The organism is Planktothrix sp. PLAVEN19ND (assembly GCF_057220675.1).
The window spans coordinates 5,326,421-5,383,291 of sequence record NZ_CM170132.1 but is presented as its reverse complement, the minus strand read 5'-3'; the positions used below and the strand labels follow the sequence as shown (position 1 = coordinate 5,383,291).

The following is a 56,871-nucleotide window of genomic DNA, read 5'->3' as shown; positions in this document are numbered from 1 at the left end:
ACCCTTGATGAATGGTTAGTAAGAGTTGAGCAAAATTATCAGGAAGATGAAACCAACTATCTCCTATTCCATACAAAATTCCTGTTGATGCACTTAAAAACAAAGGTAAGAACAAAATGGGTGCTAATATTTGATGCACTTTTTTAGCATTTAACGGAGAATCTTTAGTGGGATTTTTACGTTTTTTTTGCGTTAACCGAACCATTGTTAATCCCGTGACAAGCATGGCAATTAACCCTAAACCTACCAATAATACATAAATAGGAACTAGGGGCTCTCCTAAAAATTCTCCTTGATGAATCATCAGCAAAATATCTGCTTTTTCTTCTGATAATCTCATCCAACTCCTTCCCAGGCGATAAGCCATTCCTGTGAAAGCAGTTAAAAATAAAGGAATAAATATAATCGGTGCAATTTTACGATGCAGTTTCCAAAGCTGGTGAGATTTAAAAAACTGTAGATTTGCCATTATTATTAGCCTCAATAATTATAAGTTTGTAGAAATGTAAATTTTTTACGTCTCTACAGTTAGGGACAGGAGCAAGGGAATGCCTCTTAATATAACTCCAGAAAGACAATTATCCTAACCCTGAATTCAAGAATAAACCTAAAAAGTGACAAACTGGTGACAAATCCAGATATAGCAAGTCTAAATGAATTGTACAAAATAATGATCAAAATTATTAACCCTAAAAAATGGACATAAATTCGGTGTAGGGGCGAGGCGCGCCTCGCCCCTACGATTATTTGGATTTCCAGCTATTTGTACAACTGATTTAGGATTGCTATACTACCCATTAAATTGTATGATTTTAATTTGGTATTAGGTGTTAGCCAGGGTGGGAAAACGCACAGAAAAACAGCTACCCTTTCCCAACTGACTGGTAACCATGATTTCTCCTTGATGATTTTGGGCTAAAGTTTGAGCGATCGCTAACCCTAACCCCGAGCCTCCTTTTCTGCAATTTCGAGCTTGATCAGCACGCCACAACCGATCAAAAATCAGGGGTAATTGTTCAGGAGAAATCCCTATTCCAGTGTCTTCTATGCGCACCCAAACCCATTTTTCTTGCTGCTCTAAACAGACCGTTACTTTCCCCCCAGTATCAGTATAATAAATCGCATTTTCTATTAAGTTTAAAAATAATCGCCAAAGTTGATTTCCTACCCCTTTTATTTTAATTTCAGTTTTCATATCTAAGATTAATTCCACTCCCTTTTTTTCAGCTTGATAAAAGAGAAATTCTACCAAATCTTCTAATAGTTCATTCAGGGGAATAATTACCCAATCTGTGGCTAGGGGAATAGAATCTTGATCCGTGCGAGCCAAAAGTAATAAATCTTCCACTAAGCTGGTCATTTGATTTACGCCACTCGCGATCGCTTTTAATTTATCAATATCGGCAGGATGAATTCTTTCTGGATGACTTTGCATAACTTCCACACAAGTTCTAATTCCAGCTAAAGGATTTCTCAATTCATGAGAAGCATCGGCGGTAAATTGTTTGAGTTTTTCAAAACTTTGTTCAATAGGTTTTAGAGATTGTTTTGTTAACCACATACCTCCAAAAGCCGTTAATCCTGATACTAATATTCCCCCTAACATCATTACTAATCTTAATTTTATTAACACCCTTTCCACGGGTTTTGTAGACTCACTGATCCGGACATAACCGATCATCTGTTTTTGCGATTCTGTTTCTCTATTAACCTGTAAAGTTAGGGTACGAATTTTTTGGTTATTGACGGTATAAGTCCAATGATAATGGGATAAATCAAGGGGTGGAAAAACTTTTCCAACTTTAGTAATTAGTTGGCGGTTATGATCAAACCATTCAATTCCTTGACTGGGTTGGTGCATATTTTGCCAAGGAATATCCAGATCATTATCATCATCTAAGTTTAGAGAATCAGGAACTTCAAAAGATTCTTTTTTTTCTTTAATTTCTTCAAAACTATGAGCAGCAGCATCTGCTAATATTAGCAGTTGACGATCTAATTGTTGATATAAACTAAACCTAAAAAATTCATAAACGGCAATCATTGATATTCCTGAAATTGCCATCATCACCCCTAGATAAGACAGCAATAACCGCCAACTTAAAGCTCGAAATTGGGGATTAATTACGTTGCGTGTTGAGCCGATATCCCAAGCCATAAACTGTTTCAATTAATGTAGAGGGTACGCCGACTGTTTTGAGTTTTTGCCTTAATCTTTTGATATGGGTTTTCACCGTATCTTCACCCGGAATATCTTCAAAACACCAGAGGTTATCTAAAATTATTTCCCGCGAAAGCAATCGTCCCGGGCTGCGTAAGAATAACTCTAATAAACCATATTCTTTAGGAGTTAAAGATAGAAATTTTCCTTCATACGTCACCTCACAACTATTTGGATCTAGGCGAAGACTTCCCCATTCTAACACCGGAGGTAAGGCGGAATTTCCTCGTCTTAACAAAGCGCGAATTCTTGCTAATAACTCCTGTAAATCAAAGGGTTTAATCACATAATCATCCGCCCCTACATCCAATCCTAAAACTTTATCTGCACTGGTATCTTTTGCCGTTAACATCAATACAGGTGTGGTTTTTCCCTGTTGTCTTAATCGTTGACAAAACTCAATCCCAGTCAGTCGAGGTAACATCACATCCAATATAATCAGATCATAGGCAGCCGATTCTGCAAACTCCCACCCCATCTGACCATCATGAACGACATCCACCACATAATGATGATCCATTAAGGCTTCTGCTAAGGCTTTTGTAATTCTTTCCTCATCTTCAACTAATAAAATTCTCATTTTCCCCTATTTTAATTTTAGATAAAATTAAGCCAAGCTAGAGATCAAGATTTACAGCTATTATCAGTTAATTAAAGTCAACACCTTTTTAAATTCACAACTGAACCAATTACAGCGATCGCCGGAGCTTCAAAACCAGTTTCTGCTACTTTTTGAACAATGGTTTCTAAGGTGGCAATTAACTCCTCCTGCTCCGGTCGAGTTCCCCAACGAATTAAGGCGATCGGAGTATCTCGGGATTTTCCAGCTTGGGTTAACTGTTGAATAATATAGGGTAAATTATGAACCCCCATATAGATGACAATGGTTTCTGAACCAAGCGCGATCGCTTCCCAATTCACTTGTGGGCGATATTTTCCGGCGGTTTCATGACCCGTTACAAAGGTAACCGATGAACTATGATCTCGATGGGTTAACGGAATTCCCGCATAAGCAGGCGCCGCAATTCCCGAAGTAATTCCGGGGACAACTTCCACAGAAATTCCAGCTTGAATTAAGTCTTGCATTTCCTCCCCACCGCGACCAAAAATAAACGGATCTCCTCCTTTCAAGCGCACAACAACTGCATGAATTTGAGCTTTTTCAATTAATATTTGAGTTGTTTCTTCTTGTAATAATGAATGTTTACCTCGCCGTTTTCCGGCATTAATTTTTTCGGCTTCAGGATTAATTAAATCCAATATTTGATCACTAACCAAGGCATCATAAATTACTACATCTGCCAATTCTAATAAGGTTTTTCCTTTAACAGTTAACAGACCTGGATCTCCTGGCCCTGCACCAACTAAATATACTTTACCTAAACTTTTTTTAGATTGATTCATCATCACTGTACTCAAATTCTAGTTAGTCAGAAAACCCCTAGGGTTTATTATTTCCTTATTGTTGAGACTTTACTTAGAAAACTTCATGGATTCTACCAGTTCAGCATCAAGAGGACAACGGACTTGATGAAAGTTGGGAAAAGGGGGTTGAATTGGAATTGGAGCGGTCATTGAGGAGCTAGGACTTTTACAAATTCCTCCCACCAGCACAATAGAGTTATCTGTTTTAATCTTAAATAAAGCTCCAGAGTAACTAACCCGACGCCAAATAATCGGAATGGCTTCAAAGAATACCTGATCCGATTCTACCGTCATTTTAAATTTATAAGTTCCGATTCCTTTTGAAGTCCCCCGATATAAGTTTTCTAGGTTAGGTGTAAATTTACCATAGGTTTTAAATTGTTGATCTTGATTTTTAATTAAAGTTTTTAAAATTGACCTCCCTTGCGCTTGCTGACCTCTACGGATTTTATTATCAAAATGAAATAAACCTAATGTAAATAGAATTAAAAATATACCAAAATAAGATAAATATATCCATTTTTGGGGGGAACTTAAGAAATTAAATTTAGACATATTTTTAATTGTTAACTTAATATAAACAGATGGTAAATCTCAGTCAACGATCCGAAGTTTACTCTGGGGATTTTGAGTAAAAAAATTACTAACATTTACTATAATATAATTTATAGCAACTCAAGTTAAAATTTTCTCGGTGAGTATAGAAGCTCATAGCGAGTCGCTGACAGTTAAAAGCAAGATGAATATTGATCAACTTGAAATTTTACTAGCGGTAGCAGAACAAGGAAGCTTTTCAGAAGCAGCATTGAGTTTAAGTATCTCTCAATCTGCCGTCAGTCGGGCGATCGCCGCTTTAGAAGATGAACTGGGTATTCCCTTACTGCTGCGAGGACGATTTGGCGCCCGTCCCACCTTGATTGGAGAACGGGTGATGCTACACGCGAGTAAAATCCTAGAACTGCGCGAAAAAATCGATCATGAAGTCAATTTAGAAAAAGGTTTACATCGGGGAAAAATTCGGGTTGCCTCCTTTCGTAGTGCAGCAACCCATATCCTCCCCTCAAAAGTTGCCCAGTTTCGCAGTCGTTTTCCTAACATAGAAATCACCATTACCGAAACCGATCCCCTAGGAATCGAACAGAGTTTACGCACAGGCCAAGTGGATATTGGGTTACTTCCCTTACCCCGTGCGGAAGAATTTGAAACTTGGGAAATTACCAGAGATGAATATGTCGTTTTACTTCCCACTTCGGCGGGTCAAATTCCCGAAATTCTAAGCTGGGAACAACTCTCGACCTACTCTTTTATTTTATTCAATTATGCCGAATGTACTTCTGCGGTGCGGGAACATTGGTCAAAATGGGGACAATCGTTAAAAGTCGCCTATCAAATTAAAGAAGACTCAACCATTGTCAGTATGGTAGCTCAGGGATTAGGGGCTGCCATTTTACCCCGTCTAGCTGCTTTACCCATTCCTCCCCAAGTCCAAGTCAGAGCCTTACCTGTTCCCCTAGAACGAGTCATTGGTGCCGCCCTCTGGTCAAATAGCCTCCATGTCCCGGCGGTTTTTGCTTTCCTGGACGTCCTCAGAGGAACCGGGGTATTTTCTAAGTAGAGAAGCCACCGAGTCACCGAGTCAGCAGAGGCATGAGAAAAGATTGCGGAGTGCAAAGTTCGGAGTGCGAAGTGGCGGGTATAGAATGTCAATTATTTTTCCTGCTCCCCCTGCCCCCCCTGCTCCCCCTGCTCCCCCTGCTCCCCCTGCTCCCCCTGCTCCCCCTGCTCCCCCTGCTCCCCCTGCCCCCCCTGCTCCCCCTGCTCCCCCTGCTCCCCCTGCTCCCCCTGCTCCCCCTGCTCCCCCTGCTCCCCCTGCTCCCCCTGCTCCCCCTGCCCCCCCTGCTCCCCCTGCCCCCCCTGCTCCCCCTGCCCCCCCTGCCCCCCCTGCTCCCCCTGCCCCCCTGCTCCCCCTGCTCCCCCTGCTCCCCCTGCTCCCCCTGCCCCCCTGCTCCCCCTACTCCCCCTGCTCCCCCTGCTCCCCCTGCTCCAGACCTTAGCTAGTCTTGCGTTTTGAGCCAATCATTCGTTCAAAACTCATCGTCCCCACACCCAAAATCACTAACGCCATCCCATAGATTTGTTGTTGCTTAATCGCCTCACCAATAATCCAGAAGGCAAACAACGCGGTTAATGCCGGCCCGGTTGTCCCAATAATGGAGGCTAAGGCAGCTCCCGCCGAGCGAATGGCGAAATTATTTAATAAATAACTCGATAGAGTGAGAACACCTAAAACAACACCTCCAATCATTAGTCCGTTCCAAACTCCCGGTTCAATATTAATCCCCAAACTATCGGGTAGCAACATTAAACTCAGAGAAGAAAAGACAAAAATAGACGCAAAGTTCACCAAACTAAACGGGATAGGATGGAGTTTTCCCGCCGCCACCTGAGTCAGTAACACATACCCGGCAAAGGCTACACCTGCACAGATCGCAGCAATCACCCCCACCTGTACATTTCCCATAGCGATATTAGGATTTCGAGCAGGTAAACAGAGAATCCCTCCAGCCAGAATAATAATCATGGCAATCACCCGAATTAGGGTCGGTCGATCTCCAAATAGGCCCCAAGAGGCAATTACCGTTACAATCGGATAGATAAAGAAAATCGTGATCGCAATTCCGGTCGGAATCTCACCAATAGCCACATAGATAGCGACTTGGGATAAAAACAAGAAAAATCCACTGCCAATCACCGTCAGCATTAAGCGACGATCACCGGACTGAAGAAAACGTCGCAGATCACCCCATACCGGAGGATAAAGGAACGTTGCCACAATCGGCATCAGTCCCATGACCACAATCATGCGGAGTAACAAGATTAATAAAGAGTTTCCGATCCCCGGACTAATAATTCCTTCTAGGGAAAATAAACCCAAGATTTCTCGGGGTTGTGGCCCTTTGAGAATAATCTTTAAACAAACGTTAAACAACGATAGAGATACCGCCGAAAGTAACGCCAAAAATAGACCCAACTGCACCGGAGAAGACGACTTGGGCTGGGAACTCCCAAGGGGTTCCGGGCGATTTGTCGGGGCCGTATTAGTTGGAGGCAGGGAGTCAGAACGTCCACTCGGTAGTCCTGGACGGGAACTCTCCCCCCAGAGAGTTGGTGTTTCCACCTGTTCTTGCAAACGATTAACAATGGTTTCTAGCAAGGCTTCAACCTGCTGTTCCAAGGTTTGCATATGGTTTAACCGTCGAGATAGGTTACTTTGATAGTTACCTAACTCCTGCTGTAAGCTTTGAAAGGTTTGGTTCAGACTGGTTTCCAAAACCGCTTCCAACTCTCGATTATTGAAGTTTTCTGCACCGATATCCTCACTCGGAAGCAGTCCACTCGCATCAGCCGCTAATAAAGGCGGATCGCTGGCTGCTTTAATTTGATTAATGCGTGCGATCAAAGATTGTTCCACATCACGCGCCACAATTTGAGTCAGTTGTTTGAGCCAAGCTCGATTGGGAGGAACGCGATCAGACAATATTTGTAACTGCACAGATTGCAGTCGCTGATATTCCGTTTGCAGATTTTCAATATCCCCAATTAAGCGAACTTTATCCGTTTCGAGTCGTTGGATATCCGACAGATATCTTTCCTTAATCTGGTGATGGAAGGTTTCTAATTCCTGTATCACCGAACTTAGGATGATTTCTGCGGATGTGGTTTCTCCCGATCCTAAAGGTGGCGGTTGATTGTCCTGTGTCCCCATTCGTGATTAACCTCTTATTGATCTGCTGATTCAGCTATGACGCCACTCACACCAACGCTGCATATCGGGTTTCACAATTTACAGACTAGAAATCCTAGTCTCTACCGATAAAGGCACAACGGGAAAAATGGCAAAGCCTCCGGAAGAATTATCCCCAAAAACCTAAACTAAACAATAGCTCACTCAGCGTGTAAAGACACGCTCGTTTCCAATCTGCCATATTTTATCGAGAATTTGGGTCTAAAACCCCGTGCTTCTAGCACGGCTTTGGATTAAGATAGAGATGGTTGAAATCCCCAAGGTGGGCGGTTGTGAAGCGGCTTTTAGTCGGCACCCTCGAACCTGAAAACTCCTTGAGAGTAACAAGAAGGGTAGCGAAAACCTTGTAAAACAGAGCTAGAGAATCAACCCATTCTCATTACCAGAAAACATATAATTTGGTTTGATCAATTAAGGTAGGGCGGGGCACGCCCGAACTCTAGGTCGTATCCTAGTACGATGAGCGGAGATAGACCCTCTGGGGTTGCCGTAAGTCAGGCTCGTCAATTGGTGACTTTTCACGATTGAAAGGTTTGAGTATTGCTCGAAAGGGATACGGTGCTTAAAGGTCAGTCACTGAATTAAGAATCTCTAGCGTTTATGCTAGAGAGTGTCAAAATCCATTGAATATTTTAAATAGAATCCCACTGATTATAGCCGCACTGGGAACAGTAATCACCCAGGCTAAGGCAATGGAACGGACGGTATCCAAGCGTACCTCTTTTCCCCCCTGCACCAGTCCAATTCCCACCACACCCCCTACCAACGCATGGGAGGTGGAAACGGGTAATCCTAAACGGGATGCCAATAATACGGTGGTAGCCGTGGCTAATTCTGCACAAAATCCCTGACTCGGAAGCAGGGAAATAATATTTTCCCCCACGGTTTTAATCACATTTTCACCCCAGATGGCCAGTCCGGTGACAATTCCACTCCCCCCTAATAGTAAAATCCAAATCGGGATTTCAATATCATCTAGGGGAACTGAACCCGTTTTAATTACCGCTAAAATTGCGGCTAGGGGGGCGATGGTATTGCCCACATCATTTGACCCGTGGGCAAAAGCTACAAAACAGGCACTAATCACCTGAAATCCTGCCAGTTGTTTTTCGATCCCAGGAAATTTTTCCGGTAGGGGATTAGAACTAAAATCCTGCTGCTGTTGATCCAATTGTCGCCAACTGAATCCGGTTAAACCGACCGCAGCGATCGCCCCAATCCCTAAAGGAATATCATGGACGGGTAACGTCCACCCCCATTGGGTTAGGATCTTTTGCAAGGGTAAACTCAAAATCGGGAAAACAATCACCCCAAAAATTCCAATTAAAATACTACTTAACCAGGGAATCCATTCTTGGATTTGGCGATGGGGATCGGGTTGGTCTAAAATCCAATATTTGATCAGCTTGTAGAATAATCCTGAAATTAAACCACTGATCACCGGGGTGATTAACCAAGTCAGGGAAATTAAACCAATCGTCTGCCAGTTGACCGCCTTGACCCCGGCGGCAATACAACTAAATCCAGCGATCGCTCCCACCACCGCATGGGACGAAGATACGGGTAATCCCTGACGAGTAGCAATTTGTAACCAGACTCCGGCGGAAAGCAATACCGATACCATCCCGATCACAAAAACTTGAGGCGTGGAGCTAAAAACTTCCGGATTAACAACCTCCGTGGCTAGGGTTTTAGAGACTCGCTCTCCAAAAAATACTGCCCCGGTAAATTCTAAAATTCCGGCGGCGATAATCGCTTGTTTCAGGGTCAATGCCTTGGAACCCACCGACGTCCCCATCGAGTTGGCTACATCATTAGCCCCTAGATTACAGGCAACATAGAAGGCTAAACCGCACAGCAACACAATTTCAACGATGACGGTCATGGATTGGTCTAACATCTTTGTGAATCCAGGTGAATGCTATGGATTTTACAGTCCTTTTCGATCTATAATCGGATCTTGTGAGTTTTGGAAAATTATCATGAAAGCGGGAGAAATTATCCGTTCTATTGAAACGGCAGAAATTGAAAGCCTCCGACAGCAACTCAATAAACCCGATCTTCCCGAGATTTATGTCGGTGATACGATCAAGGTTGCGGTGAAAATTCAAGAGGGTGGCAAAGAACGGATTCAGCCCTATGAAGGAGTGGTGATTGCTAAACGCCATGGCGGGATTAACGCCACGATCACCGTGCGGAAGATTTTTCAAGGAGTGGGGGTGGAGAGAGTTTTCCTAATCCATTCTCCGAGAATTGCGAATATTAAAGTCATCCGTCGGGGTAAAGTCCGCCGGGCTAAACTGTTCTATCTCCGCGATCGGATTGGTAAAGCCACTCGCGTTAAACAACGGTTTGACCGGAGTCTGTAATTTGGGCAGCACCAGAGATTCCATGATTCCCCTAGTGGTGGTCGGAAAAAAAGTTTAACCAAACTCTGTAAGTTGTGTTAAGCTAAATAAGGTAGAAGATCAGCCACTCCGCTATGCGCTCTTAGTTCAGTTGGTAGAACGCAGGTCTCCAAAACCTGATGTCGGGGGTTCAAGTCCTCCAGGGCGCGCTGGATACCTCTAATGCCCAGACGCAAGATTACTTTCGTCTGGGCATTGTTCCGAAAAGCAACAGATCGGAACATTGTTTGGAGGCGTTCAGTATGATAGTTTTAAAAGTTTGGGCGGCTGTGTGACCCTCTTTCAGCTAAGATCAGGATCAGATACCGTAAGATCGCAAGGGGAGTTCATGGTGGTCAACAAGAAAGAAGAAGTTGCAATTGAAGGAACGACTTCTGGCTTTAACGCTTCTACGTTCCTCAAAGAAACGAAAGAGGAATTGGACAAAGTGGTCTGGCCTGGCCGACAGCAACTACTGAGTGAGTCGGCAGGGGTATTGTTGATGGTCACTCTTTCGGCCAGCTTGATCTATTTAGCAGACAACTTCCTTCGTTGGGCGTCGGGGCAAATCTTCGGATGACTTTTACATCGGACGAATCACAACATTCAGACCAAATGGCAGATACGGACGAACGTTCCCAGGAGTTTTCACCCGGAGAGCGCCGTTGGTATGCTGTTCAGGTGGCTTCTGGCTGTGAAAAGCGAGTCAAGGCGAACCTGGAACAACGGGTGCAAACCCTAGATGTTGCGGAACGAATTTTGAAGGTGGAAATCCCCCACACCCCAATGATTAAACTGCGCAAAGATGGCAGTCGTCAACATGGTGAGGAGAAAGTGTTTCCAGGTTATGTTCTCATCCAGATGAGACTGAAATGGAATAACGAACTCAATCGCTGGGAAATTGACGATGAAGCTTGGCAGGTGGTCAAGAACACGCCACACGTAATTAATTTCGTTGGGGCAGAACAAAAACGGCATTCCGGTCGGGGTCGAGGTCACGTTAAACCTTTGCCTTTAAGTAATGCTGAAGTGGAACGGATTTTCAGACAAGCGCAACAACAGGAACCGATTGTCAAGGCAGCAATGGCGATTGGGGATCATATCATTGTGCTTTCCGGGCCATTTAAAGACTTTGAAGGGGGTGTGATTGAAGTCAGTCCAGAACGGAGTAAGCTTAAGGCTCTACTTTCGATTTTTGGGCGGGATACCCCGGTAGAATTAGAGTTTAATCAGGTAGAAAAACAAGGCTAAGGAATGGCAAAGAAAGTTGTAGCAGTTATTAAGTTGGCAATTACTGCGGGCAAAGCCAACCCTGCACCCCCAATCGGCCCAGCCCTGGGTCAACATGGGGTGAATATTATGGCGTTTTGCAAAGAGTATAACGCCAGAACCGCAGATAAAGCAGGTCTTGTGGTGCCGGTGGAAATTTCGGTTTTTGAAGACCGCAGTTTTACCTTTATTCTCAAGACCCCTCCGGCTTCGGTATTGATTCGTAAAGCTGCTGGAGTCGAACGGGGCTCGGGGGAACCAAACCGCAAAAAAGTCGGCCAAATTACGCAAGCTCAGTTACGAGAAATTGCAGAAACCAAAATGCCCGACTTAAATGCCAATGATGTGGAAGCAGCCATGAAAATTGTGGCTGGAACCGCCCGCAATATGGGTGTAACCATTGTTGATTGAGCCGATTTGTGACCGATAACTGCACGCTCAACTGTTGGCGGTCTCAATGGTTAGCTCAACGGCAATCAATTAATGAATTCGGTGAGTATTTCAGGTAGTTTCCGTTAACCCTTTATTGGGGGAGAAGTATAGCTTCGTTATCACCCCAGGAGATATAGAATGGCAAGAAAAGAATCCCGTCGATTACGAGAACTCAGAAAAAAGGTTGAAGACCGACCCTACGAACCTTTAGAGGCGATTAATCTGTTGAAGGAAACCGCTACAGCTAAGTTTCCTGAATCAGCTGAAGCCCATATTCGTTTAGGTATTGACCCCAAATATACCGACCAACAACTCCGAACAACGGTAAGCTTACCCAAAGGTACGGGTCAGGTGATCCGGGTGGCGGTATTGGCAAAAGGGGAAAAAGTCACCGAAGCTCAAGCAGCAGGGGCTGATCTTGTTGGATCTGAAGATTTGATTAATGAGATCCAGAAGGGAATGCTGGATTTTGATTGTTTAATTGCCACACCGGATATGATGCCTCAAGTGGCTAAACTGGGACGTTTGTTAGGGCCGAAGGGCTTAATGCCTTCTCCTAAAGGGGGAACGGTGACGACGGATGTGGCACAGGCGATCGCCGAATTCAAAGCTGGGAAGTTGGAATTCCGTGCTGATCGTACGGGGATCGTTCACGTTATGTTTGGGAAAACCGGATTCTCCGCAGCCGATTTGCTGGTGAACCTATCCGCCCTACAAGAATGTATTGACCGCAACCGTCCCTCTGGGGCTAAAGGTCGTTACTGGCGCAGTGTGTTTGTCGCGGCTACTATGGGGCCGTCGATTGAAGTGGATATTACGGCACTGCGGGAACTGAAAATTGCAGACCTAGTTTAATCTGGGGATTTCAGTCACCCTTGAGGATTAATTTACCCAGGGTGTTCTGATTTCCCTGGTGATCTAGTCGGAATTGGGGGTTGACAAATCCAATAAAATATGCAACCATGAAAGACTGCGTATTTAAACCAATAAACGACTAACTCACCGCAGACAGCAGGGGCGAAACGCTTAATTTCCTGCCGAGGTTCAATAAGTTTAAAGCTAAACAATCAGGTTACAGACCTCATTAATCTGTCTGTGTGGATGATTTATGTTTAAGTTTTAAGTCTTGACCTCGGTGAGAGAACCGAGGTTTTTTATGGCGAAATCGCTGCTGTTTCATCGGGGAAGGAGTCAACCATTGTGGGACACTACATCACCTTGGGGAGATGAAAGTGAACTGCAATGCTACAAGGAGGTTCAACAAGAATGGGAAGAACCCTAGAAAATAAACAAGAAATTGTTGCCGAACTTAAGGAAACCCTTAAAGATTCACAACTGGCTATTGTGATTGACTACAGCGGCTTGTCCGTTGCGGAAATCACCAATTTACGGCAACAACTTCGTCCTTCAGGTAGTGTTTGCAAGGTGACAAAAAACACCTTAATGCGGATCGCCATAGAGGGTCAAAGCAACTGGCAACCTTTGAATGAGTTGCTCAAGGGTTCTAACGCCTTTTTATTAGTTAAGGAAGACTTCGGTAGTGCGATTAAAGCCTACCAAGCGTTCCAGAAGGCTTCTAAAAAGACGGAAGTTCGCGGCGGCGTCATGGAAGGCAAGCTGCTGAGTGAAAGTGACGTTAAAGCTTTAGGAGATTTACCCTCCAAAGAGCAACTTATGGCTCAAATTGCTGGGGCTATCAATGGTGTGGCAACCAAACTGGCCGTTGGCATCAACGAAGTTCCAGGGTCTTTGGCACGAGCACTCAATGCCTATGTTGAAAAAGATCAAGATGGCTCAAACGACGAAGCTGCATAGTTTCTCGGAATGCTTGGCCCACGAGTCTCAAACACAAACCGTTACATTGTCTAGGAGTTTAACAAATGTCTGCAACTACTGATCAAATTCTGGAACAACTGAAGTCTTTAACCCTGTTAGAAGCGTCTGAATTAGTCAAACAAATCGAAGAAGCTTTTGGTGTGAGTGCCGCGGCTCCTGTGGGTGTGGCGATGGTTGCTCCTGGTGCGGCAGCCCCTGTGGAAGAAGTTGAAGAAAAAACTGAATTCGATGTCATCTTGGAAGAATTCCCGGCTGATAAGAAAATTGCAATTCTGAAAGTGGTGCGTGAACTGACGGGTTTAGGTCTGAAAGAAGCTAAAGATTTAGTGGAAGCAGCCCCCAAAGCGGTTAAACAGGCTACTAATAAAGATGACGCTGAAAATACTCGGAGTAAACTGGAAGAAGCTGGTGCTAAAGTTTCCATCAAATAATTTTAACGTTGCTTAGTTTTAGTTTTTTTGTTCATACCTAACCTGGTTTCTGATTGAGAAATCAGGTTTTTTAGTATAATACAAACTCAAAGAGAGACGCGCCGTGGCTCGTCTCTACAATCAATTAAAATTAATCCTTTTAATCTTCAGGTTGCTGTACAATTAATACGGAACATTTGACATGATGAACGACATAATTACTCACGCTCCCTAAAAACAATTCCGCCAATTCTGAACGGTTGCGTCTGCCCACAATCACTAAATCAGCACCCCATTTTTGGGTCATTTCTCGTATCCAATATCCCGCTTCTCCCACTTGATATTCAGTTTCAATAGAAACTCCTTGCTGTTGGGCATAACTAACGAAGGTGGCTAACCATCCAGAAACTTCATTAATTTCTTTTTCAATTAATTCATGTTGAATTTGTGCCACTTGATTTAACCGTTGACCATATAAATCCCCGGGAGAACCCAAAATCATCGGTGATATACTAATACAATGAAACAGTTTTAACTGACTTTCGTACAGTTTGGCCAGTTGTAAAGATTGATGAAAAACAAACTCGGCTTGGGGAGTCTGATCAATTGATACTAAAATTTTTTTATAGGCCATATTCTTGTCCTCCTTAATTTGTTTAATTCCGTTGTCGGTCAGTTTCTAAAATCTGTTATCTAAAAATACTCGATTCCCTGTTTTCTATCTTAAACTAAAAATCTTATTTTTTGATAAAATAATGCTATATTTAAAGGTTGGGCGATCGCTGACCCGGTTCATCCTCGTCTGACCCCATCTGTTTTGTTACTATCTTTCTTTAGATTATGAGTCAAAACTACCGCATTACTCTCCTTCCTGGCGATGGAATCGGCCCTGAAATTATAGCGGTGGCGGTCGATGCGTTAAAAGTCGTTGGCAAGCAACTGAATATTACTTTCAATTTTCATCAAGCCTTGATGGGAGGAGCCGCCATTGATGCCACCGGAGAACCTCTGCCTCCAGAAACTTTGGAACAGTGTCTCAAGAGTGATGCGGTGCTGTTAGCGGCGATTGGGGGATACAAATGGGACAATTTACCCCGCCATCAACGGCCAGAAACCGGATTATTAGGGTTACGCGCGGGATTAAAATTATTTGCTAATTTGCGTCCCGCTACCATCTTACCTCATTTAATTGATGCGTCTTCCTTGAAAAAAGAAGTGGTGGAGGGGGTGGATATTATGGTTGTCCGCGAACTCACCGGGGGCATTTATTTTGGACAACCCAAGGGCATTTTTCAGACGGAAACGGGAGAAAAACGAGGCGTCAATACGATGGCCTACACCGAATCTGAGATTGATCGGATTGGCCGTGTCGGGTTTGAAACTGCCCAGAAACGTCGGGGCAGACTCTGTTCTGTGGATAAGGCAAATGTCTTAGATGTGTCTCAATTATGGCGCGATCGGATCAGCCTACTCGCCTCCGAATACCCCGATGTCGAATTGTCTCATTTATATGTTGACAACGCAGCTATGCAGTTAGTTCGCGCCCCTAAACAATTTGATACCATTGTGACGGGGAATTTATTTGGTGATATTCTCTCCGATGCAGCGGCTATGTTAACTGGAAGTATTGGAATGTTACCGTCTGCCAGCCTAGGGGAATCTGGCCCTGGGGTTTTTGAGCCCGTTCACGGTTCAGCCCCCGATATTGCGGGACAGGATAAGGCCAATCCCCTCGCCCAAGTCCTGAGCGCGGCGATGATGTTACGCTATGGTTTAGATCAACCCGTGGCGGCGGATAAACTAGAAAATGCGGTTTTAAAAATCTTAGATTGGGGATATCGGACTGGGGATATTATGTCTGAGGGGATGAAATTAGTCGGTTGTCAGCAAATAGGAGAATTGTTGTTAAAAGCCCTAGAAGAAAATTAGTTAATGGTATATAGCAATCCTAGGGAGGCAGGGGGAGCAGGGGGAGCGTCCTCGCTCACTGAATATCACCCAAAACCCATTCGTAATTCCCTGTTCCCTGCTATAACAAGAATAAAGAGCGCTCTCCCCCTTTCAGTTCAACAGAGCGCTCAGTCCCCAAAATTTCATCACAAAAGTATTTTATCATAACAGCCTCAAAAATGATACTTCCCCAGGATGGAGAATTTTAGCATCTTCGCGCCGAAGTTCCACGTCTGATTCGTTAGAGCAGCGTGGGATGAATTGCGGTTAGGGACTACTGGATTGAGACTGTAGATTAGTCATTAATTCCACTAGGTCATTGACCGCGCCCCATCCTAACATACTCATTCGCTGATTACCCAGTCTGGGAGTCCAACTATCACCAGACCTGATAGGTTAAGAATAGGATCAAAAATTTAGGAGTCAATCCAGATGGACATTTTGTTAGAAGGGGGATCGGTCTTATGCGATCGCGATTATACTTTAATTATTGATAGTAGTCAGAGTATGGCGACGATTGAAAAATCTAAAGGCAAAAGTCGCTGGGATCTAATTCAAGAATCGATTTTAGCCATCGCCAGTTATTGCGAACAATTTGATCTTGACGGCATCACCCTATATTTGTTTTCCGATCAATTTCAACGGTATGAAAATGTTACCTCTGACCGAATTATTTATCTTTTTCAACATCATCAACCATCGGGAAAAAATCGTTTATCCCCCGTACTAAAAGATGCCACCGATCACTATTTTGGCAGACGGGCAACGGAACAAACCAAAGCCAATGGTGAAACCATTATCATTGTGACTTCGGGAGAAATTGAAAATCCTACTGCTCTTAGACAAATTATTATTGATGCAGCCAATCAACTTAATCGAGATGAAGAATTAGCTATTGAACTGATTCAAGTTGGTTTTAATACTGATGTCACCACCTTTTTTCAGGGCTTAGATCATAATTTACAAAGTCAGGGGGCTAAATTTGATATTTGTAATACCATTACCCTATCGGATTTAGATTCTATGAGTTTAACCGATGTGTTGCTCAAAGCCATTGTTGATTAAACTTGGGTTGGCAGGATGCCTCTGCTGTATTGTCCTGATGATCTTATGATCTTTAAAGGTTAGTAATCATAATGGAATCTTCCTCGAAAAAATTAGTGTCTCAATCAATTAAAACCTTGGATTCTATTTTAATTGATGAAAAATTACCTCCGTCAGAACGGGCAACCGTTGCCTTAAAAATCCTAGAAATGGCTCGGACTTTTACGCCCGAGACTCCTCCGGCTTCAGAAACCCCACCCATCCCAGTACCCAAACTTAATTTTACCGATCCCAAGATATTTTTACATCTAGCCGCCTATCGAGATTCCGAACTGATTCCTACCCTAAAAGATGCCTTAAAAAAAGCCCATCGTCCCGAAAAAATTACCTTTGGTATTGTTTGGCAATTTATCCACGGAGAGGATGAAAATATTACCGAAAAAATGCAGGAATTTCCCTGTAAAATGATTGAAATTGATGCGCGAAAATCCCTCGGTGTCTGTTGGGCAAGATCCCTGGGTCAGCGCTTACTTCATGATGAAGATTTTATCTTACAATTAGATAGTCACCATCGATTTGTCGAAGGTTGGGATAGTTTATTACTCAAACAACTCGCCCAATGTCCTAGTCCCAAACCCATCCTTTCCGCCTATACTCCCCCCTATCTTCCCCCCGATGAAATTCCCCCTGGATATCCCAGTACCCGTTTAACCGCCCATCATTTTGATGACCATGGGATTTTAAGTTTTGTCGCTGGAGAAAGTATAGCTTCCTATTCTGAACCCCAGTTAGGAATGTTTTTAGCCGGAGGATTTATTTTCGCCCCCCGACAATTTTATTTAGAAGTTCCCTATGATCCGTTTCTCTATTTTCGAGGGGAAGAAATCACCCTTTCAACTAGAGCTTGGACAAAGGGATGGGATATTTTTTATCCCCATCAAATTACAATTTATCACTATTATACTCGCACCAATGCGAAAAAACATTGGGATGTTGATTCTGAATGGTTTAAATTAGAGCAAAAATCCCGAGAAAGGGTTAAAAAAATATTAAGAATTAGTCCCTTAGAAGCAGAAAGTTTAGAAATTTACGATATTGGAAATCTCAGAACTATCGAAGACTATCAAAACTTTTGTGGGATCAATTTCCAAACCCAAGAAATATCAGAAACAGCTGCTAAAGGAATTCCCACAAAATCTTTATTATTTCAGAAACTAGAATAATTATTGCTATTTCTTCTATAGTACCTTTAATTATCTGGCACAAACCTTACAAAAACTCCGTCATTGAGTTATAGTGCAGGCTATCCCTGGAATTTGTTCTCCCTTGGCGACGGTGGCGAGTTTGGGTATTCCCCTAACAGTTCGAGAGTAAAAGTTAGCCATCCTACCCGCAATTTATACCGTCGCCGACTTAGAAACAACCATGCACCAGGCGGATGTTGTGGTGTTGATGGAATTTAGTTCTGTTGATCAGCAAGTTTGGGAAGTCTTAAAACCGCCTAATTTGCTAAAACAGGCTTATATAATGGAACGGGCGGCGCTACCCAATCAAGTGATTTATAATGGGTTAGGTGATCGCCCCCATTTACGTTTATCCTATTGTGCGAGTCGGATTGTCAAAACTCAACCCTGAGTCATTCCTATTTAAAATTAAAATTTATTATGACGGCTTCGACAACATCCTTGATTGAATTTGTCCCCTCCACCTTTCGCCAACCGGTTGTCCTGTGTGTGTTGGCATCTTTAGGGGTGCACGGAGTATTTGCAGCCAATATTCAATATATTAGTTTCTATTCCCAATCAATTAAACTCCCTCCCACAGTTCAAGTGGTGGAACTTTCCCCCGAACAAATTAGTGGTGTTTATCCAGCCGCCCCCTCTAAACTCTCCTTCACTCCCCTAAATTCTCTCTCTCCCTCTTTATCTATTCTTCCAGTCCCGACCGTCGATAATATTATTCCTCCCCCCGCACCGTCCGACTTCATGCCGGGGGCATCCCTTCCCGTATGGCCGACTAATATTCCCCTACCGCCCCCGAGTAATTCCCCTGGTTTACCCACCTATCGTTTACCTCCGGTTGTTTCCCAGGGGTCTAATTCCAGTAATCTTAATTCCGGTTCTATTGGGTTTTTGCCTAACTCTAGTCCTTCTTTATCTTTTGTTCCCGGGCCACCTTTAGGCTTCGGTAATCCCAATGTTCCCACGGCCGAAGTTCCCGGACAACCCAAACCACCTGGGAATTTACCTCCCAGGGATGAATTAGCCTTGCGACAACAGTTAATTCGGGAATTGGGTCAGGACGTCAATTGTCCACCAATGTTTAATAATGGCAATTGCAGCCCCTCGGTGTTCAATCCGAACAATAATCCTAATCCTCCCGCCGATCCCAAACCTCCTGAAAATAATCCCAATGTCCAACCAAAAGACCCTAAAGGCTCGATTTTGGCTGGACTTCAGAAGGGTTTACAAGAGGGAGGAGGGGCTAAAGCCCAACAACCAGCCCAACAACCCAAAACTCCTGAAGGTGTCGTCAGTGAGCAACAAACAGCGATGTTACAAGGAGGAGGGGCTTATTTAAACTGGGTGAATAGTTTACTAACGGACTATCCCAATTTAGAAACTGCCTCTCCGATGGTCGCAAACCGCTTATATCCGGCGGCGGCTTGTGAACAACAGTTAACAGGAAAGGCTTTAATTGGAGTGGTTGCCGGGACAGGGGGAGAAATTTTACGAGGGCCAGAACCGTTATTAGCTACGGGTTCTCCGGTTCTCGATAATGCTGCGATCGCCGCTGTTCGGGAAATGACCTTTGACCCGAGTAGTTCACCCAAAGCCTATCAAATTCAATTTCAGTTTAACGCTCAGGAGAATTGCAGAACCGTGGATAACCAGACTCCAAAATCTCCCAATCCTCCCGCGGCTGCTGCTCAACCACCAGCACAGCCATCCCCTCCGAGTTCAGAAACCCAACAACCACCGACTAATCCCGTTGAACAAAAACCCCCGGAGTCTACCGAGTCAACTCCTCCAGCTTCGGAAACCCCAGACCCTCAGCCCAAATCTAACTCAGAAGGTGGAATTTAAGGCAAATGGACAAAAAAAGAGAGGGATTTGCTTCCTCTCTTTTTCTGCTTCTCCGATTGACTTACCGAAAACTGAAATACTGAAATTAGGCTTTTTTGTTAGCGTTACGTTTGGCTGCACCGAACAAACCACCAACGGCCATCAGTCCTAAGATGGTAGAGGGTTCGGGAACTGCGGCGGGTGTGCCTGCCTTGCTCCAAGAATAGACTCCACTGTAGGATTTTCCATCATCTTTAGCTACGAAGCCGGAATTTTCGGCGTTGAAGCTATAGACGTACTCTGATACACCGTCCAGTTCAACTTTAACAATTTCACTGATTTGTAAGTTCTGAATTTGGCTCAGAGCATTGTTGAAGGAATCAACCTGTTGCTTGGCTGCGGTCAGTGTGGCAATTCCGGCGGTCAGTGTCGTTTTTTGAGTGTTTAATGTTGATAGTTGGATATTGAAGTTATTGAGTGCAGCCTTTTGAGTGGCATTTAGAAGGTTATAGGGTACGCTGGTTAATAACTTGTATTGAGTGTTGTTTTGAATCGTGCTGATCCCCTGATTAACGGTAAGAAGGGCATTATTGGCTTGAGAGAGGGGCGAATTAATTTGGGTGTTGCTATATGTACTAATTAGGGTATTAACTTTTGGCTTGAGGTCAAAGAAACCCATTGTTTTCATCGACATTGCACCGGTTTTGTCCAGGGAGAACTCAGCAATGTTGGGATCTCCAAAGCCGACTGAACTCTTAAATGCGCCTAATGCCACATCTTGAAACGCTGCTGATGAAGCATTCCAAACATTTTTCAGAGGTTGATAGGCATTCAATAGGCCATTTAACCAGTCCCCTTGGAAAGCATTAAATTCATCCGTGGTGACGCTGGATACTTTGGCGGTGTGTTTTCCGGCGGTCGCTGTAAAACCAACACTGGAACTATTGGTTTCATTGGTGTAGTTGAGTTCAACGTTTGTTTGGAGATTATTATCAGTCAGTGCACTAATGGCGGCAGCTTCATTCCCTTTAATCCAAAGGTTGTTGCTGTTGTGGGTGTAGGTGGCGTAATTGGTTTCGCTATTGTTAAAGTCGAAAGAGGCGGCTTTTGCCGGGAGACTAGCAACTGCGCTCATTCCCACTGCGACGGAAGTGCCAATTAAGAGTTTTTTTAATGAAGCTGCCATAATCTGTTCTCCAGAAAGTAGAAGGTTTTCTTAGAATTTTTGTCTATTAGTGATGCTGAATCCGATTAAAACCGATTGGGATGGATTGGTTTGTGATTCATGTCACTTTAGACGATGATCTTTGACTGTGTTTTTTTAAATATATTAAAGTTCCACTTCAACGGAAGAACTTTAGCACCCTCATTTAACAGTTAGTCTGGTGAACGCTTTGAGCCAGTTGGCTTTTGGGGTTCTTAACTTTATCTATTGTTATTATATTCAATCCTGGGGAAATGTCTATAAAATTTTGATGAATTTATCGGTTTTTTTGTAAAGTTAAGGTAAACCTTTAATTCTTACCTAAATGCTATTGATCAACATCGGTAAATTTACATAGTTAAGATTTTGAATCGATTTTAGGCCCCCGCCTTCCGTAAATTTACTTAAAAAAACTCTGATTCTAAAATATTGCTATCATGCTCAGAACTAGTTGTAGCGCTACGCACTCTTAGAACACCGGAACACCGAAACAGTAAGCAGTGAAAGGGTTTCAGGACTAAAAAGTGTCCTAGCTGTAATGCGTAGCACTATAGTTATCCATCCAGCCCTGACCCATGATTGTCTTAGAGTACAAAAATCCCTCGAATTCTATTCGGGGGAGTGTCACAATAGTTAATACAAATTCAAAACTCAGCCCCGGCTTGATTTAGATTCACCCCATGACTATCACCCAACTCGAACCGAACGGATCATTTTCCCCGGCCACCATTGATGTTTCCTCAAAGTCCATGGACGAACATCACCCCCAACCCAAGGGAACTATCCACAATGAATCAGATCAACCTACGTTACGCTACGATCCCGTTGCCATTGCCGACTATTACCGTTCCCGAGTGTTCCAGGTCTGGGGACGCCTATTGAGCATTATTTGGAAATTCGGTTCCTTTGCCTTGGGATTATGGTTAGATGGCAAACGGGGAAAAAAAGTTAAAGCCGAGAAAAAACGGGCAATTCAACTGCGAACCACCTTAACCGAACTTGGCCCAGCCTTTATTAAAGTCGGACAGGCCCTATCCACCCGGCCCGACGTCATGCCTACTTTATATTTAGACGAATTAACCAAATTACAAGATCAACTTCCCCCCTTCTCCAATCAAGTTGCCTATCAATTTATTGAAGAAGAATTAGGCGATCACCCCGATAATATCTATGCAGAATTAAGTGCTGATCCCCTAGCTGCGGCTTCCTTGGGGCAGGTTTATAAAGGCAAATTAAAAACCGGAGAAACCGTCGCGGTCAAAGTGCAACGTCCGGGTTTATCTGAAAGTATTGCCCTGGATATTTATATTTTACGAACCCTAGCCCAGTGGGCAAAGAAAAGGTTTAAATTTATCCGCAGTGATTTAGTCGCCATTATGGATGAATTTGGGGAAAGAATTTATGAAGAAATGGACTACAACCATGAAGGCAGAAATGCCGAACGATTTAGACAACTCTACGGCAATATTCCCGATATTTATGTACCTAGAATTTATTGGGGTTATACCGGGCGACGGGTATTAACCATGGAGTGGATTAACGGAACTAAATTAACCAATTTAGAAGAAGTGACCGCCCGAGGAATTGACGCTCGTTATTTAATTGAAGTGGGGGTACAATGTTCTTTACGGCAATTATTAGAACATGGCTTTTTCCATGCCGATCCCCATCCGGGTAATTTATTAGCCAGTCCTGAAGGGAAATTAGTTTATCTCGATTTTGGCATGATGAGTGAAGTCAAACCCTATCAAAGATATGGGTTATTAGAGGCTGTTGTGCATTTAGTTAATCGGGATTTTGAAGGGTTGGCGAAAGATTATGTTAAGTTAGAATTTTTAAAACCGGAAACTGATTTAACCCCCATTATTCCAGCTTTAGGGGAGGTGTTTAGTAATGCTTTGGGGGCGAGTGTTGCCGAACTGAATTTTAAGAGTATTACGGATCAACTCTCGGAATTAATGTATGAGTATCCCTTCCAAGTTCCGGCTTATTATGCCTTAATTATTCGGTCTTTGGTGACATTAGAAGGGATTGCCATTAATGTTGACCCCAATTTTAAAGTGTTAAGTAAAGCCTATCCTTATGTGGCGAAAAGACTCTTAACCGATCCTTCAGTTGAGTTAAGAACCTCTTTAAAAGATCTATTATTTAAGGATGGATCATTCCGCTGGAATCGTTTGGAGAATTTACTCAAAAATGCCCAAAATAGTGATGATTATGATATTAACCAAGTCTTAGATCAAACCCTAGACTTTTTATTTTCAGAACGGGGGGAATTAATTCGAGAACAGTTAGGGAATGAGTTAGTTAAAAGCATTGATCTAGCTTCTCGCAATGCGTTGACCACAGCCCAATCTAAAGTGGCAGAATGGATGGGAGTAGCCACCCTAACTCCTACAGCAACGCCTCAACCCACCCCCAATCAAAATAACTTAGAACACATTCAAAGAATTGTGGGTATTCTCCAAGATACTAAAGGGTTTGATCCGATGCTATTAGTGCAGCGGGTTCCGGGTTTAATAGTTAAACCGGAAGTCCAACACCTTAGTCAAAAAGTAGCGGGAGAATTAGCCCAACGAGCTGCTGCTAGGTTAATTCGGGAGTTATTTTTATCTGCTGATCCTCTAGTTTCTGAAGATAATCAATTGGGGTCTACTGTTGAAAAAAACGGACATTCTAGTCCTGGAAAATCTTTTCCTCAACAGCCCCTATCTTTGCCACAGAGTCGTTAATCAGTTTAATTTATGATCAAAAATCCCAGCTATAGCACTAGGGAACAGGGAATGAGTTGGCTGGATTTAGAAGTGTCCTAACTGTAATGCGTAGCGCTATAACAGGACTTAGGTATCACCTCCATAGTAGGGGTAATTCATGAATTACCCCTCTACGGAGTTATTAATCTAAAGCATCTTTTAAGGCTGTCCGGGCAGCTAAATGGCTGCGGGTTGAAGTTAAAATCTCTACTTCCCGCTCTAAACGGGTGACGGTGTTTTGCATTTCTAACAACGTTTGTTGTTCGGATGCGACGCCATAGAGGTTACTAGCGACCCAATAGGAAAGTTCCGTCGGCAAACCGGGAATATCATCAGGAAGTTCAATATTTTGTTCCATTAACTTTCCAGACAGATGCACCACATCGCGCAACAAACGTTCTACTTCCGTTGCTAGGGGTCTTAAATCCTGTTGAGGGGGTTGGTCTTCGATCCATTCCACCAAACCCACCAGATAAGGCTTTTCCCGAACCGCTTCTAATACCCGAAACCGTTGCTGTCCCAAAGTCAGCACTTTGAGTCGATCATCAGGTAAACGTTGGTGTTGGACAATTTCCGCACAGCAACCCACAGAAGCAACTTGACCTTGATTCGGATCAAACATTAATACCCCAAACCGGCGATCCGTATTCAGGATAGTATTGATCATAATCCGATAACGAAATTCAAAAATATGCAGAGGCAGGGGTCTACCTGGAAATAAAACCACTTCTGGTAGCGGAAACAGAGGAAGTTCTCGAACAGCAATTGAGGAAAATGATGCCATTGTCCGTTAAGTAAGAGCTACTAACAACGTAGCAGATCTTGGGTCAATTTCTAAATATCAAAAAACCTACTCAAAACCCATATTAAAAGGTCAGGTTGAGTAGGTTGAGTAGGTTGAGAATAGTCGAAGCGGAAAATTAAAGTTTCACTTCAATATCTACCCCGGCGGGTAAATCCAATTTCATCAGAGCATCAATGGTTTTAGAAGAAGGCTGATAAATATCAATAATGCGACGATGGGTACGAGTCTCGAAGTGTTCCCTGGAATCTTTATCAACGTGGGGAGAACGCAATAAGCAGTAAATCCGGCGTTTTGTGGGTAAAGGAATCGGCCCAACCGCAGTGGCACTAGTCCGATTCGCCGTATCTACAATTTTCTCACAAGAGGTATCGAGTAAACGACGATCAAAGGCTTTGAGACGAATCCGAATTTTTTGTTGTTGAATAGTTGCCATGGGGTGTTCAGTTTTCTAGGTTCAGGATTATCGGCTTGAGCAGTCACATTATCTTGAAAGATAGAAGGTGCAGAAACAGGATCAAACCCTTCCTATTTTCTGCAACCTTATCCCTAACTTTGCAGCTTTAATTCACAAAGCCTACTTCAGAATTTTGGACACAACACCAGCACCCACGGTACGGCCGCCTTCACGGATAGCAAAGCGCATCCCCTGTTCAATGGCGATTGGGTTGATCAGTTCCACCGTCATTTTAATCCGGTCACCAGGCATAACCATTTCGGCTTCCTCACCTGCGTCGGAGGTAAAGGCTTTAATGGTTCCGGTAACATCGGTGGTTCGGACATAGAACTGAGGACGATAGCCGGGGAAGAAAGGAGTTTTACGTCCACCTTCGGAGTCTTTTAAAATATAGACCTCAGATTCAAACTGGGTATGGGGGGTAATCGAACCAGGTTTGGCAATCACCATACCCCGTTCAATATCAGCTTTCTGGATACCGCGTAACAGCAGACCGGCGTTGTCCCCGGCCATCCCTTCCTCCAGACTCTTTTTAAACATTTCTATACCCGTGACAGTGGTGGCACGAGTCGCTCTAATTCCCACCAGTTCAACGTTATCGCCAACCTTGACTTTACCTCGTTCAATCCGACCCGTTGCCACCGTACCCCGTCCAGTAATGGAGAAGACATCTTCAACGGCCATCAGGAAAGGCTTATCAATGTCACGTTCAGGAGTGGGGATATGGGCATCCACTTCTTCCATCAACTTGTAAATTTTATCTACCCATTTATTCTCGCCTACGACGGTTTTGGGGTTAGCCACCATGAAATCTAAAGCTTCTTTAGCCGAGCCGGCAACAATGGGGATACTATCACCCTCGAAACCGTAGGAGCTTAACAGTTCCCGGACTTCCAGTTCCACCAATTCCAACAGTTCAGCATCGTCCACCATATCTTCTTTATTCATGAAGACAACGATATTGGGAACCCCGACCTGTTTGGCTAATAGGATATGTTCACGGGTTTGGGGCATGGGGCCATCGGCCGCCGATACCACTAAAATTGCACCGTCCATCTGGGCAGCACCGGTGATCATGTTTTTCACATAGTCAGCGTGACCCGGACAGTCAACGTGGGCATAGTGACGGGTTTCGGTCTCGTATTCAACGTGAGCCGTATTAATCGTAATCCCCCGGGCTTTTTCTTCGGGTGCGTTATCAATTTGATCATATTTTTTAGCTGTGGCTTGACCCAAAGCAGCTAAAGTCATGGTAATTGCAGCCGTCAAAGTGGTTTTACCGTGGTCAACGTGACCAATGGTACCGATATTAACGTGGGGTTTGTTTCGTTCAAATTTTGCGCGTGCCATTTTCAGTTAAGAATTGAAAGTTTTCAAGAAAAATAATTGTGGGCACCGGGTCAGGTATGAGTTCTTGGTGATTAACCATTAACTATTAACCCCAACCCCACTACCCATTTAGTTGCCTTTATTTTTGGCAACAATGGCTTCAGCAACACTACGAGGAACTTCCTCATAGTGGCTAAACTCCATGGTGAAAATCCCCCGACCTTGGGTTTTGGAACGGATGTCGGTGGCATAACCAAACATCTCTGCTAGGGGAACCTTAGCAGTCACTTTGGCCAGGCCTTGTTCTGTTCCTTGACCCTCGATTTGGCCTCGGCGAGAGTTGAGGTCTCCAATCACGTTACCAATGAAGTCTTCAGGTACTTCCACCTCAACCTTCATCATGGGTTCTAACAAGACGGGTTTAGCCTTATTAGCTGCCGCTTTCAACGCCATAGAACCCGCGATTTTGAAAGCCATTTCTGAGGAGTCTACATCGTGGTAAGAGCCATCCACCAGAGTTGCTTTCAAGTCAATCAGAGGATAACCCGCAACCACACCGGTTTCGCAGGCTTCTTTCATCCCTTGTTCCGCCGGGTTGATGTACTCTTTGGGTACAGTTCCCCCAACGATTTTGGAAACAAATTCAAACCCGCTACCCGCTTCACCCGGCTCGAGAGTAATCACAACGTGACCGTATTGGCCTTTACCACCGCTTTGACGGATGAACTTGCCTTCGGCTTTAACCGACTCGCGGATGGTTTCCCGATACGCCACCTGGGGCGCGCCCACGTTAGCTTCAACCTTGAACTCGCGTAACATCCGGTCAACCAGAATTTCTAAGTGAAGTTCGCCCATCCCGGCAATTACGGTTTGGTTGGTCTCGGAATCAACGGAAACCCGGAAGGTCGGATCTTCCTCTGACAAAGATTGGAGAGCTTTGGAGAGTTTCTCCATATCCTGTTTGGTTTTGGGTTCCACCGCCACGGAAATCACAGGTTCGGGGATGAACAGAGATTCCAAAATAATTGGTTTCGCGTCATCACAGAGGGTATCACCGGTGAGGGTATCTTTCAAACCCAAGGCTGCCCCTAGGTCTCCAGCCCGCAGTTCATCGACTTCGATCCGATCATCGGCTTTGAGAACGATCAAGCGAGAAATCCGTTCTTTTTTATCTTTGCTGGAGTTCAGGACATAACTGCCCTTTTGCAAAACACCGGAATAGACCCGAACGAAGGTCAAGCGTCCGTAAGGATCAGCCATGATCTTGAACGCTAGAGCCGATAAAGGCGCTTCGTCATCGGCATAACGGACGTCAACCTCACCATTTGATAAGGTTCCTTGGATTGGCGGAACTTCCGATGGAGCCGGGAGATAGGCAACTACTGCATCTAACAGTTGTTGTACCCCTTTATTTTTGAAGGCAGAACCACACAGAAGCGGAACAATTGTCCCGGCAATGGTGCCTTTGCGCAACTGAGTCCCAATTTCTTCGTTGGTTAGTTCTTCCCCTTCCAGGTACTTCTCCATCAGGTGATCGTCGGTTTCTGCCACCGACTCCACCAGTTTCACCCGATATTCCTCGGCTATCTGCTTAACAGCTTCAGGAATGTCATCGGTGATTTCGATATCTGTTCCTTTGTCATTGGTGTAGAGATAAGCTTTCATCTCCACCAAATCCACCAATCCCTGGAAGTTGTCTTCACTACCAATCGGGATCTGGATCGGAACAGCATTGGCTCTTAAGCGATCGCGGATTTGCTCATAAACTTTGAAAAAGTTAGCACCCGTGCGATCCATCTTGTTCACAAAGACGATCCGAGGAACTTTATAGCGTTCTGCTTGTCTCCAAACCGTTTCAGATTGGGGTTGTACACCACCGACTGAACAAAAGACAGCAATCACACCGTCTAACACCCGCATCGAACGTTCGACTTCAATGGTGAAGTCAACGTGACCCGGAGTGTCAATGATATTGATCTTATGATCTTTCCAACTGGTGGTAATAGCGGCAGCCGTGATGGTAATTCCACGCTCCCGCTCTTGAGCCATCCAGTCGGTTACTGCTGTTCCTTCATGGACTTCGCCCATTTTATGAACCATGCCGGAGTAGAACAGAATCCTCTCCGTTGTGGTTGTCTTGCCCGCATCAATGTGGGCTGCAATACCAATGTTCCGTACTCTCTCAAGCGGGACGGTACGTGCCACAGCTACCTCCTTTTTTAAACCTTTATTAAGATTTTATACGTTTACGGATATCACTGCTATCCATTTTTTTAGTACCGATAATGGGCAAAGGCTTTATTCGCTTCTGCCATCCGGTGAGTTTCTTCCCGTTTACGAACTGCACTTCCAGTTTCGTTAGCGGCATCCATCAGTTCATTTGCCAATCGCACGGACATGGAACGTCCGGTTCTGGCTCTAGCATATTGAATTAACCAACGTAGGGCTAAAGCCGTTCCTCGTTCTGAGCGAACTTCCATGGGAACCTGATAGGTTGCACCACCCACCCGCCGTGCTTTGACTTCCACCAGGGGAGTCGCATTCCGAATGGCTTTTTCAAAGACCTCAAGAGGCTCTGAACCGGTTCTTTCTTCGATTGTTTTCAGAGCCTGATAAATGATCCGGTAGGCAATGGATTTCTTTCCGTGCTTCATGATGCGACGTACCATCATGCTAATTAAGCGACTGTTATAGACCGGATCCACAGGGATCGGACGCTTCTGCACAACTCTGCGACGAGACATATTGTATCTTCCTTAACACAATAGATAATTTAAGATTTTCAGCGATGGGGACAAGTCACCAAAGGCTTAATGTTGTTAGTCTTACTCCAACAACACCAGCACAGGATTTAACTTAGCCCTGACTCAAAGCTCCTATTTAGGACGCTTGGCACCATACTTCGAGCGTCCTTGACGACGATCTTTGACTCCCGCCGTATCTAATGTTCCGCGAATAATGTGATATCGAACTCCAGGCAAATCTTTCACCCGACCGCCTCGAATCATTACTACGGAGTGTTCTTGCAAGTTGTGACCAATACCCGGAATATATGCTGTCACTTCATAGCCAGAGGTTAGCCGCACCCTTGCCACCTTACGCAGCGCGGAATTAGGTTTTTTAGGGGTGGTTGTATAAACCCGTGTACAGACTCCCCGCCGTTGAGGGCAACTCTTTAGGGCAGGTGATTTTGTTTTCTTCTGAGTCTGTTCCCGTGCAGAACGAATTAGTTGCTGAATAGTGGGCATGAGTTACGACATACTGAAATAATTCGGCAATTTGAAGTTTTGAGGTATCTCCACTGAAATATCCCTCCCCTACCAGGGGATGGGACTTTCTTTCAAAAGTATGGTCAGATGTTGACACCCAAAAGATCATAATAACCTAGATCACCACTTTTTGCAAATTCGATTTTGTAGTGGGGAGCGGGGGGAGCAGAGGGAGCAGGGGGAACAGGGGGAGCAGGGGAGGCAGGGGGAGTAGGGGGAGCAGGGGAGGCAGGGGAGGCAGGGGGAGTAGAGGGAGAGGGGGAGCAGGGAATGGGTAAATAGAAAGAATGTATATGGGGGTGTGGAAACGAGTATGGGTTGTAAGGGTTAGGGGCGAGTGCTAAATCAGAATAGATTATTAAGATTTGGCGACAAAGGAATAGCCACAGCTACAGCTTTGAGTGGTGTTGGGGTTTTGGAAGCGAAACCCTCCTCCCATTAAATCTTCAGAATAGTCAATTGTTAGATTTTCTAGGTACTTTAAATTTTCCGACTCCACCACTATTTTAATCTGATCAGACTGATAAACGATATCGCTCGACTGCTGGGTTGCCTCAAATCCCATTGTATAAGACCAGTCACAGCAGCCGCCCCTTTGCACCCCAAGACGAAAGTACAGATGAGGATTATTTTGCTTTGACTTGAGGCGAAGTACCTCACGAGTGGCTGCTGGACTCAGAGAAATCATGGAACACCTACTCACAGAAACGTTAATCTATTTTTAGATTACCGGAAATATGGGTTTTTGGTGCGCTTTAAGCGGGGGTACGAGCATAGTCATCTTGGAATCGGATAATATCATCCTCTCCCAAATATTCCCCATTCTGAACTTCAATTAAAATCAGAGGAATCACACCGGGATTTTCCAAACGGTGGGACGTACATTGAGGAACATAGGTGGACTGGTTAGAGAATAAAACTTCTTCACTGTCTCCACAAACCACTTTAGCGGTTCCGGCTACCACAATCCAGTGTTCACTCCGATGATGGTGCATCTGTAAACTCAGGCGATGACCAGGTTTGACTTCAATACGTTTAATTTTATATCCTGGCCCTTCTTCCAAGGTTGTAAATGAACCCCAAGGTCTCAATTCCGTGGGAGTATTACCGATATTGGGGGCATTCCCCGTGGAATCTTTAGAATTTCCCACACTTTCCTTGACTGCTACCATAATCCTATTTCCTTATCAAAGATTTTACCTAAGTTAAATTGGTATTAAAACTTGGGGTGTATTCATAAGCCCCTGGATGGCTCTTGTGCGTTCTCCAGAATACTCCCCACCACTACTAACAGCGAATACACCCTGCTGACTATGTGATCTATCATAATCTGCTTTAAACCCTAATGATCGGTGATCGCAATTCCTAGACCGTTATGAACAGGTGCGACAGTTGAAAAAGGACGGTCTAAATAATATCCTCCGAGATAGAGACTGGTGGAACTTCCCCCGTCTAAATTGAGGGCGGTTGCGGCTCCTAATTTTTGCAATATTTGAGCAAGTTCTGCTAGACTAGGGCCGGAACCATTGGGACGGTTATGGACAGCCACCAGGAGTAAGGTATTATTATTAGTAATCGCGATCGCACTCCGAATGGCTTTTTGTTGTTGAAAAGCGGGATTAAATCGTTCTTGAGCGGCATCTAAAACAATTTGACGATTTTGCATTAATAACGGCCCCGCCCCTAAAATATTCGGATAATTTTGAAATTCTTTCGGTTCGGTTTGGCTTTGTAATTGTAAACGAGTTCCGACGGGTAATAATTTTAATAATTCGGGACGACCTCGAACAACTAATAAATAACCCTGAGTTGGGATATTAACAACGGATGATTCTGGTTTATTCGATTCAATATAACGGGTAATTTGGTTATTTTCAACTACAATAATATGTTCTTGCTGGTTAATCGGGCTATAGGATTTTCCCCAGTCGGAAGTATAGCGAGAAATTCCGGCTTCAACATAAGCACTATTGAGATATTGTAATGGGAAAGTTTGACCGGACGCTGTAGTTAAGGTTTCTTTTAAGATTAAACGATTCATCAAAATAGGTTTATCCTTTCCCCAAGCTATGACTCCTCGATTTAAAATCGGACTGGATAACCAATTATTATGAAACCGAATAGCCCCGAGTGGGAGTTGATTATTGCGATTAAAAAAACCTCCATTAATAGCTACGGGAACTTTTGCTTGTTGTGCGATATTTAATAGGGTTGAAGTGCCTTGACGAGCATTGGGATTACTTAAAATTGGAGTGAGTTTAATTTCGGGTTGATTGATATTAATTTCTAACCAATATACGGGAAATTGATCAACCGAGGGTTGAGAAGGTTTTAAAATTTGATTGAGTAAAGATCCTAAAGATGCTTCGGTTTTGAGAATTTCAATATAGTCCTGTCTCCATCTAATACCGGGTTGCCATAAAATATTTTTTGGGGTGAGAAAATCCGGTTTAATCTCAATCACTAAACGATAGGGAGAGTTTAAGGTAGTGACCACCGGACGCCAACCGGGAGGCAGACTAAATTTAACCTGAGTTTGATTATTTTGAGAGTGTAATTGTAGATTAGTAGAATTAGGATTGGGCGGAATTAAATTTGGGCTTTTTGTCAGAATACTCGGCTTAAAAAATTCTGGACTATCGGATAATAGTTTAGGGGTAATCTTGGCCTCTAAAGTTAGACTCCAATCCTGTAAAACCGGAGTAACAGGTTGGGGGGAATTATTCTGATTTCGGGTAGTAGGATCATCCGTTAGGGGGGGAGAAGGTTGAGGCGGAATAGAAGGCGATCGCTTTTTAATTTCCGGGTTAGGCTGTTGCCAAATAGTCGGTTTATCAAGTTCAATAATAATTCTTTGAGGTGAAAATGTGATATCATTTTGAGGTAAATTACTACTATCTACAGATAAAGGCTCAATACGCAAAGATTGAATAGTAGAAGGAGGAATAGTAATTTTTAATTTGCTTCCCTCCGGTTTGATTTGCCATTGGGAAAATTCTGTAAAATTCGATAAATCTAAATAGCGATAGGGATTAATATATTCCGCCGATAAAGTAGATTGATCAGAAAACCATTGAATCGGTTGTTGGGAACTATTATTGCTATCAAGGAGATCGATTCCTAGATTTTGCATTAATCCAATATCACTAATTTTAACAGCAATTTTTGATTTACTATTAGATTTATCAATATGCCAAGGAATATTAATTGAATTACCATTAATTTCAATAGTGTTTCCCTGTTGTCGATTTGGATCTGTTTTTGGTTCGGCAAGAGCGGAAATAGGTAGAAGACTCAACCCCAAAATACTTAACAATAAAATAATCTTTTTCGGTTTATGAATTAAATTAAAATTCAGCATTCCCTTTTCATCACTAATTTTGAACACAGATCAAATAGGATTGTTATAGATAGCAAGAAAAATCAAAATAATTAGCCCGTATTGATAGACCGTTACCAACCAACTATCTATCCTAAACAATCTGATATGTCAACAGATCTTAAATTTTCACCCCTACCGTGACCCAATTGGGTGTATGCTAGTCAGACTAGGGTTTTTGCACCCGATGTCAATTTTGGTTAAAATTCAATCGCTTCAAGCATCCTCACTCAATAGAATCAAGATATGGATAACACTAGAGTTAATCACAACCCCCAACCAAACCATCAACAAGAGTTCATAGCAGGAAATATGGGCTACCCCTACCCGGGTCAACCGTGGTTAGTGGAAGAAAGAGACGCCTGCGGGGTGGGGTTTATTGCTAACCCATCGGGGGGGGCGAGCCATTCTATTCTACAAAAAGCCCTACCCGCCTTAACCTGCTTAGAACATCGGGGGGGTTGTAGCGCCGATCAGGACTCCGGGGATGGAGCCGGGATCATGACCGCTATTCCCTGGGAGTTGTTAGCTCCTTGGTTTGCTGAACGAAATATTGATATTTTACAAGAGCCAGAATGCAAGTATGGGGTGGGGATGGTGTTTTTACCCCAAGATCTTGATTTAGCCATTAAAGCCCGTGAAATTATTGAAACTGACCTTAAACAAGAAGAATTAGTTATTGTAGGTTGGCGAGAAGTCCCGGTGAAACCGGAAGTCCTGGGAGTACAGGCGCGGGAAAACCAACCCCGCATCGAACAGGTTATGGTTTATTCGGCTAAGGGAAATATCGGGGATGATCTTGACCGACAACTGTTTTTAGCCCGTCGATCTTCCGGGGTAGCCTTGAAACAGGATGGGTTAGTCTGGGGTGAGGATATTTATATTTGTTCTTTTTCCTGCCGTACTATTGTTTATAAAGGCATGGTGCGATCGGCGATCCTGGGAGAATTTTATTTAGATTTAGTTAACCCCGACTATAAGAGCAATTTCGCCGTTTATCATCGGCGCTTCAGTACCAATACCATGCCGCGCTGGCCCTTGGCTCAACCGATGCGACTGTTAGGGCATAATGGGGAAATTAATACGCTGTTGGGTAATATTAACTGGATGCGGGCGCGGGAAAATGTCTTAGCCCATCCGGTTTGGGGCGATCGCTTAAAAACCCTCATTCCCTTTGTGGATGCTAATAATAGCGACTCAGCTAATTTAGATAATTGCCTAGAATTGCTGGTGAGAACCGGGCGCTGTCCCCTAGAAGCGCTGATGATCATGGTGCCCGAAGCCTATCAAAACCAGCCTAACCTAAAAGATCTACCGGAAATTACGGATTTTTACGAATATTATAGCGGCATCCAAGAACCTTGGGATGGCCCGGCTTTATTGGTGTTCAGTGATGGAAAACAAATTGGGGCTTGCTTGGATCGCAATGGCCTGCGTCCCGCCCGTTATTGTATCACCAAAGATGGGGTGATCATGGTTTCCTCCGAAGCCGGAGTGGTGGATATTCCCGAAGACCAAATTCAGGAAAAAGGCCGTTTAGGGCCCGGACAAATGATTGCGGTGGACTTGAGTACCCATGAAGTCCTGAAAAATTGGCAGATCAAACAACGGGTCGCCCATGAACACCCCTATCGCTCCTGGTTAGAACAGTATCGCACCGATGGGCAGCCCCAACCCTTTATCAGTGAAAAACAATTAGCATCGGACACCCTCCTGCAACAGCAAACCGCCTTTGGTTACGGGGCGGAGGATGTGGATATCCAAATTTCCGATATGGCGAGTACGGCCAAGGAAGCGACGTTTTGTATGGGGGATGATACGCCCCTAGCGGTGCTTTCAAATAAACCTCAGTTATTATATAACTATTTTAAACAACGATTTGCTCAGGTAACAAACCCACCAATTGATCCGTTGCGAGAACGGATTGTGATGTCCCTCTCCATGCAGTTAGGGAAACGGGGGAATTTGTTAGACCCGAAACCCGAAGACGCCCGACTGTATAAAATTAACTCTCCCCTGTTGAATGAGGCGGAGTTAGAGGCGTTGCGTCAGTCGGATTTTCCGGGGATCACCCTGTCTACCCTCTATAGTTTGGAAGGAGGGCCGAATGGTTGCGCGATCGCCCTTACCCAACTTTGCGAAAAAGCCGCCCAAGCGGTGGATCAGGGCAAGGAAATTATTATTCTATCTGATCGAGGATTAACGGCCGAACAGACCTATATTCCGCCGTTATTGGCTGTGGGAGCGGTTCACCACTATTTAATTAAAATTGGTAAACGGTTACAAGCCTCCCTGGTGGTGGAAACGGCCCAATGTTGGAGTACCCATCATTTTGCCTGTTTAGTCGGTTACGGGGCTTCGGCCATTTGTCCCTACATGGCCTTAGAAACCGTGCGCCATTGGTGGTCGAGTCCCCTGATTCAGAACAATCTGTCGAAGGGCAAAATCCCCCCGATGACCATGGAAGATGCCCAGAAAAACTATCGCCAGGCCGTCGAAGATGGCTTACTCAAGATTTTATCAAAGATGGGAATTTCTCTGTTATCTTCCTATCGTGGAGCACAAATCTTTGAAGCCATTGGGATTGGGGAAGATTTACTGGAAATGGGTTTTCGGGGGACAGTCTCTCGGGTTGGGGGTTTGAGCATTGCTGAGTTAAGCCAAGAGGTTTATCAATTCCATGCTAAGGCATTTCCCCTGGAGGCGAAAAAGTTAGAAAACTTCGGGTTTGTTAATGCCAGGTCGCGGGGAGAATATCACTTAAATAACCCCGAGATGACAAAATTGCTACATCAAGCCGTACGTTCTGGCCCCGTAGAGACGTTCCATGGAACGTCTCTACAGGGTGCGGTCGCACAACCAGGGTTCGACCTGTACGAACTCTATCGTCAATTTGTGGAAAACCGCCCAGCCACGGCCTTGCGGGATTTGTTGGACTTTAACAGCGATCGCCATTCTATCCCCTTAGAAGCAGTCGAACCCGTCGAAGAAATTGTCAAACGCTTCTGTACCGGGGGGATGTCCCTGGGGGCCCTATCTCCTGAAGCCCATGAAGTTTTAGCGATCGCCATGAACCGTTTAGGCGGAAAATCCAACTCCGGCGAAGGTGGGGAAGATCCCGCCCGCTACCAGATTTTTAACGATGTCGATGCTAATGGGATTTCGGCCGGACGTCCCCATTTAAAAGGATTACAAAACGGGGATAGTGCCAGTTCTGCTATTAAACAGGTAGCGTCGGGACGGTTTGGAGTCACCCCCGAATACCTGATGAATGCCCAGTCCATCGAGATCAAAGTGGCTCAAGGGGCCAAACCCGGAGAAGGAGGCCAACTCCCCGGCAAGAAAGTTAGCGAATATATTGCCATGTTGCGGCGGTCTAAACCCGGCGTCACCTTAATTTCCCCCCCTCCCCACCATGATATTTATTCCATTGAAGACCTGGCCCAACTAATCTTTGACCTGCACCAAATCAACCCCAAAGCGACAGTTTCGGTGAAATTAGTCGCAGAAGTGGGAATTGGAACCATTGCCGCCGGAGTTGCTAAAGCCAACGCCGATTATATCCAAATTTCCGGCCATGACGGGGGGACGGGTGCTTCTCCCCTAACTTCAATTAAACACGCCGGAAGTCCTTGGGAATTGGGGTTAACGGAAGTTCATCGGGTGTTGATGGGTAATAAACTCCGCGATCGGGTGCGGTTACGCGTGGATGGCGGCTTCAAAAGTGGCTGGGATGTGGTGATGGGAGCGTTAATGGGGGCTGAGGAATTCGGCTTCGGAACCATTGCCATGATCGCCGAGGGCTGTATTATGGCTCGGATTTGCCATACGAATAATTGTCCCGTGGGGGTCACATCCCAACAGGAACGCCTGCGAGAACGGTTCCCCGGAACTCCGGGCCATGTTGTGAACTTCTTCTATTTTGTCGCCGAAGAAGTCCGCCATATTTTAGCCCGGTTGGGATATCGGAAATTAGTGGATTTAGTTGGACGGTCTGACCTGTTAAAACGCCGGGATGGGGTGAATGTGGCTAAGACCCAACACCTGAATTTAGATGTATTTACCCAAGCACCTGTAACAAGCGATCGCAGTTGGTTAAACCATGAACCCATCCATAGTAACGGCCCGGTCTTGGATGATGTGTTATTAGAAGATGCGGAAATTGCCACCGCCATTCAAAACCAGGGGACGGTAACGAAAACCCTGCGGATCGTGAATACTGACCGGACGGTGGGGACACGCATTGCCGGAAAAATCGCCTCTATCTATGGCAATAATGGGTTCACCGGACAAATTCACCTCAACTTTATCGGGGCGGCGGGTCAGAGTTTTGGAGCCTTCAACCTCCCTGGAATGCTGTTAACCCTGACGGGAGAAGCGAATGATTATGTCGGGAAGGGGATGCACGGGGGAGAGATTATTATTAAACCCCCGGTGGCGGTCACTTATAACCCCTCGGAGAATGTGATTATCGGGAATACCTGTTTATATGGGGCCACCGGGGGAACTTTATACGCCTACGGAAAAGCCGGAGAACGGTTTGCGGTGCGGAATTCTTTGGGTAAGGCTGTTATTGAGGGTGCTGGTGACCACTGTTGCGAATATATGACCGGGGGTGTGGTTGTGGTTCTCGGTAAGGTGGGGCGAAATGTGGGCGCCGGACAAACCGGAGGTCTAGGCTATTTCCTTGATGAAGATGGAGATTTCCCCGAAATGGTGAACCCGGAAATTGTCAAGATTCAACGGGTGAGTACGCCGATGGGTGAACAGCAGTTAAAAGAGTTAATCACACAACACGCGCAACACACGGTCAGCGAGAAGGCGAAAACTATTCTGGCGAACTGGTCGGAGTATTTACCTAAGTTCTGGCAAGTTGTTCCTCCTTCGGAAAAAGATAGTCCTGAAGCGTCGGATGCGATCGTGGCGGTTGCCATTTAGGGTGGTTAATCTTAAGGTCTAACCCTTTAGCCTCTTTTCCAATTGGGGGAGGAGGCTAATTTAACATAAATTCGCTTACAATTTATCTCCTACATTGATGTGTGAGCTTTTTTACTGCTAATTATGTCTTTCTATTTTCCAGTCCTCTAACATAATATCAGCCCAATATTCTTCCTCCCTACCAGATTTTTCGTATTCTAGTTGCTCTTTATAGTCTGATGTATTATCTTCTAATATTTCTTCGTGTTTTTTCTGTAAGTTACTAAGTTTCTCATGGAAACCTTTGTCCTTTATTGCTTTTAAAAGATCAGGAGGAATCTCTTTGATATTTCGTCTAAAATGATTTGAAGTATAGACTCGAATGCTTATATTGTCGTTAGACTTTAATTTTGATTCTAATGTGCCTTCAGGAAATTGATCTTGTGGATAACACCAGAAAAAGGTTTCACTTGGAATATTATAAACAAATAAAAATACTGGAATAGGTTTCGTTAACCAATAATTAATTGTAGTTGACTCAATTTGTTCAGAAAAAAATGAAGATTTGCTCTCCGTTATTTCGATTTCGTTCTCGGTACTTTTAAGTTGAACGTAAAATGACACACCTGTAAGATATTCATCTTCAACCAAATTACATTCAAAATCAATTCCCATATCTGGATCGGGAGAGCCAACCGTACCAAAACGAGTAAACGTTTCGCTGAAAGTGAATTTTCCAATGTCACCCGTCTTTTGACTTTTTTTATACTGAGGAAATTTATTATTTGTATTCATGGCACAGCTTTGTTATTGATATTTTTATAATAACAGAAAATAAAATACCGACAAAAACTGGTTCATTTTCCATTTTCAACTGTCCGATGCCATGAAGTGTTAGCCTGTGCTGTTAATCTCCTCTGATTTCCACTAACGCCTCCCCAGCCCCCAAAAGTTCTAATGCTCTAGGTAATGTTTCGCTTAAAATCTCGCGCAGCCTAGCATTGGAGGTATTGCCACAGGTCAACCAAATAATCTGTGGCGGTGAACCCAGTCGCTCAACTAAATCAACAAAGTCACTATCTTTAGTCATCATAATGACTCCCTGTGCTTTTGCTGCTTCAAAGATTTCAGGATCTTCAGCATCTCTGAGTCCAAGATCTCGCAATGCTAATGCTGTCACTCCAAATGTGTTGGTAATCCAGGTTGCTATTGCAGGAGATAGGTGTGCATCTACCCAGATTTTCATGCTACTAATACCGGGTGATTCAGTTTCCGCGAGGCATACAAAAGAGAAGCTTTTAAATCATCTGCTTCGAGATCAGGCATTTCTTCTAAGATATCTTCAGCAGTTAGCCCAGCCGCAAACAAGTCTAACACATCTGACACCCGAATTCTCATACCTCGAATGCAGGGACGACCACCACATTGCCTAGGATTAATTGTGATTCTTTCCAGCAGGGTTGACATTCAAAATGGCTCCATAATCGCTTTTTTCTAGTATACACTCTTTAATATGCACTCTTATTTTAGGAATTACAGTTTGAATAAAAATCCTATAGATCTATTATATCCTTTATTTAATTATTCTATATAAAAACTATTTTTGTCTTCCATACTGGCAAAAAATTATTATAATGGATATAGGTGCTATCTGATATTCTGTTAATATCCCTAATGAAAATTCTATAATCATCCTGGATTAATAGTTAAAATAGGGAATATAAACTAGGGAACAGAAAAAACATAATTAACTTTTTCAGAGCAGCAGGAATTACTTGCCTTTTTCAAAAATAGGACAACAATTACTATTTTCTATACCCTATCTTAAATATCTAATATGAATTCCTATTCAAATAGTACACCTAAACCTGATATTCTGATTGTTGATGATATTCCAGACAACTTGAGATTCTTGTCTCAAATGCTAGTGAATCAGGGATATAATGTGCGGAAAGCAATTAATGGAAAAATGGCATTGACCGCCGTTAAAACTGTTCTACCCGATCTAATTTTATTAGATATTAATTTACCCGAAATGAATGGCTATGAAATTTGTGAACAGCTTAAAAAAGATGAACGCACCCGTAATATTCCTGTGATTTTTTTAAGTGCTTTAGATGATGTTTTAGATAAAGTTAAAGCATTTAAAGCGGGTGGAGTAGACTATATTACTAAACCGTTTCAATTTGAAGAAGTTTTAATTCGGATTCAAAATCAACTGACAATTCAACGGTTACAAAGTCAATTAAAGCAACAAAATTCTCAACTTCAATTAACTCTTGATGAATTAAAATCCACGCAATCTCAACTGATCCAAAAAGAGAAAATGGTGAGTCTCGGGCAACTTGTCGCTGGAATTGCTCACGAAATCAATAATCCGATTAGCTTTATTTCAGGAAATTTAGCTCCAACTCAACAATATATTCAAGACTTGTTAAATTTAATTTATTTATATCAAAAAGAATATCCTCAACCCAGTGCAAATATTCAAAAAATCTTAGAAGAATTTGATTTAGAATTTGTTGCCAATGATCTCCAAAATATTCTGGAGTCGATGCAAAGAGGCACAGAAAGAATTAGAACCATTATTCTGGCATTAAGAATTTTTTCTCGTTTAGGAGAATCGGATATTAAACCCGTAGACCTACATCAAGGACTTGATAGTACATTACTGCTGTTACAATATCGCTTGAGAGCGGAAGAAAAACGGGCGGAAATTCAAATCATCAAATCCTATAATAACTTACCTCGTGTCACCTGTTATGCTAGTCAGATTAATCAAGTTTTTCTGAATTTATTAAGCAATTCAATAGATGCTTTAGAGTTGGGCGTTGGTTCAGAAATTTCTCCTGATATTCCCCCTAAAATCTGGATTATCACCGAATTAATTAACCTCGATCAAGTCAGAATTAGAATTAAAGATAATGGGATAGGAATGTCAGAAACTATCAAATCTCAATTATTCAACCCATTTTTTACGACTAAACCCGTGGGTCAAGGAATGGGTTTAGGGTTAACAACCTGCTATGAAATTATTGTTCAAAAACACCAAGGAACACTAAGTTTTAATTCTAAGGAAGGAGAAGGATGTGAATTTGTTATCGATCTCCCGATTAAAATGAATGCCTAAAATCAATCATAAAAATATTCCTCAAAAACGATATAATATAAACTATCCATAATTCTCCTAATTATTATTCCTATGGTCGCTACCCAATCAAAAGCAACCCGAAACTGGCAACCCTTAATTCCACAATTTGAGGCGATAGTTGGGAAAAAAGGCGTGATTCAACGTCGAGAAGAATTACTGGTTTATGAATGTGATGGACTGACTAGCTATCGCCAACGTCCTGCATTAGTAGTGCTTCCCAAAACCACCGAAGAAGTCGCAGAAGTTGTTAAAATTTGCGATCGCAATTTGATTCCTTGGGTCGCTAGAGGAGCGGGAACTGGACTTTCTGGAGGCGCTTTACCCGTCGAAGATTGTGTTTTAATTGTCACCGCATTAATGCGAAAAATCCTAAATATTGACTTAGAAAATCAGCGCGTAGTTGTTCAACCGGGAGTAATTAATAATTGGGTCACACAAGCTGTGAGCGGGGCAGGTTTTTATTATGCTCCTGACCCTTCTAGTCAAATTATTTGTTCTATTGGGGGAAATGTTGCCGAAAATTCCGGTGGCGTTCATTGTTTAAAATATGGGGTGACAACCAACCATATTCTAGGGCTAAAAATCGTCACTCCCGATGGTAATATTGTCGATATTGGCGGCGATATTCCTGAAATGCCTGGATATGATTTAACCGGGTTATTTGTTGGTTCAGAAGGGACGTTGGGCATTGCCACCGAAATTACTTTAAGAATTTTAAAAGCACCGGAATCAATTTGTGTTTTATTAGCAGATTTTACCAATTTAGAATCGGCTGGGTCGGCGGTTTCTGATATTATCAGTTCGGGGATTATTCCTGGGGGTATGGAAATTATGGATAACCTCAGTATTAATGCCGTTGAAGATGTGGTAAAAATTGGTTTATATCCTCGAGATGCGGGGGCAATTCTATTAGTTGAATTAGATGGTTTACAGGTGGAAGTTGATACGAATAAACAACGGGTGAGTGAAATTTGTATCAACAATGGGGCGAGAAATATTACCACCGCTAGTAATGCAGAAGATCGGTTAAAAATTTGGAAAGGACGCAAAGCAGCCTTCGCCGCTGCGGGTCATGTCAGCCCTGATTATTATGTTCAAGATGGCGTGATTCCACGGACAAAAATGGCTTATGTTCTCAAAGAAATTGAAGCCCTGGGAGAAAAATATGGGTATCGGATTGCTAATGTTTTTCATGCGGGTGATGGCAATTTACATCCTTTAATTTTATATGATAATTCCGTTCCAGGTGCATTAGAAACTGTTGAAGAAATTGGCGGAGAAATTCTGAAAATCTGTGTGGAAGTGGGGGGAAGTTTATCGGGTGAACATGGTATTGGTGCGGATAAAAAATGTTATATGCCCCAAATGTTTAACGAAGTTGATTTAGAAACCATGGAATGGGTAAGAACAGTTTTTAACCCTAAAGGTTTAGCTAACCCGGGTAAAATGTTACCCACTCCTCGCACCTGTGGAGAGTCCGCCAAATTGCAAAATATTAAACAGTTTGAAGGGACAGAACTATTTTAATGAATTTTGTTAAAATCTCTTGATAGTGCGAGCGTCCCCGCTCGCTAATTATTATCTATTGAATAGATATAAGAATCCGTGCCGAGGTTATAATATTTGATTATAGGAGTTTCTTCAAAACCTCTCCAGCGAACGAGGACGCTCGCACTGTATTATAATGAATATCAATCCTATTTTTATTTAAAATTATGGCGATCGCAACTGTTAAAAAATTTACCATCGAAGACTATCACCGCCTGACTAAATTAGGCTTTTTCAAAAAAGAGGATAAAGTTGAACTCATTCGCGGAGAAATCATTGAAATGGCAGCAAAAGGAACTTCCCACTCTGTTTGTGAAACTCGCTTAGAAAGAGAACTATACAAACTCATTGGAGAACGAGCAACCTTAAGAGGACAACAACCTATTATTTTATCATCTTATAGTGAACCAGAACCGGATCGAGTGATTGTTAAAAACCGAAAGGATGACTATATAAACGGTCATCCCCATACAGAAGATATTCTACTTTTGATTGAAATTTCCGATTCATCTTTAGACTATGATCAAACTACAAAACTATCGGTTTATGCTGAGAATAATATTACCGATTATTGGATATTTAATTTAGTTGATTTTTGTTTAGAATGTTATTGTCAGCACTATCAAAACTTACAAGGAGAGTTTGGTTATCGCAGTAAATTGATTTATTTGCCTAACGAGTCTATAATCTTACCGTGTTTTCCTGATTTAACCTTAGATTTAACTAAAGTATTTCCGCCCACAATAAATTAATCAGGAATAACAGAAAATAATCACATTAAACCCAGAAATTATTAACCTTAAAATTATGGCGATCGCAACTGTTAAAAAATTTACCATCGAAGACTATCATCGCCTAACTGAATTAGGCTTTTTCAAAAAAGAGGATAAAATTGAACTCATTCGCGGAGAAATAATTGAAATGGCAGCAAAAGGAATGCTTCACGCAACTGTCAACAGACGGTTAGCTAGAGAATTAGCTAACATAATTGGTAAGGGTGCAACTTTACAGGGTCAAGATCCTATTATTTTATCTAACTATAGTGAACCTGAACCAGATGTTGTAATTCTTAAAAATAAAGAAGATGACTATTTGAGCAGTCATCCCCATACAGAAGATATTCTACTCTTGATTGAAATTTCTGATTCATCTTTAGACTATGATCAAACTACAAAACTATCAGTTTATGCAGAAAATAATATTACTAATTATTGGATATTTAATTTAGTTGATTTTTGTTTAGAATGTTATTGTCAACCCTATCAAAAACTACAAGGAGAGTTTGGTTATCTTCGTAAACTGATTTATTTACCTACTCAGTCTGTCACCTTACCATGTTTTCCTGATTTAACCTTAGATTTAACTAAAGTATTTCCGCCTAAAATTAATTAGGAGAAATTAAAGAATAATAAAATCCATAAGGTATAGAAAACAAAAATAGATTAATTAGTTTTCTGGTTTTTTGATCATAGCAATGATCATTCTAATTTCTTAGTGTCTTAGTGCTTTTGTGGTTCCTTAAATTAGGATAATCAAATTCAACACAATTCTGCGATAATAATAAATTGGTCTTTAATTTTAGGAAATATAAAAATGCGACTCTCTCAAATGCTATTTGTCACCCTGCGCGAAGATCCCAAAGAAGCGGAAATTCCTAGTCATAAACTATTAGTCCGAGCGGGATATATTCGGCGCATTGGAAGTGGAATTTACGCTTATCTTCCCCTGATGTGGCGAGTGCTGCAAAAAGTCTCTCAAATTGTCCGAGAAGAAATGAACGCCACCGGGGCTCAGGAATGTCTGCTTCCCCAAGTTCAACCCGCCGAACTTTGGCGCGAGTCGGGACGCTGGGATACCTATACCAAAGCGGAGGGGATTATGTTTTCCCTCACCGACCGTCGGAAGCGGGAATTAGCATTAGGGCCAACCCATGAGGAAGTGATTACAACTATTGCGAAAGAAATGATCCGTTCCCATCAACAATTACCGATTCATTTATATCAAATTCAAACAAAATTTAGAGATGAAATTCGGCCTCGGTTTGGCTTAATGCGTGGGCGAGAATTTATTATGAAAGACGGTTATTCTTTCCATAGCGATGAAGAAAGTTTGAAGAAAACCTATCGAGATATGGATCAAGCCTATCGCAATATGTTAAGCCGTTGTGGGTTACAATATCGAGCGGTAGAAGCTGATTCTGGAGCAATTGGGGGGTCAGGTTCTCAAGAGTTTATGGTATTAGCAGAGGCGGGAGAAGATGAAGTTCTCTATACTGAAGATGGCAAATATGCCGCTAATACGGAAAAAGCCACATCCCATCCGGTTGATGCTGAACCTTCTAGTTTTACCGAATATCAAAAGTTAGAAACTCCGAATACGAACACCATTGCCACTTTAGCTAAATTCTTGAACTGTTCTCCGAATCAAATTGTTAAAAATGTTCTGTATCAAGTGGTTTATGATAATGGCACAACGGTTTTAGTTTTAATTAGTATTCGGGGTGATCAGGAGGTAAATGAGGTTAAATTGCAAAATGAATTAACCAAATTAGCCCCGGAATTTAAGGCAAAAACGATATTATCCTTAACGGTTCCTGATGAAGAAACCCAGGAAAAATGGAGAACAAAACCTCTGCCTTTAGGCTATATTTCTCCTAAGTTAGAAGATAGTTATATTACCCATAGAGAACAACTTGAATCTAAGTTTTTAAGACTGGTGGATCAAACGGCCGTTGAATTAAAGAATTTTGTCACCGGGGCGGATGAGTCAGGATATCACGTTGTGGGGGCAAATTGGGGCAAAGAATTTACCTTACCTAAGCGTATTGTAGATCTTAGAAAAGCTCAAAAAGGCGATCGCGCTGTTCATGACCCTAACCAAATTTTACAGAGTGCTAGAGGTATTGAAGTCGGTCATATTTTCCAACTGGGGATTAAATATTCCCAAGCGATGGGAGCCACCTTTAGCAATGAGCAGGGGGAAGAATTACCCCTAGTCATGGGATGTTATGGTGTTGGGGTATCTCGGTTAGCACAATCGGCCGTGGAACAGTCCTATGATAAAGATGGGATAATTTGGCCGGTGGCGATCGCACCCTATCAAGTGATTATTGCCATTCCTAATATTAGCGACACTCAACAGGTGGAAATTGCCGAAAAACTCTATACGGAATTAAATCAAGCCGGAATTGAAACCCTCCTCGATGATCGGAATGAACGAGCCGGGGTAAAATTCAAAGACGCCGATCTGATTGGGATTCCCTACCGGATTGTCACCGGACGTTCGATTAAATCGGGTAAAGTGGAACTGGTAGAACGGGCCACCCACAATGCCCAGGAAATTGCCATTGAGGATGTCATTACCACACTTAAACAGAATATTCAAGCTGCATTGGAAAATTAGGCGAGTTGTTGGTTGATGGTTAAGAAAGCCCTGAAGGGCTTACTACAATTTAGTCAACAGCGATCATTAATTTTCTTTTAAGTTCTGGGAACAGAACATGATATGATTCACATTGGCTTGCAGAGCGTGTTATACGCTGTGTGCGTGAACTTAGGGAAAGTTAGAACTGCCGCTTTCGGATTTCCGATCAAGCAGTTATGACTGAACTAAAAATTGGTGAACCTGTCCAAGTAGCTATGACAAACGCAGAGGAAACAGTAGAATCCGGGTCTAATCTCGTTGTAGAACCCGACCCTTCCATGCTGGAGTATTATCAATTGCAACGCCAGTTGTTATTGATGACGATCACAGCCACGGGGGCAATTTTTGTGGCAGTTTGCTGTTTCTATCCTCTGGATGTCGCCCTGAACTATTTAGTTGGGGCAGCAGTAGGTATATTCTACTTGCGAATGCTCGGCAAAGATGTAGAAAAACTAGGTAGGGGAAAAGAAAAACTCAGCCAGAATCGGATACTGATCCTCGCGGGTGTAATCATTGTAGCCACTCAATTGCATCAGCTAAAGATTCTACCGATTTTTTTAGGATTTCTCACCTACAAAGTTGCTCTCATGTTGTATGTGCTAATAACAGTGTTCACCAACAAGCCTAAATAAGTAACGCGGAATCCTCCAGTCCTCAATCTGTAGAGGAAGCCTACGGACATGGAAATGCTGACTGTTTTAAACACCTTCAATCCTCTCCCTCTCGCTAGTTTAGAAGTTGGCCAGCACCTTTATTGGGAAGTCGGCGGTATAAAACTGCATGGTCAGATTTTTCTGACTTCGTGGTTTGTCATCGGTTTGCTGATTATCGTCTCAGTGTTGGCCAGCAACAACGTGCAGCGAATTCCCAGTGGGATGCAGAATTTTATGGAGTACGTCCTAGAATTCATTCGCAACCTGGCTAAAGATCAAATCGGGGAAAAAGAATATCGTTCTTGGGTTTCCCTTCATTGGAACACTGTTCTTATTCATCTTTGCCTCCAACTGGTCAGGTGCTTTAATTCCTTGGAAGGTGATCGAACTGCCTTCTGGTGAATTAGCAGCCCCCACCAGTGATATCAATACTACAGTGGCGTTAGCGCTGTTAACTTCTTTAGCGTATTTCTACGCCGGAATCAGAAAAAAAGGCCTAGTGGGTTATTTTGCTGATTACGCCCAACCGATGGCGTTTCTCGCTATATTTCGGGTGATTGAAGATTTTACCAAACCCCTCTCCCTGAGTTTCCGTTTGTTTGGTAACATTTTGGCCGATGAACTGGTGGTTGCCGTGTTGGTATTCCTGGTACCCCTGTTTATTCCTCTGCCTCTAATGGTTTTGGGTTTATTCTTGAGTGCCATTCAAGCACTGATTTTTGCGACCCTGGCGGCGAACTATATTGGTGAAGCCCTAGAAGGACATGGCGGAGAACATCACGACTAGGAAAAGAAACAAAAACTTTAAAATTTCTTTTCTTAGAGATTGATTTTTCTAAAATCTGCTATTGGGTTAAACTTAATCCCCTTTATTGGTAAAATAAAGTCTTGGGAACTCCAATCCATCTAACGAATTTAGCATTTGTAACGGGACAAAGAAGAAAAATATTTTCTTCAAACCTCCTAATTTGATCAATGCTGATCGGGATTGATTTCATTTTGTCTAACTGATTGTTTGTTAACTCTTTTGTATTTAGAAGGAAGAAAATTATCATGAATCCACTAATTGCTGCTGCTTCCGTTGTTGCTGCTGCTTTAGCTATTGGTTTAGGCGCGATTGGCCCTGGAATTGGTCAAGGGATTGCTGCTGGTCAAGCAGTGGAAGGGATTGCCCGTCAACCCGAAGCAGAAGGTAAAATTCGTGGGACTTTACTGTTAAGTTTAGCCTTCATGGAAGCACTGACCATTTATGGTTTAGTGGTTTCTCTGGTACTGCTGTTTGCTAACCCCTTCGCCTAAACAGTAATCCAAAACATGGATTTTAGGTTTTAGGTTTCAGAACATCTGAAATCTAAGTCTAAAATCCATCTTGATGAAACTATTCAAGGGACAATAATGCACGGGACAATTCTATTTGCGGTTGAAGAAGCTGCCAAAGAAGGAGGACTTTTTGATCTGGATGCCACCCTGCCGTTAATGGCAGTACAGTTCTTAGTTCTGGCAGTGATTTTGAACCAGGTTTTTTATAAACCTTTAGGAAAGGCAATTGATGAACGCTCAGATTATATCCGCGAGCGGGAATCGGGCGCCAAAGAACGTCTGGCTAAGGCGGAAAAATTAGCACGGCAGTACGAATTAGAGTTAGCAGAAACTCGCAAAAAAGCTCAAGCGACCATTGTTAAAGCCCAGGCAGAAGCTCAGAAAAATGCCTCTGAGAAGGTAGCAGAAGCTATGCAAGAATCGCAAAAAGTCAGAGAAAAAGCGGCTCAAGAAATCGAACAGGAAAAACAACAAGCCCTACAAGCTTTAGAGCAACAAGTTGAACCCCTCAGTCGCCAAATTTTAGAAAAATTATTAGGGGCTGAGTTAGTTAAATAATCTTGGATGCCCTAACTTTTTTGTTAGATTTCCAGAAAATTCCGATTGAAGATAATAGCCCAGGCTAAAGTTTTACCTTCTGAAATTATTTAGAGGTTAGAGACTTGGCCGCGCATTTATGAGAAGAACATCATGGAGACTGTTTTATTACTAGCCACAGAAGCTAGCTCTGAAGCTGGATTTGGTCTCAATACCAATATTTTAGAGACGAACCTAATTAACCTAGCTATTCTGATTGTTGTGCTGGTTTACTTTGGGCGAGGGTTTTTAGGAAAAATCCTAAGTGAAAGACGCTCCACCATTGAAGAAGCCATTAAAGAAGCGGAACAGCGCCAAGAACAAGCACAGGTTTCTCTGGCCGAACAACAGCAGAAACTCAGTGACGCCCAAACGGTCGCCCAACGGATTTTAGCTGAAGCCGAAGAACGGGCGACAACGGTTGCTAACTTAATTCTGACTAAAGCCACCGAAGATGTGGAACGGATGAGGGCCACCGCCAGTCAGGAGTTAGATTCCGAAAGGGAACGGGTGATCTCTCAACTGCGTTCTGTAATTGCTAGTCAAGCCATTGAACGGGCAGAATCTCAACTCAAACAGCATCTGAATGACAATATTCAGGAACGGTTAATTGATCAGAGTCTAGCTCTGCTGGGAGGTTGAATATGAGTGCGATCGCCGGACAAATTATTGAGCCTTACGCCTCGGCGTTAATGTCCGTGGCTCAATCAAGAAATTTAACCGAAGAATTCGGGAATGAGATTCGCTCCTTACTCGAACTACTAAACAGTTCCGCAGAATTAAAAACCTTTTTAGGCAGTCCTGTGGTTAAACCCCAGGATAAAAAAGCCATTCTGCAAAGGATCACGGCCGACGAAGTTAATCCCGCATTGCGGAATTTCCTGCTGTTGTTAGTAGATCGAGGTCGGATTTTATTCCTAGAGGAAATTGGTCAACAGTATTTAGTATTACTGCGGAAACTGAATCAAACGGTATTGGCAGAAGTCACTTCCGCCCATCCGTTAACAGAAGATCAACAGAATACTTTAACCGCAAAAGTCAAAGCCATGACTAATGCTCGACAAGTGGAAATTGCCACAACCATCGACCCTGACCTCTTGGGCGGTGTGATTATTAAAGTTGGATCTCGCGTAGTAGATGCCAGTTTGCGTGGACAACTGCGCCGAATTGGCATCAAATTAGCCCAATAAAATCTGGTGACCCGTCATGCTCATGTCGGGGATCTTTTTTTAACTTATAACCCCTAACTACTGACAAGAACAATGGTAGCGATCAGACCTGACGAAATTAGCAGTATTATTCAGCAACAAATTGAACAGTACGACCAAGACGTTAAAGAAACCAACGTCGGAACTGTTCTACAAGTGGGTGACGGTATCGCCCGGATTTATGGCCTAGATAAAGCCATGTCCGGTGAACTGTTAGAATTTGCCGACGGTACTATCGGTATTGCCCTCAACCTGGAAGAAGATAACGTTGGTGCGGTGTTAATGGGTGAAGGTCGGGAAATTCAAGAGGGTTCCGCCGTCACCGCCACCGGAAGAATTGCTCAGATCCCCGTTGGGGACGCCATGTTAGGCCGGGTTGTCGATGCTTTAGCCCGCCCCATTGATGGTAAAGGCGATATTAAAAGCTCGGAAACCCGCCTATTAGAATCTACTGCTCCTGGGATTATCTCCCGTCGTTCCGTGTGCGAACCCATGCAAACGGGGATTACCGCCATTGACTCCATGATCCCCATTGGTCGGGGTCAACGGGAATTAATTATTGGTGACCGTCAAACTGGAAAAACCTCCATCGCCATTGACACCATCATCAACCAACAGGGCGAAGACGTGATCTGCGTCTATGTTGCTATTGGTCAGAAAGCCTCTACGGTGTCTCAGGTGGTGGCAACCCTAGAAGAAAAAGGCGCGATGGCCTATACCGTCGTTGTGGCTGCGAGTGCTAGTGAATCCGCAACCCTGCAATACCTGGCTCCCTATACAGGGGCAACGATCGCCGAGTATTTCATGTACAAGGGCAAACACACCCTGGTCATCTATGATGACTTATCGAAACAGGCCCAGGCCTACCGTCAAATGTCCCTGCTACTCCGTCGTCCTCCCGGACGGGAAGCCTATCCTGGGGATGTGTTCTATCTCCACTCTCGGTTATTAGAGCGGGCGGCGAAACTGAACGACGAACTCGGTAGCGGCAGTATGACGGCATTACCGATCATTGAAACCCAAGCGGGTGACGTTTCGGCCTACATTCCGACTAACGTAATTTCGATTACCGATGGTCAGATCTTCCTCTCCTCTGACTTGTTTAACTCCGGTTTACGTCCGGCGGTGAACGCGGGGATTTCCGTATCCCGGGTGGGTTCGGCGGCTCAAACCAAAGCCATGAAGAAAGTGGCAGGGAAAGTGAAATTGGAGTTGGCTCAGTATGCTGAATTAGCTGCATTTTCTCAGTTTGCCTCTGATTTAGACCAAGCCACCCGTAACCAATTGGAACGGGGCAAACGTCTGCAAGAACTGTTAAAACAGTCCCAAAATTCTCCCCTGCAATTGTTTGAACAGGTGGCGGTGATTTACGCGGGAATTAATGGTTACCTTGATGAGATCCCCGTGGAAAAAATCGTGGCTTTTGCCATTGGACTGCGGGAATATCTGAAAAATAGCAAGCCCAAATATGTGGAAATTGTTCAAGGCAAAAAAGTCCTTGATGATGAAGCTGAAGGTCTGCTGAAAGAGGGGATCAACGAATTCAAACAAACCTTCTTAGTCTCAGCTTAATCAGTTATCAGTTATCAGTGTAATAATTAAGATACTATTCACTGTTGCTGGGTGATGTATAGCAATCCGTGTAGGGGTTGTAACATTTTGTTGTAGGGGTTTGGTCTCCAAACCCAGGCGCAAAGAGGGTTTGGAGACCAAACCCCTACAGGTTTTTATCACAAATCCTACACGGATTGCTATAGCAGTCGCGCCCAAAAGTGTTTGATAAAGACTGATGCAGCCAACCTTGACTGGTGAAACCTGTTCTCTGTTACCCGTTCCCTGCTATAGACAAAACTATGTCAAATTTAAAAGCGATCCGTGATCGCATTGATTCGGTTAAAAATACCAAAAAAATCACAGAAGCAATGCGTCTAGTTGCTTCAGCCAAAGTGCGTCGTGCCCAGGAACAAGTCTTGGCCTCCCGCCCTTTTGCCGATCGATTAGCCGGAATTCTTTATGGGTTACAATCCCGTTTGAAATTTGAAGAAGCAGATTTACCGCTACTCAAACAACGGGAAGTCAAAAAGGTCGGATTATTGGTGATTGCTGGTAATCGGGGCTTGTGCGGTACTTATAATAGTAGCGTGATTAAACGGGCTGAAACTCGCGCTAAAGAGTTAGAAGCCGAGGGTGTTGAATGCACCTATTTGTTGGTAGGACGCAAAGCGATTCAATATTTCCAAAGACGGGATACTCCTATCCGCGCAACGGTAGAAAATCCTGAAAAAAATCCAGCCTTAGATAGAGTTCGGGATTCTGCGGACAATCTTCTGGATTTATTTTTATCCGGGGAATTGGATCGGATTGAGTTAATTTATACGAAATTTGTTTCGTTAATTGCTTCTCGTCCGGTGATTCAAACCCTGTTACCCCTTGATCCTCAAGGGTTGGAACCTCAAGATGATGAGATTTTCCGTTTGACGACTAAAAATGGTCAATTTGAAGTCACACGGGAGAAAGTCAAAAATACTCTGACGGATTTACCCAGAGATATGATTTTTGAACAAGATCCGGCTCAGATTTTGGATGCGTTATTACCTTTGTTTTTAACTAACCAATTGTTACGCGCTTGGCAAGAATCTATTGCCAGTGAGTTAGCCGCCCGGATGACGGCGATGAGTAATGCCAGTGAAAATGCTGGAGATTTAATTAAATCTCTGACTTTATCCTACAACAAAGCTCGTCAGGCTTCCATTACCCAGGAACTTCTGGAAGTTGTTGGTGGTGCAGAAGCTTTGAAGGGTTAATCTTTGATTCAATATTGATTTTTAGGTGGGTTTACGAAATTTGTAACTCACCTTATTTTTTTTAGACTTACGCACAACTCCAAGAAACCGGGTTTCTGACCCTGATTTATAGGATAAAATTAACGTGAGTTCGACGGAGGGTGATAGCGGCATCGCACATCAACACGCACCATCAACTACCCTACACCCAAAAGAGCGATACCTACGGTAAGCTGCGAAGATCGCACCCCAACTCCCAAGAGCGATCTCCAATCATTAAAAATGACACAAAATGATAAAAATCAGTTAAGCTAAGGTAAGATTATCAAGTTACATAGTTTAATTTATGAATAGTCTCTTGTCTGAACAAATTTTACCCCTAACTATTCCCAAAAAGATTAAATTAATAGAAGATATTTGGGATAGTATTGTTATTAATGCGGATCAAATTCCTTTAACTCAATCTCAGAAACAAGAATTAGATCGGCGTTTAGCATCCTATCAAAATATTGAAAATCAAGGTGAATCTTGGGAAGTAGTTAAGCAAAGAATTATTAAAAATGACATATAAAATTAAAATTTCAGAGGAGGCTGAATTAGATTTAGATGAGGCTTATCAGTGGTATGAATCACAAATTAGTCAACTGGGATCTGAGTTTATTAGAGTTGTAGATAAAAATTTAACTTCGATTCAACAAAATCCTTTGGCTTACCCTATTATTTATAATATCGCTTTTTCAAACCATTTTTCTCCTTCATAACGATCATAACGATCAAAACAAATTGCACCCATTAAAGTATAAGGATGATGACTTGATGGCTGAAGTTCTATCGCTTGTCTAGCAAATTTTTCAGCATTATCTAATTGAGGAATATCTCGATCTTAGGGTAATTTGAGATTAAAATAATTATAAGCCATCGCTATTTTTTTCAACTATAATAAAAAACAATCCTCCTAACGGAGATGCAATCATGTCTATTGTTGAAGCCCAAATTCAAACGCCAACACTTCTCGATGAAGTGCAATTTCCGCCCAGTGATTTATTAAGTCAGGAGCCACCTTTGGAAAGCGAACTCCATCTCCGCCAAATTCTACTTTTATTGAACTCTTTAGAATGGTTATGGCAAAATCGAGATGATTTCTATGCTATTGGAAATCTGACTATTTATTATAGTCAGCGTCAAAAAAAATCAGAGGAATTTCGCGGGCCAGATTTTTTTGTAGTCCTGGGAACAGAACGTAAACCGCGTAATAGTTGGGTAGTTTGGGAAGAAGATGGCAAATATCCGAATGTGATTATTGAAATGTTATCAAAAACAACGGCGGATACGGATAGAGGACTGAAAAAAGAAATCTATCAGGATGTTTTCCGTACTCCTGATTATTTTTGGTTTGATCCTAATTCCTTGGAATTTGCTGGGTTTCATATTGTTGAGGGTCAATATCAACCGATTTCACCGAATGAAAACGGGTGGTTATGGAGTCAACAGTTAGAACTATTTTTAGGAGTTTTTGAGAATAAATTGCGATTTTTTAATTCTGGAGGTGAACTGGTTTTAACTTCTGAAGAAGTGGTTTTTCAAGAACGAAAACAACGAGAAACTTTACAGCAACGTGCTGATAAGTTAGCAGCTAAACTCCGAGAATTAGGAATTGATCCTGAACAACTTTAAACCCGTTTTTAAGTTGGGTTGACGGATAGAATAACCCAACTTTTTAATTTTTATTGAAATAATTTAGGTTAATAAATTACAGATTCAGCCCTGAAGGGCTTACTACGAAAGTTAACCGAATAATTGATTGATTTCAAGACTAAATCCTAATAAAATAATTTGTGTATTAATAATATCACCGGATTTAAACGCCCAGGTTTGATTTTCAGTAATAATTAAAATGCGATGATTCTCAGGAAATACTAACCAAACCTCCCGACAACCGGACTCTAAATATTCACTGGCTTTAGCAAATAAATCTTCCGCCGCATCACTCGGAGATGCAATTTCAGCTAGAAGGGGGGGACTTTGGGGTAAGGTGGGAAATTCCCCAAATTCTGTTAGTAATTCCGGTGTGAGATAGGAAACATCAGGACGTCGCCCTTGTTTTAATGTGCGACAGGGAAGTTCCGTGTAAGCATCTCCTCCTTGTCCTGATTCAATCGCATAATTACCCCAGTAACGACCTAACCGACATTGAATCCGACTATGTTTAATGGTCATTCCGATTTTCTCCACCAATTGTCCATCCACCCACTCTTGATGATCGGGAGGATTTGCGATAAAGTCTTCTAGGGAAAAGGTTTCAGTTGCGATCGCCATATTCATTGATTCGCCTTTGCAGGACTGACAAATATTATTATATAAAATTTTGAGGATATAATGTGATCAGATCTTAGTTTTACTCAACATATTATGTGAGAATATACATCATGCTGGCACATCGTATTGAAGCAACAATCACAGATAATAAAACACTAACCTTAGAAAATTTACCCTTTGATTCGGGTGAGGAGGTAGAAATTATTATTCTGTCTCGACAGGGGAAGGGATCTGAACAAAAAAAATATGCTTTGCGCGGAATGACTGTGGAGTATATTGAGCCGATGGAACCCGTAGCTCAAGAGGATTGGGAAGTTATACAATGATTTTACTAGATACCCATATTTGGGTGTGGTGGGTGCATGACAATTCTCAACTCCCACAGGATTATAAGCAGTATATCCAAGAGCAAGAATTTCAAGGCTTAGGTATCAGTATAATTTCCTGTTGGGAGATTGCGAAGTTGGTTGAACGAAGTCGGTTAATGCTACCTTGTCCTGTGGATGAATGGCTGGATCAGGCACTAATTTATCCCGGAATAAGTCTTCTAAATCTAACGCCTAGAATTTGTGTAGAATCTACTCAACTTCCGGGTAATTTTCATCGAGACCCAGCAGATCAGATTATCGTTGCCAGTGCCAGGGTTTATGATTGTCCTTTAGTGACAATGGATAGTAAAATTTTGGCTTATCCTTATGTCGAAAACCAGCCTTGATCTACTCATCAACAGCCTTTTCATAACCTAAATCCGGGAGTAAATCCGGTTGTTGATAAGCCTTTACTGCCAAGCGATCGCAACATTCATTTTCTTCATCTCCCGAATGACCTTTCACCCAAAAAAATTGCACTTGATGTTGTTCTGATATAGTGAGTAATCTTTCCCACAAATCAGGATTTTTAGCCGATTCTTTTTGACTGCGTTTCCAATTATTTTTCTGCCATTTCTTCGCCCATCCTTTATTCATCGCATCAACTATATAGCGAGAATCCGTATATAAATTAACCGCACAGGTAAATTTCAAGGCTTCTAATCCGACAATAGCCGCGATTAATTCCATGCGATTATTAGTGGTGAGTTGATATCCTCCCGATAATTCCTTGCGGTGAGGGCCAGACATTAAGACCACGCCATATCCTCCTGGCCCGGGATTGCCACTACAGGCTCCATCGGTATAAATTGTCACCTCTTTTAAACCGTCATTCATAAACTAATCCCTAAAACCCGACAGATGACCATTGTGGCGCTATCATAAACAATAAATATACATTAAGTTTTGTAAAGAGCCTTGACCGCCAGTATTAGAAGACTAGAACCCGTTACTCAACCCACAGCTTGGCATCGTCTTAAGTGTCGATGGCAGGGGGATGAAGCCATTGTGAAACAAGGACTACCCCATAGTCAACTTTCTCCCCCTTGGCAAATTCTAATGTTGGGGGATGGTTTCTCCGACTCGACATCTGCAACTTTTGACGGGGGAACCCACAGAGGTTGATGTGATTGATATGTCAGCCATTGGTTTGAGCACGGATAACGCCCCAGAACAGATTTTAGCGGTTCCTGGCCCCCGTGTCCGCCGTCAAGTCTGGTTAAGAACCGCATCGGGACAACGGTTAGCCTACGCCACCTCTTGGTGGGAAGCCAGTCACGTTGATGAATATTTACAAAACCGATCTTTGCCCATCTGGGCGAGTTTAGCACGGTTGCGAACGGAACTTTATCGGGACGTGCAGGGAATTTATTATGGGGATAGCAAAGCCTTAGAATTAGCCTTTGGAGAATCCGGGCCGTTTTGGGGACGTCATTATTTATTCTGGCATCATGGCAAACCCTTAACCCTGATTTATGAAGTTTTTTCTCCCTATTTAACCCGATATTTAGGAGAAACTGGAGAGGTTTAATTCTGCTTAATTTTCTCAGAATAGCGGAAATAAAAATCAC

Annotated in this window: 56 protein-coding genes, 1 tRNA gene, 2 pseudogenes and 1 other annotated feature (2 of these 60 only partly in view); of the genes and pseudogenes, 35 read left to right on the top strand and 24 right to left on the bottom strand. The window is 43.0% G+C overall.

Features of this window, described 5'->3' with window-relative positions; translation table 11 throughout:
• From AC2D3N_RS23180 to AC2D3N_RS23160, 5 genes are all read right to left on the bottom strand, one after another.
• Positions 1-469, bottom strand: the 5' portion of a protein-coding gene (locus AC2D3N_RS23180; protein ID WP_484692292.1) for a PepSY-associated TM helix domain-containing protein. The gene continues 134 nt to the left of window position 1, outside the view; 469 of the gene's 603 nt are visible here — the first part of the coding sequence; its start codon is at positions 467-469; its stop codon lies off the left edge, out of view.
• 354 nt (positions 470-823) lie between these two features.
• Positions 824-2,158 (bottom strand): sensor histidine kinase, encoded by a 1,335-nt coding sequence (locus AC2D3N_RS23175; protein ID WP_079678009.1) that lies wholly within the window; start codon positions 2,156-2,158, stop codon positions 824-826.
• Positions 2,121-2,801, bottom strand: a complete 681-nt coding sequence (locus AC2D3N_RS23170; RefSeq protein ID WP_484692291.1) for a response regulator transcription factor — start codon at positions 2,799-2,801, stop codon at positions 2,121-2,123. Before AC2D3N_RS23170 ends, AC2D3N_RS23175 begins: the two co-directional genes overlap by 38 nt.
• A 77-nt stretch (positions 2,802-2,878) precedes the next feature.
• Positions 2,879-3,625: a uroporphyrinogen-III C-methyltransferase gene (gene cobA / locus AC2D3N_RS23165; protein WP_079678011.1), complete on the bottom strand. Its 747-nt coding sequence runs from the start codon at positions 3,623-3,625 to the stop codon at positions 2,879-2,881.
• Positions 3,626-3,694: 69 nt separating this feature from the next.
• The gene (locus AC2D3N_RS23160) at positions 3,695-4,201 is read right to left on the bottom strand and encodes a type IV pilin-like G/H family protein (RefSeq protein WP_079678012.1); all 507 of its coding nucleotides are present in this window, start codon (positions 4,199-4,201) and stop codon (positions 3,695-3,697) included.
• Between the two features lie 184 nt (positions 4,202-4,385).
• On the opposite strand from AC2D3N_RS23160, the gene AC2D3N_RS23155 reads away from it, so the two are divergent.
• A complete protein-coding gene (locus AC2D3N_RS23155; protein WP_079678013.1) occupies positions 4,386-5,261 on the top strand; it encodes a LysR family transcriptional regulator in 876 nt (291 codons plus the stop codon).
• A gap of 435 nt (positions 5,262-5,696) precedes the next feature.
• Here AC2D3N_RS23155 and AC2D3N_RS23150 read toward each other — a convergent pair whose 3' ends face one another.
• The gene (locus AC2D3N_RS23150; RefSeq protein WP_079678014.1) at positions 5,697-7,412 is read right to left on the bottom strand and encodes a DMT family transporter; all 1,716 of its coding nucleotides are present in this window, start codon (positions 7,410-7,412) and stop codon (positions 5,697-5,699) included.
• A 652-nt stretch (positions 7,413-8,064) separates the two neighbouring features.
• Positions 8,065-9,351 carry an inorganic phosphate transporter gene (locus AC2D3N_RS23145; RefSeq protein WP_484692290.1) on the bottom strand — a complete coding sequence of 429 codons (1,287 nt, stop codon included), beginning with the start codon at positions 9,349-9,351 and terminating at the stop codon, positions 8,065-8,067.
• An 82-nt stretch (positions 9,352-9,433) separates the two neighbouring features.
• Between AC2D3N_RS23145 and rplS the strand changes: the two genes are divergently transcribed.
• The 8 genes from rplS (at position 9,434) to rplL (ending at position 13,806) form a co-directional block, all read left to right on the top strand.
• Entirely contained in the window at positions 9,434-9,820 is a 387-nt protein-coding gene (rplS, locus tag AC2D3N_RS23140; protein ID WP_079678015.1) for a 50S ribosomal protein L19, read from the top strand.
• A 115-nt stretch (positions 9,821-9,935) separates the two neighbouring features.
• A tRNA-Trp gene (locus AC2D3N_RS23135) sits at positions 9,936-10,008 on the top strand.
• 179 nt (positions 10,009-10,187) lie between these two features.
• A complete protein-coding gene (gene secE / locus AC2D3N_RS23130; protein ID WP_079678016.1) occupies positions 10,188-10,418 on the top strand; it encodes a preprotein translocase subunit SecE in 231 nt (76 codons plus the stop codon).
• Positions 10,415-11,089 (top strand): transcription termination/antitermination protein NusG, encoded by a 675-nt coding sequence (gene nusG, locus AC2D3N_RS23125; protein WP_079678017.1) that lies wholly within the window; start codon positions 10,415-10,417, stop codon positions 11,087-11,089. Before secE ends, nusG begins: the two co-directional genes overlap by 4 nt.
• A 3-nt stretch (positions 11,090-11,092) precedes the next feature.
• Complete coding sequence (gene rplK / locus AC2D3N_RS23120; RefSeq protein WP_079678018.1) at positions 11,093-11,518, top strand: 50S ribosomal protein L11; 426 nt, start codon at positions 11,093-11,095, stop codon at positions 11,516-11,518.
• 159 nt (positions 11,519-11,677) lie between these two features.
• A complete protein-coding gene (rplA, locus tag AC2D3N_RS23115; RefSeq protein WP_079678019.1) occupies positions 11,678-12,394 on the top strand; it encodes a 50S ribosomal protein L1 in 717 nt (238 codons plus the stop codon).
• Positions 12,395-12,523: 129 nt separating this feature from the next.
• Positions 12,524-12,659: a sequence feature (ribosomal protein L10 leader region), on the top strand.
• Between the two features lie 146 nt (positions 12,660-12,805).
• The gene (gene rplJ, locus AC2D3N_RS23110) at positions 12,806-13,354 is read left to right on the top strand and encodes a 50S ribosomal protein L10 (protein ID WP_484692289.1); all 549 of its coding nucleotides are present in this window, start codon (positions 12,806-12,808) and stop codon (positions 13,352-13,354) included.
• Positions 13,355-13,419: 65 nt separating this feature from the next.
• On the top strand, positions 13,420-13,806 hold the full coding sequence (gene rplL / locus AC2D3N_RS23105; RefSeq protein WP_079678020.1) for a 50S ribosomal protein L7/L12: 387 nt from the start codon (positions 13,420-13,422) through the stop codon (positions 13,804-13,806).
• A gap of 139 nt (positions 13,807-13,945) precedes the next feature.
• Here the strand turns inward: rplL and AC2D3N_RS23100 are convergent, their stop codons facing one another.
• Positions 13,946-14,419 carry a universal stress protein gene (locus AC2D3N_RS23100; protein ID WP_079678021.1) on the bottom strand — a complete coding sequence of 158 codons (474 nt, stop codon included), beginning with the start codon at positions 14,417-14,419 and terminating at the stop codon, positions 13,946-13,948.
• Positions 14,420-14,625: 206 nt separating this feature from the next.
• Here AC2D3N_RS23100 and leuB point away from each other — a divergent pair, with 206 nt between their 5' ends.
• From leuB to AC2D3N_RS23075, 5 genes are all read left to right on the top strand, one after another.
• Complete coding sequence (gene leuB, locus AC2D3N_RS23095; protein WP_079678022.1) at positions 14,626-15,714, top strand: 3-isopropylmalate dehydrogenase; 1,089 nt, start codon at positions 14,626-14,628, stop codon at positions 15,712-15,714.
• 453 nt (positions 15,715-16,167) lie between these two features.
• Positions 16,168-16,800 (top strand): vWA domain-containing protein, encoded by a 633-nt coding sequence (locus AC2D3N_RS23090; protein ID WP_079678023.1) that lies wholly within the window; start codon positions 16,168-16,170, stop codon positions 16,798-16,800.
• Between the two features lie 71 nt (positions 16,801-16,871).
• Complete coding sequence (locus tag AC2D3N_RS23085; RefSeq protein WP_079678024.1) at positions 16,872-18,002, top strand: GlcNAc-transferase family protein; 1,131 nt, start codon at positions 16,872-16,874, stop codon at positions 18,000-18,002.
• 202 nt (positions 18,003-18,204) lie between these two features.
• Complete coding sequence (locus AC2D3N_RS23080) at positions 18,205-18,414, top strand: hypothetical protein (RefSeq protein ID WP_484692288.1); 210 nt, start codon at positions 18,205-18,207, stop codon at positions 18,412-18,414.
• A gap of 29 nt (positions 18,415-18,443) precedes the next feature.
• A complete protein-coding gene (locus AC2D3N_RS23075) occupies positions 18,444-19,865 on the top strand; it encodes an energy transducer TonB (protein WP_484692287.1) in 1,422 nt (473 codons plus the stop codon).
• An 85-nt stretch (positions 19,866-19,950) separates the two neighbouring features.
• Here AC2D3N_RS23075 and AC2D3N_RS23070 read toward each other — a convergent pair whose 3' ends face one another.
• A complete protein-coding gene (locus AC2D3N_RS23070; RefSeq protein WP_079678026.1) occupies positions 19,951-21,030 on the bottom strand; it encodes an NF038130 family PEP-CTERM protein in 1,080 nt (359 codons plus the stop codon).
• A 698-nt stretch (positions 21,031-21,728) separates the two neighbouring features.
• On the opposite strand from AC2D3N_RS23070, the gene AC2D3N_RS23065 reads away from it, so the two are divergent.
• Entirely contained in the window at positions 21,729-23,780 is a 2,052-nt protein-coding gene (locus AC2D3N_RS23065; RefSeq protein ID WP_079678027.1) for an ABC1 kinase family protein, read from the top strand.
• 163 nt (positions 23,781-23,943) lie between these two features.
• Here AC2D3N_RS23065 and AC2D3N_RS23060 read toward each other — a convergent pair whose 3' ends face one another.
• From AC2D3N_RS23060 to AC2D3N_RS23020, 9 genes are all read right to left on the bottom strand, one after another.
• The gene (locus AC2D3N_RS23060; RefSeq protein ID WP_079678028.1) at positions 23,944-24,585 is read right to left on the bottom strand and encodes an LON peptidase substrate-binding domain-containing protein; all 642 of its coding nucleotides are present in this window, start codon (positions 24,583-24,585) and stop codon (positions 23,944-23,946) included.
• 136 nt (positions 24,586-24,721) lie between these two features.
• On the bottom strand, positions 24,722-25,039 hold the full coding sequence (gene rpsJ / locus AC2D3N_RS23055; RefSeq protein WP_026786435.1) for a 30S ribosomal protein S10: 318 nt from the start codon (positions 25,037-25,039) through the stop codon (positions 24,722-24,724).
• Between the two features lie 141 nt (positions 25,040-25,180).
• Positions 25,181-26,410, bottom strand: coding sequence for an elongation factor Tu (gene tuf, locus AC2D3N_RS23050; protein WP_079678029.1), 1,230 nt, complete (start codon positions 26,408-26,410; stop codon positions 25,181-25,183).
• Between the two features lie 108 nt (positions 26,411-26,518).
• A complete protein-coding gene (gene fusA / locus AC2D3N_RS23045) occupies positions 26,519-28,594 on the bottom strand; it encodes an elongation factor G (RefSeq protein ID WP_079678030.1) in 2,076 nt (691 codons plus the stop codon).
• A gap of 68 nt (positions 28,595-28,662) precedes the next feature.
• Positions 28,663-29,133, bottom strand: coding sequence for a 30S ribosomal protein S7 (rpsG, locus tag AC2D3N_RS23040; protein WP_026786432.1), 471 nt, complete (start codon positions 29,131-29,133; stop codon positions 28,663-28,665).
• Positions 29,134-29,265: 132 nt separating this feature from the next.
• A complete protein-coding gene (gene rpsL / locus AC2D3N_RS23035; RefSeq protein ID WP_026786431.1) occupies positions 29,266-29,637 on the bottom strand; it encodes a 30S ribosomal protein S12 in 372 nt (123 codons plus the stop codon).
• 379 nt (positions 29,638-30,016) lie between these two features.
• Positions 30,017-30,346 carry a HesB/IscA family protein gene (locus AC2D3N_RS23030; protein ID WP_484692286.1) on the bottom strand — a complete coding sequence of 110 codons (330 nt, stop codon included), beginning with the start codon at positions 30,344-30,346 and terminating at the stop codon, positions 30,017-30,019.
• Between the two features lie 67 nt (positions 30,347-30,413).
• The gene (locus tag AC2D3N_RS23025) at positions 30,414-30,830 is read right to left on the bottom strand and encodes a phosphomannose isomerase type II C-terminal cupin domain (RefSeq protein ID WP_079678032.1); all 417 of its coding nucleotides are present in this window, start codon (positions 30,828-30,830) and stop codon (positions 30,414-30,416) included.
• 170 nt (positions 30,831-31,000) lie between these two features.
• Positions 31,001-33,019: a phosphodiester glycosidase family protein gene (locus tag AC2D3N_RS23020; RefSeq protein ID WP_484692285.1), complete on the bottom strand. Its 2,019-nt coding sequence runs from the start codon at positions 33,017-33,019 to the stop codon at positions 31,001-31,003.
• A gap of 264 nt (positions 33,020-33,283) precedes the next feature.
• Here AC2D3N_RS23020 and gltB point away from each other — a divergent pair, with 264 nt between their 5' ends.
• Entirely contained in the window at positions 33,284-37,975 is a 4,692-nt protein-coding gene (gltB, locus tag AC2D3N_RS23015; RefSeq protein WP_484692284.1) for a glutamate synthase large subunit, read from the top strand.
• A 117-nt stretch (positions 37,976-38,092) separates the two neighbouring features.
• Here gltB and AC2D3N_RS23010 read toward each other — a convergent pair whose 3' ends face one another.
• The 3 genes from AC2D3N_RS23010 to AC2D3N_RS23000 all read right to left on the bottom strand — a co-directional run bounded on the left by AC2D3N_RS23010 (position 38,093) and on the right by AC2D3N_RS23000 (position 39,421).
• Entirely contained in the window at positions 38,093-38,749 is a 657-nt protein-coding gene (locus AC2D3N_RS23010) for a DUF4365 domain-containing protein (RefSeq protein WP_484692283.1), read from the bottom strand.
• Positions 38,750-38,861: 112 nt separating this feature from the next.
• A complete protein-coding gene (locus tag AC2D3N_RS23005) occupies positions 38,862-39,200 on the bottom strand; it encodes a DUF5615 family PIN-like protein (RefSeq protein ID WP_484692282.1) in 339 nt (112 codons plus the stop codon).
• A complete protein-coding gene (locus AC2D3N_RS23000; RefSeq protein ID WP_190523670.1) occupies positions 39,197-39,421 on the bottom strand; it encodes a DUF433 domain-containing protein in 225 nt (74 codons plus the stop codon). Before AC2D3N_RS23000 ends, AC2D3N_RS23005 begins: the two co-directional genes overlap by 4 nt.
• 370 nt (positions 39,422-39,791) lie before the next feature.
• Here AC2D3N_RS23000 and AC2D3N_RS22995 point away from each other — a divergent pair, with 370 nt between their 5' ends.
• From AC2D3N_RS22995 to AC2D3N_RS22920, 16 genes and pseudogenes are all read left to right on the top strand, one after another.
• Entirely contained in the window at positions 39,792-41,084 is a 1,293-nt protein-coding gene (locus AC2D3N_RS22995) for a hybrid sensor histidine kinase/response regulator (RefSeq protein ID WP_484692281.1), read from the top strand.
• Positions 41,085-41,156: 72 nt separating this feature from the next.
• Positions 41,157-42,632 (top strand): glycolate oxidase subunit GlcD, encoded by a 1,476-nt coding sequence (gene glcD, locus AC2D3N_RS22990; RefSeq protein WP_484692280.1) that lies wholly within the window; start codon positions 41,157-41,159, stop codon positions 42,630-42,632.
• Positions 42,633-42,820: 188 nt separating this feature from the next.
• Positions 42,821-43,405, top strand: coding sequence for a Uma2 family endonuclease (locus AC2D3N_RS22985; protein ID WP_484692279.1), 585 nt, complete (start codon positions 42,821-42,823; stop codon positions 43,403-43,405).
• A gap of 55 nt (positions 43,406-43,460) precedes the next feature.
• Complete coding sequence (locus AC2D3N_RS22980) at positions 43,461-44,045, top strand: Uma2 family endonuclease (RefSeq protein WP_484692278.1); 585 nt, start codon at positions 43,461-43,463, stop codon at positions 44,043-44,045.
• 201 nt (positions 44,046-44,246) lie between these two features.
• The gene (proS, locus tag AC2D3N_RS22975; RefSeq protein ID WP_484692277.1) at positions 44,247-46,055 is read left to right on the top strand and encodes a proline--tRNA ligase; all 1,809 of its coding nucleotides are present in this window, start codon (positions 44,247-44,249) and stop codon (positions 46,053-46,055) included.
• Between the two features lie 197 nt (positions 46,056-46,252).
• Positions 46,253-46,708 carry an ATP synthase subunit I gene (locus AC2D3N_RS22970; protein ID WP_484692276.1) on the top strand — a complete coding sequence of 152 codons (456 nt, stop codon included), beginning with the start codon at positions 46,253-46,255 and terminating at the stop codon, positions 46,706-46,708.
• 48 nt (positions 46,709-46,756) lie between these two features.
• A pseudogene (gene atpB / locus AC2D3N_RS22965) lies at positions 46,757-47,516 on the top strand (F0F1 ATP synthase subunit A).
• Positions 47,517-47,782: 266 nt separating this feature from the next.
• Positions 47,783-48,028, top strand: coding sequence for an ATP synthase F0 subunit C (gene atpE / locus AC2D3N_RS22960; protein WP_026786419.1), 246 nt, complete (start codon positions 47,783-47,785; stop codon positions 48,026-48,028).
• A gap of 93 nt (positions 48,029-48,121) precedes the next feature.
• Positions 48,122-48,607, top strand: coding sequence for a F0F1 ATP synthase subunit B' (locus AC2D3N_RS22955; RefSeq protein ID WP_200816725.1), 486 nt, complete (start codon positions 48,122-48,124; stop codon positions 48,605-48,607).
• A 132-nt stretch (positions 48,608-48,739) separates the two neighbouring features.
• The gene (locus tag AC2D3N_RS22950) at positions 48,740-49,267 is read left to right on the top strand and encodes a F0F1 ATP synthase subunit B (RefSeq protein ID WP_484692275.1); all 528 of its coding nucleotides are present in this window, start codon (positions 48,740-48,742) and stop codon (positions 49,265-49,267) included.
• 2 nt (positions 49,268-49,269) lie between these two features.
• Positions 49,270-49,815 (top strand): ATP synthase F1 subunit delta, encoded by a 546-nt coding sequence (gene atpH, locus AC2D3N_RS22945; RefSeq protein ID WP_484692274.1) that lies wholly within the window; start codon positions 49,270-49,272, stop codon positions 49,813-49,815.
• Between the two features lie 72 nt (positions 49,816-49,887).
• The gene (gene atpA / locus AC2D3N_RS22940) at positions 49,888-51,405 is read left to right on the top strand and encodes a F0F1 ATP synthase subunit alpha (protein WP_079678048.1); all 1,518 of its coding nucleotides are present in this window, start codon (positions 49,888-49,890) and stop codon (positions 51,403-51,405) included.
• Positions 51,406-51,686: 281 nt separating this feature from the next.
• Entirely contained in the window at positions 51,687-52,637 is a 951-nt protein-coding gene (locus tag AC2D3N_RS22935) for a F0F1 ATP synthase subunit gamma (protein WP_079680514.1), read from the top strand.
• A gap of 325 nt (positions 52,638-52,962) precedes the next feature.
• Positions 52,963-53,187, top strand: a complete 225-nt coding sequence (locus tag AC2D3N_RS22930; protein WP_484692273.1) for an addiction module protein — start codon at positions 52,963-52,965, stop codon at positions 53,185-53,187.
• Positions 53,177-53,377 (top strand): hypothetical protein, encoded by a 201-nt coding sequence (locus tag AC2D3N_RS22925; protein ID WP_484692272.1) that lies wholly within the window; start codon positions 53,177-53,179, stop codon positions 53,375-53,377. The genes AC2D3N_RS22930 and AC2D3N_RS22925 overlap by 11 nt, the downstream gene beginning before the upstream one ends.
• A 211-nt stretch (positions 53,378-53,588) precedes the next feature.
• The gene (locus AC2D3N_RS22920; protein ID WP_484692271.1) at positions 53,589-54,290 is read left to right on the top strand and encodes a Uma2 family endonuclease; all 702 of its coding nucleotides are present in this window, start codon (positions 53,589-53,591) and stop codon (positions 54,288-54,290) included.
• A gap of 111 nt (positions 54,291-54,401) precedes the next feature.
• Here the strand turns inward: AC2D3N_RS22920 and AC2D3N_RS22915 are convergent, their stop codons facing one another.
• Positions 54,402-54,932: a Uma2 family endonuclease gene (locus tag AC2D3N_RS22915; protein WP_484692270.1), complete on the bottom strand. Its 531-nt coding sequence runs from the start codon at positions 54,930-54,932 to the stop codon at positions 54,402-54,404.
• Between the two features lie 110 nt (positions 54,933-55,042).
• Here AC2D3N_RS22915 and AC2D3N_RS22910 point away from each other — a divergent pair, with 110 nt between their 5' ends.
• Together AC2D3N_RS22910 and AC2D3N_RS22905 are read left to right on the top strand one after the other, a co-directional pair.
• Positions 55,043-55,258, top strand: coding sequence for a hypothetical protein (locus tag AC2D3N_RS22910; RefSeq protein WP_484692269.1), 216 nt, complete (start codon positions 55,043-55,045; stop codon positions 55,256-55,258).
• Positions 55,255-55,647 carry a type II toxin-antitoxin system VapC family toxin gene (locus tag AC2D3N_RS22905; protein ID WP_079680508.1) on the top strand — a complete coding sequence of 131 codons (393 nt, stop codon included), beginning with the start codon at positions 55,255-55,257 and terminating at the stop codon, positions 55,645-55,647. Before AC2D3N_RS22910 ends, AC2D3N_RS22905 begins: the two co-directional genes overlap by 4 nt.
• A 1-nt stretch (position 55,648) precedes the next feature.
• Here AC2D3N_RS22905 and rnhA read toward each other — a convergent pair whose 3' ends face one another.
• A complete protein-coding gene (rnhA, locus tag AC2D3N_RS22900) occupies positions 55,649-56,137 on the bottom strand; it encodes a ribonuclease HI (protein WP_079680507.1) in 489 nt (162 codons plus the stop codon).
• Between the two features lie 93 nt (positions 56,138-56,230).
• Here rnhA and AC2D3N_RS22895 point away from each other — a divergent pair.
• Positions 56,231-56,831: pseudogene (locus AC2D3N_RS22895) on the top strand (chorismate lyase).
• Here AC2D3N_RS22895 and AC2D3N_RS22890 read toward each other — a convergent pair.
• On the bottom strand, positions 56,828-56,871 hold the 3' portion of the coding sequence (locus AC2D3N_RS22890; RefSeq protein ID WP_484692268.1) for an EAL domain-containing protein. Its footprint extends 1,669 nt past the window's final position; the window shows 44 of its 1,713 coding nt (coding positions 1,670-1,713); its start codon lies off the right edge, out of view; it ends in the stop codon at positions 56,828-56,830. The pseudogene AC2D3N_RS22895 and the gene AC2D3N_RS22890 overlap by 4 nt on opposite strands.

Excerpts from the sequence above, each read along its gene's own strand:
- AC2D3N_RS23175 (WP_079678009.1), bottom strand. The coding sequence starts at position 2,158 with ATGGCTTGGGATATCGGCTCAACACGCAACGTAATTAATCCCCAATTT.
- AC2D3N_RS23170 (WP_484692291.1), bottom strand. The coding sequence starts at position 2,801 with ATGAGAATTTTATTAGTTGAAGATGAGGAAAGAATTACAAAAGCCTTA.
- cobA (WP_079678011.1), bottom strand. The coding sequence starts at position 3,625 with ATGAATCAATCTAAAAAAAGTTTAGGTAAAGTATATTTAGTTGGTGCA.
- AC2D3N_RS23160 (WP_079678012.1), bottom strand. The coding sequence starts at position 4,201 with ATGTCTAAATTTAATTTCTTAAGTTCCCCCCAAAAATGGATATATTTA.
- AC2D3N_RS23155 (WP_079678013.1), top strand. The coding sequence starts at position 4,386 with ATGAATATTGATCAACTTGAAATTTTACTAGCGGTAGCAGAACAAGGA.
- AC2D3N_RS23150 (WP_079678014.1), bottom strand. The coding sequence starts at position 7,412 with ATGGGGACACAGGACAATCAACCGCCACCTTTAGGATCGGGAGAAACC.
- AC2D3N_RS23145 (WP_484692290.1), bottom strand. The coding sequence starts at position 9,351 with ATGTTAGACCAATCCATGACCGTCATCGTTGAAATTGTGTTGCTGTGC.
- rplS (WP_079678015.1), top strand. The coding sequence starts at position 9,434 with ATGAAAGCGGGAGAAATTATCCGTTCTATTGAAACGGCAGAAATTGAA.
- secE (WP_079678016.1), top strand. The coding sequence starts at position 10,188 with ATGGTGGTCAACAAGAAAGAAGAAGTTGCAATTGAAGGAACGACTTCT.
- nusG (WP_079678017.1), top strand. The coding sequence starts at position 10,415 with ATGACTTTTACATCGGACGAATCACAACATTCAGACCAAATGGCAGAT.
- rplK (WP_079678018.1), top strand. The coding sequence starts at position 11,093 with ATGGCAAAGAAAGTTGTAGCAGTTATTAAGTTGGCAATTACTGCGGGC.
- rplA (WP_079678019.1), top strand. The coding sequence starts at position 11,678 with ATGGCAAGAAAAGAATCCCGTCGATTACGAGAACTCAGAAAAAAGGTT.
- rplJ (WP_484692289.1), top strand. The coding sequence starts at position 12,806 with ATGGGAAGAACCCTAGAAAATAAACAAGAAATTGTTGCCGAACTTAAG.
- rplL (WP_079678020.1), top strand. The coding sequence starts at position 13,420 with ATGTCTGCAACTACTGATCAAATTCTGGAACAACTGAAGTCTTTAACC.
- AC2D3N_RS23100 (WP_079678021.1), bottom strand. The coding sequence starts at position 14,419 with ATGGCCTATAAAAAAATTTTAGTATCAATTGATCAGACTCCCCAAGCC.
- leuB (WP_079678022.1), top strand. The coding sequence starts at position 14,626 with ATGAGTCAAAACTACCGCATTACTCTCCTTCCTGGCGATGGAATCGGC.
- AC2D3N_RS23090 (WP_079678023.1), top strand. The coding sequence starts at position 16,168 with ATGGACATTTTGTTAGAAGGGGGATCGGTCTTATGCGATCGCGATTAT.
- AC2D3N_RS23085 (WP_079678024.1), top strand. The coding sequence starts at position 16,872 with ATGGAATCTTCCTCGAAAAAATTAGTGTCTCAATCAATTAAAACCTTG.
- AC2D3N_RS23080 (WP_484692288.1), top strand. The coding sequence starts at position 18,205 with ATGCACCAGGCGGATGTTGTGGTGTTGATGGAATTTAGTTCTGTTGAT.
- AC2D3N_RS23075 (WP_484692287.1), top strand. The coding sequence starts at position 18,444 with ATGACGGCTTCGACAACATCCTTGATTGAATTTGTCCCCTCCACCTTT.
- AC2D3N_RS23070 (WP_079678026.1), bottom strand. The coding sequence starts at position 21,030 with ATGGCAGCTTCATTAAAAAAACTCTTAATTGGCACTTCCGTCGCAGTG.
- AC2D3N_RS23065 (WP_079678027.1), top strand. The coding sequence starts at position 21,729 with ATGACTATCACCCAACTCGAACCGAACGGATCATTTTCCCCGGCCACC.
- AC2D3N_RS23060 (WP_079678028.1), bottom strand. The coding sequence starts at position 24,585 with ATGGCATCATTTTCCTCAATTGCTGTTCGAGAACTTCCTCTGTTTCCG.
- rpsJ (WP_026786435.1), bottom strand. The coding sequence starts at position 25,039 with ATGGCAACTATTCAACAACAAAAAATTCGGATTCGTCTCAAAGCCTTT.
- tuf (WP_079678029.1), bottom strand. The coding sequence starts at position 26,410 with ATGGCACGCGCAAAATTTGAACGAAACAAACCCCACGTTAATATCGGT.
- rpsG (WP_026786432.1), bottom strand. The coding sequence starts at position 29,133 with ATGTCTCGTCGCAGAGTTGTGCAGAAGCGTCCGATCCCTGTGGATCCG.
- rpsL (WP_026786431.1), bottom strand. The coding sequence starts at position 29,637 with ATGCCCACTATTCAGCAACTAATTCGTTCTGCACGGGAACAGACTCAG.
- AC2D3N_RS23030 (WP_484692286.1), bottom strand. The coding sequence starts at position 30,346 with ATGATTTCTCTGAGTCCAGCAGCCACTCGTGAGGTACTTCGCCTCAAG.
- AC2D3N_RS23025 (WP_079678032.1), bottom strand. The coding sequence starts at position 30,830 with ATGGTAGCAGTCAAGGAAAGTGTGGGAAATTCTAAAGATTCCACGGGG.
- AC2D3N_RS23020 (WP_484692285.1), bottom strand. The coding sequence starts at position 33,019 with ATGCTGAATTTTAATTTAATTCATAAACCGAAAAAGATTATTTTATTG.
- gltB (WP_484692284.1), top strand. The coding sequence starts at position 33,284 with ATGGATAACACTAGAGTTAATCACAACCCCCAACCAAACCATCAACAA.
- AC2D3N_RS23010 (WP_484692283.1), bottom strand. The coding sequence starts at position 38,749 with ATGAATACAAATAATAAATTTCCTCAGTATAAAAAAAGTCAAAAGACG.
- AC2D3N_RS23005 (WP_484692282.1), bottom strand. The coding sequence starts at position 39,200 with ATGAAAATCTGGGTAGATGCACACCTATCTCCTGCAATAGCAACCTGG.
- AC2D3N_RS23000 (WP_190523670.1), bottom strand. The coding sequence starts at position 39,421 with ATGTCAACCCTGCTGGAAAGAATCACAATTAATCCTAGGCAATGTGGT.
- AC2D3N_RS22995 (WP_484692281.1), top strand. The coding sequence starts at position 39,792 with ATGAATTCCTATTCAAATAGTACACCTAAACCTGATATTCTGATTGTT.
- glcD (WP_484692280.1), top strand. The coding sequence starts at position 41,157 with ATGGTCGCTACCCAATCAAAAGCAACCCGAAACTGGCAACCCTTAATT.
- AC2D3N_RS22985 (WP_484692279.1), top strand. The coding sequence starts at position 42,821 with ATGGCGATCGCAACTGTTAAAAAATTTACCATCGAAGACTATCACCGC.
- AC2D3N_RS22980 (WP_484692278.1), top strand. The coding sequence starts at position 43,461 with ATGGCGATCGCAACTGTTAAAAAATTTACCATCGAAGACTATCATCGC.
- proS (WP_484692277.1), top strand. The coding sequence starts at position 44,247 with ATGCGACTCTCTCAAATGCTATTTGTCACCCTGCGCGAAGATCCCAAA.
- AC2D3N_RS22970 (WP_484692276.1), top strand. The coding sequence starts at position 46,253 with ATGACTGAACTAAAAATTGGTGAACCTGTCCAAGTAGCTATGACAAAC.
- atpE (WP_026786419.1), top strand. The coding sequence starts at position 47,783 with ATGAATCCACTAATTGCTGCTGCTTCCGTTGTTGCTGCTGCTTTAGCT.
- AC2D3N_RS22950 (WP_484692275.1), top strand. The coding sequence starts at position 48,740 with ATGGAGACTGTTTTATTACTAGCCACAGAAGCTAGCTCTGAAGCTGGA.
- atpH (WP_484692274.1), top strand. The coding sequence starts at position 49,270 with ATGAGTGCGATCGCCGGACAAATTATTGAGCCTTACGCCTCGGCGTTA.
- atpA (WP_079678048.1), top strand. The coding sequence starts at position 49,888 with ATGGTAGCGATCAGACCTGACGAAATTAGCAGTATTATTCAGCAACAA.
- AC2D3N_RS22935 (WP_079680514.1), top strand. The coding sequence starts at position 51,687 with ATGTCAAATTTAAAAGCGATCCGTGATCGCATTGATTCGGTTAAAAAT.
- AC2D3N_RS22930 (WP_484692273.1), top strand. The coding sequence starts at position 52,963 with ATGAATAGTCTCTTGTCTGAACAAATTTTACCCCTAACTATTCCCAAA.
- AC2D3N_RS22925 (WP_484692272.1), top strand. The coding sequence starts at position 53,177 with ATGACATATAAAATTAAAATTTCAGAGGAGGCTGAATTAGATTTAGAT.
- AC2D3N_RS22920 (WP_484692271.1), top strand. The coding sequence starts at position 53,589 with ATGTCTATTGTTGAAGCCCAAATTCAAACGCCAACACTTCTCGATGAA.
- AC2D3N_RS22915 (WP_484692270.1), bottom strand. The coding sequence starts at position 54,932 with ATGGCGATCGCAACTGAAACCTTTTCCCTAGAAGACTTTATCGCAAAT.
- AC2D3N_RS22910 (WP_484692269.1), top strand. The coding sequence starts at position 55,043 with ATGCTGGCACATCGTATTGAAGCAACAATCACAGATAATAAAACACTA.
- AC2D3N_RS22905 (WP_079680508.1), top strand. The coding sequence starts at position 55,255 with ATGATTTTACTAGATACCCATATTTGGGTGTGGTGGGTGCATGACAAT.
- rnhA (WP_079680507.1), bottom strand. The coding sequence starts at position 56,137 with ATGAATGACGGTTTAAAAGAGGTGACAATTTATACCGATGGAGCCTGT.